The sequence below is a fragment of the Clostridia bacterium genome (assembly GCA_017620395.1).
In the GTDB taxonomy this organism is placed as follows: Bacteria; Bacillota; Clostridia; order Oscillospirales; family RGIG8002; genus RGIG8002.
Genome location: JAFZQJ010000027.1, coordinates 115,343 through 167,805, shown reverse-complemented (window position 1 = coordinate 167,805; position 52,463 = coordinate 115,343). Strand labels below are relative to the sequence as shown.

The following is a 52,463-nucleotide window of genomic DNA, read 5'->3' as shown; positions in this document are numbered from 1 at the left end:
TCTCCGGCAAGGATCCGACCAAGGTCGACCGCAGCGCCTCCTACGCCGCCCGCTACGCCGCGAAGAACGTCGTCAAGGCCGGTCTCGCCTCCAGATGCGAGATCGAGCTCGCTTACGCCATCGGCGTAGCGCGCCCCGTTTCCGTCTTCGTCGACACCTTCGGCACCGGCAGGATCCCGGACGATAAGATCTCCGAGATCATCTGCAAGGTCTTCGACTTCACGCCGGACGGGATCATCAAGATGCTCGACCTGCGCAAGCCGATCTACGCGCAACTCGCCGCCTACGGCCACATGGGCCGCGAGGATCTCGGCGTACGCTGGGAAGACACCGACAAGGTCGACGAGCTTCTCGCTCTCGCCAAGTAACCGGATACACCCAAACGACCGGTACCGAGTATAATATTACCGAGGTGATGTTATGCCGGCGCCGGTCTTGTTGTATATGTTCGTGTTCTTTGCCGCTTTCGGCTTTTTCGAGTTCGTTTCTGTTATACTCTGCATTATTACGATGAGAAGCGGCGCGGGATACGATAACACATTTTCAAAACAAGGACCGGAGAACGATTTTGATGGAAACGGAAACACTGAAAGGCACGGTCAACTCGGTGATATACGTCAACGAGCTGAACCGCCACACGATACTGAAGCTGCTGACCGACAACGGTGAGATAACCGTCGCCGGCACGTTCGCGGACGTCAACCCCGGAGAAACGCTGATCCTCACGGGCGGTTTTTCCGTGCACCCGAAATACGGCAGACAGTTCAACGCCGTTTCATACGAAAAGGAGCTTCCCGACAGCGCCGCCGTCATTATGAAATATCTCGCCTCCGGCGCGATAAAGGGCATCGGCCCCGTAACGGCGAAGGCGATCGTCGACAAGTTCGGCGACGAATCGCTCGACATTATCGAGAATCACCCGGACAAGCTCGCGACCGTGCGCGGCGTTACCAAGGCGAAAGCCATGGCGTTCTCGGACGAGTTCGCGAAGCAGAACTCCGCAAGAACGACGATAATCTCGCTGATCGACCTCGGGATAGAGGCGCACAACGCTATAAAAGTTTACGACGCGTTCGGCGAAGCAGCCGTCGATACGGTCGAGCGCAACCCTTACGCGATTTACGAGTCGGTGCGCGGCTTCGACTTCCCCGCCTGCGACGCGCTCGCAGCGAGGCTCGGCTTCGACGGCGATTTCCCGCGCCGCGTCGAAGCGGGCCTGCGCTATATGCTGCGGTATAACCTGCAGAACGGACACACGTATCTGCCGCGCAGACAGCTGACGGATCTGACCGCGCAAATGCTCTCCGTCGAGCCTTCGGTCGTCGACGAAGCGCTGATAAACTCCGTCGCCAAAGCGTACCTGACCGCCTTCGGCGACGCGGGCGCGGAAAAGATATTCCTGCCGGAGTATTTCAACGCGGAAAACGCCTGCGCCGAGCTGCTTTACGCGCTGAACTCGCATAAAAAAGCTCCGCTGAAATACAGGGATCTGATACCGAAGATCGAAAAAGAAAACGACATCAAATATTCGGACAAGCAGACGGAGGCGATAATCGCGTCCGCCGAAAACGGCATTTTCGTGCTTACCGGCGGCCCCGGAACGGGCAAAACGACCACCCTGCGCGGCATCATTTCGCTTTTCGAGCGCAACGGCATGAAGATACTGCTCGCGGCGCCTACGGGCAGAGCCGCGATGCGTATGACAGCGCTGACGGGAAAGGAAGCGAAAACGATACACCGCCTGCTCGAAGTCGTTCCGAACGACGATGACGATCTGCCCGTCTTCAACCGCGACGAAACGCATCCGCTCGAATGCGACGCACTGATAATAGACGAGCTTTCCATGGTGGACGTCATAGTCTTCGAGGCGCTGCTCCGCGCGGTCAAACCCGGGTGCAGACTGGTCTTTGTCGGCGACTTCAACCAGCTCCCATCCGTCGGCGCGGGAAACGTGCTCGAGGACATAATCAAAAGCGAGGTAATCCACTGCGTCAACCTCGACGTTATCTTCAGACAGTCCGAAGACAGTATGATTGTCACCAATGCTCACAAGATTGTCAACGGCGAACTGCCGGTGCTGAACGACACGAAGCACGACTTCTTTTTCCTGCGCGGGAGCGACCCCGCTTCAATCGCCGAAACCGTCGTCGATCTGTGCGTCAACCGCCTGCCGAAAGCGTACGGCGCCGACCCCGTCAAAGACATTCAGATAATCACCCCGACCCGAATCGGCGAAAGCGGCACCGCCGCGCTGAACGCGCGTCTGCAGGCGCTTCTCAACCCGAAGTCCGCGGACAAGGGCGAACGCGTCTTCGGCTCGACCGTCTTCCGCGTCGGAGACAAGGTCATGCAAACGAAAAACAACTACGACATCGTATACAAACTGCCGGACGGCTCCGCCGGCGCCGGCGTTTACAACGGCGACATAGGCATCATAACCGCCATCGGCAAGGAGCCGTTCGTCACCATCGACTTCGACGGCCGGCGCGCGCAGTACGCGTACGAATGGCTCGGGCAGCTCGAACACGCGTACGCGATAACGGCGCACAAAAGCCAGGGCAGCGAATACGCATACGTCGTCTTCCCCACCGCCGCGCCGAAAAAGCTCCAGTATCGCAATCTATTCTACACCGCCGTGACCCGCGCGAAGGATACGTGCATAGTCGTCGGCTCGCGCGAGGACGTGGAGTATATGACGAAAAACAAGAAGGAGCGCCTCCGCTACACCGCGCTGGCGCAGTTCCTGCGGCTTGAAGCGCTCTGAGAGGTATTCAATGGAACGCAAGATCACCTTTTTGAAGGCGCTCGGATACATGTTGTACCCTAACAGGTGCGCCTTCTGCGACGAACTTATCCCGATGGCGCGCACCGTCTGCGAGCGCTGCGAGGAAAAGCTGCCGCGCATCACCGGCAGCGTGTGCCGCAAGTGCGGCTGCGAACGCAAATACTGCAAATGCGGCAAGGGGCTGCAGTTCGAACGCGCCGTCGCGCCATTCTACTACGCGGAGCCGTATAACCGCGGGCTGCTGAAGTTCAAAACCAACCGCGAGAAATGGCGCGCGGAGGTCTTCGCCGCGTACATGGCCGAGACCGCGCGCGACGCATACGCGGGCGACCGCATCGATTTCGCGATACGCGTGCCCGACCACAGATCGCGCATCGACGACAACGTCCGCGGGCCGCGTCTGGGCGCGGGCAGGTCGCCGAACGCGACGCTCGCGAAAGCCGTTTGCGACGAATTCGGGCTTGAACTGAAGGAAGGTTTGCTGCGTTATTACTCCGACGACTCGCGCAGTCAGCGTTCGCGCAATCTCGACGAGCGCCACGCAAACGTCTTCGGCATGTTCGACGTCGACGACGAAGGCGGCGAGCTTTTCGGCAAAAACGTGCTCCTTATCGACGACGTTTTCACCACCGGCGCGACTCTCAGCGAGTGCGCGAAGATGCTCAAACTCTACGGCGCGAACGAAGTGCGCTGCGTCACCCTTTTCACGACGAAACAGCTGAAAAGAAAAAATTAGCGTCTTCTCTTGCAATAATCGGAAGTTTCGGTTATAATTATTATTTGACTACAGAAATAACCTGCCGCGCCCGCGGCGGAAGGAGAGTTATATGGCATTCGGAACAGACGTCGGTATAGACCTCGGCACCGCAACGGTCCTTATTTACGTCAAGGGCAAGGGCATCGTGCTCAACGAGCCGTCCGTCGTGGCGGTCGACAAGGTCAATAAGATAATCAAAAAGGTCGGAATCGAGGCGCAGCAGATGCTCGGCAGAGCGCCCGGCACGATCGAGCCCGTCCGTCCGCTTAAGGACGGCGTCATTTCCGACTACGATCTGACGGAAAAGATGATCAAGTACTTTCTCCGCAAGGTGCTCGGCAACACGAGCTTCTGGCCGAGAATAATGGTATGCGTCCCCTCCTCCATCACCGAAGTTGAGATCCTCGCTGTCAGAAACGCGGTCAAAAAGGCGGGCGCGAGACACGTTTACATAATCGAAGAGCCTATCGCCGCCGCCATCGGCGCGGGCATCGACATCATCAAACCCTGCGGAAACATGGTCGTCGACATCGGCGGCGGAACAACGGATATAGCCGTCATTTCGCTCGGCGGCGTCGCCAACAAGACCTCCATCAAGATCGCCGGCGACCGCTTCGACGAAGCGCTCATCAAGTATATCCGCCGCAAGTTCAACGTGCTCATCGGCGACCGCACCGCGCAGGACACGAAGGAAGCGATCGGCTGCGTTTATATGCCCTCCGACGTTATTTCCATCCCCGTTAAGGGGCGCTGCCTGATGACCGGACTGCCCAAGACGATAGACGTCAACTCCGAGGATATGCTCGCGGCGTTCGAAGAGCCCGCGAACGCGATCTCCGACGCCGTCTGCCGCGTGCTTGAAGGCACCGAGCCGGAGCTAGTGGCGGATATTTCCAAAAACAAGATACACCTGACCGGCGGCGGCTCGCTCGTCAAAGGACTCGCGGAGCTGCTCACCGTCCGCACCGGCATACAGACCGTCGTTGCGGAAGACGCCGTTTCCTGCGTCGTCAGAGGCACGGGCATCGCGCTCGAGAACGAAAAGCTCTTCGCCGCGATTTCTCACAACGCTCTGATGAGCGACTGATTCCCAAGAAAGAAGCTCCCCGCATGAAAATTATCGACTTCCATTGCCACGCGTTCCCCGATAATATAGTCACAAAAGCGGTCAACGCCATCGGCGATTACTACGGCATCCCGATGCAGGAGGACGGCAAGCTGCCCACCATGCAGGCGTTTCTGGACGGCGATCCGGAGCGCAAGGTCGTTTTGCTCGCTACCGCGACCGTTCCGCGCCAGGTCGTTTCCATCAACACCTGGCTTTCCGGCATAATAAACGACCGCGTTTTCGGCTTCGCCTCGATCCACGCCGATTTCGAGGACTGCGCCGCCGAGATCGACCGCGTTATTTCACTCGGCTGCAAGGGCCTGAAGATCCACCCCGAGTTTCAGGGCTTCGCCATCGACGCGCCCGGCGCGTACAAGATATACGAGGCCGCCGAGGGCAGACTGCCGATACTCTTCCATATGGGAGACGAAGTATCCGATTTATCCTCCCCCGCCCGGCTGAAGAAAGTCATCGGCGATTTCCCGAAGCTGACGGTCATCGGCGCGCACTTCGGCGGATACCGCGAATGGGACGAGTCGCTGAAGCTCCTGTGCGGAACGAACGTCTATATGGATACGTCGAGCTCGCTTTCATACATAACGCCGGAATTCGCCGTCGACTTCATAAGGGCGCACGGCGCCGAGAAGTTCCTTTTCGGCACGGATTTCCCGATGTGGAGCTTCGAGCCGGAGTTCGAGCGTTTCAACCGCCTCGACCTGACGGACGGCGAGCGCGATATGATACTCCACGCGAACGCGGAAAAACTCCTCGGCATCGCGGAAAAATAATTGCCGATAAGAGAAAAAATAGATTGACAAACGCCGACCTCATAAGTATAATAATATGCGTTGCCTCTCTCGGAGGGGCGCGATACTCGGAGAAGTCGCCTAGTCCGGCCGAGGGCGCACGATTGGAAATCGTGTAGGTGTCAAAAGCATCTCGAGGGTTCGAATCCCTCCTTCTCCGCCAAAAACAAAAGGCACCCATCGGGTGCTTTTTGTTTTTATTGTGAGATTAGGAAGGATTCGAAAAGGAGGGAGCGAGCGCAGCGAAGCGGAAGAAAACGCTCCGGCGGAGCGTTTTCGCCGACGAGGGCGTGTCGGCGCGCGCATAAGCGCGCCGAGCGAATCCCTCCTTCTCCGCAAAAAAAGATTGCTATCTTAACAGAGATAGCAATCCTTTTTATATCTTATATCATAAAGAATCACATTCCCAAAAAATCACAGGAAAAAAGTCCAATGATATCCCTTGCAAGTTTTTGTTTTTCCTCTGCAACAACTCCCTATTGCTGCTTCGCTACACCTATAATTCTCTGCCGCTTTTCTTATCGATTCAAACACTTCGCCCGTATCGAGGTTCTTTACTGCTTTTCGCCTTGATTTATCTCCTTCCTCTCTAGAGCACACGGGGCATCCTTGCCCTTTTAGCAGATGATAAGGCGTATTCTCCCATGTATTACCACACACCAAACAATGGCAGCTTATTAGATCGCGTGCTCTGGTGTATTCACCAACGACTTCGATGTCCGGGTTTATTTCCGCCATTTGAATACGGAAATCTTCAGTTGTTCGCATTCTTGAATTACGATATGCTTCATTTTTTATGATATTCCACTCTTCAGGGGATGGTTGGCTAATGTACTCGTTGAACTGCCTTGCCAATACCAGCGCTAATTCCTTTAGTTTAGCATTACCCCGTTGTGAGCCGTAGTCTTTCTCATATGAATAAAAGTCATCTGAAAACGGGGGTGCTTCATTTCGAAAACTGTCATAGATTATTATTAATCTGATGCCGTTTTCTTTACAGCGTTCTTTCTTTTGATTGTCATTTGAAACTCTGTTTTTGTGCCAGTACCATGAGCCAATTTCAATCGCTGTCCGATATGTTGGCAAATATATATCAAGCTCCTGTCCTGTAATCTCTTTACTTCTCGAAACCACTTCTTTATCACCAAACCAGTGCTTAAATGCACTCAGAAGAAACTGTTCAGCATAAGATGTTGGCGTATGTTCGCACGATGGGCATCCTTGACCTTTTCGTATATTACCAGCCAAGGCGTTCCACTCTCGTCCGCATATTAAGCATTTTAAAGCTATTTTCGTCTTTGCGTTTACGTATTTCCCAATTACCTCAATACTAGGATTATACTGCTTAACCTCTTCTACAAATTGATCATGCGTTTTCTGTAAATTTCCTGCACAATTTGGACACCCACCGCCAGACAACAACACCTGTGCTATTGGCTGCCATTCATATCCACATACCTTACACTTTGCATGCACAGTCTTTTCAGAGCCATTATATTTGCTAAGTATTTCGACTTGAGGATTGATTGTTTTAACATCATGAAGGAATGCCTCATGAGAACGACGATTTCGCTCGCCGCGACGCTTAATCGCACAAATTGGGCATCCTCGGCCTGCGAGAACACTTGTTGCAATCGGACTCCAAATATGGCCACACTCTTTGCATTTTACCTGTATATGCGAAGATGCCGTTTGGAATTCTCCTAATAATTCAATATTTGGATTCTTCTTTTGTAATCTCGCCTCAAACTCATCTGCAGGTAGCCTATTTTTTTCAGAAATGCTGCGTTTCATGCACTCCCTACATCCATGTCCATGTAATAAACTATCTGGCAATACATCCCATTCAAATCCACATTTAGCGCACTTAACACTTATTTTTGTGGTTGAATTAACATACTTTCCTAGGACAATTACATTTGGATTCTTTTCATGTAGTTCTTCGATAAATGTATTGTGCGTCTTGGTTCTTTTTTTTACCTGCTTTGCCAGCCCGCATTTTGGGCATCCTGATCCTCGCAAAAGGACGCTGGCTCTCGGAGACCACTTATATCCGCATTCAAGGCACTCTACCTGAATATGATTATCCGAACCTGTATATTCACCCAAAACCTTGATTCTAGGATTGGTTTTCAAAAGCTCATCTATGAATGTGTTGCTGCTTTTTCTTTGCTGGTTATGAGTTATCCTTGTAGCGCATTTCGGACAACCTCTTCCTTGAAGAAGGCTGTTTGGAGCTACTTGCCACTTATTACCACATATACAACACTCTACTAGAATTTTATCATTTGCCTTTTTGTATTCTTCTAAAGGAAAAATATTCTTGTTTTTCTTTGCAAGTTCAGATAAAAATTGCTCATTGGTTTTTTGCTTTGGCATATAATCACCACTTCGTAATAATTAATAGATGATACCATCGCTATTTTACAAGTATAAGTGTACTCAATTATGGGCAAAAAATCAATACCAGTCTTAGTAAAAGGCGTTACGAAATTTAACGATTCCTTCAGTTTTGTTTAAATCGCAATCTTTAGCCAAAGAAAGCCACCCGTTCGGGTGGCTTTTTGTTTTTATTGTGAAATCGGAAAGGATTCGAAAAGGAGGGAGCGAGCGCAGCGAAGCGGAAGAAAACGCCCGGCGGAGCGCTTTCGCCGATACGCCCGATAGGCGTTGACTTTCCCGCGCCGTTCTGCTATAATCCCATTGTAAAACCACACGAAAGAAGGACTCATTATGTTTGAAATAACCCTCGATATCGACGGAATGATGTGCGGAATGTGCGAATCGCACGTAAACGGCGCGATACGCAACGCTTTTGACGTCAAGAAGGTCACCTCCTCCCATTCCGAAGGAAATACGGTCATTATCTCCGCCGATGATATCCCCGACGAGAAGCTCCGCGAGATCATCGCGGAAACCGGCTACGAGCTGAAAGGCATTTCGCGCAAACCGTATGAGAAAAAGGGCCTGTTCGGCATCTTCAAAAAGTAACCGCAAGCGGAGCTGAACGTATGAAATACAAACTCGCCGCCGCCGATCTCGACGGCACGCTGCTTGACAAAAGCTCGCAAATAACCGACGCCACCGTCGCCGCTGTCAAAGCCGCGCAAAAAGAGGGACTTATCTTCACCATATGCACCGGAAGGGCGCAGAGCACCGTCGTTATGGGCTACATCGAGCGCCTCGGTCTCGCCTGCCCCGTCATCACCTACAACGGCGCGATGCTGATAAAGCCGGACGGCGAGATCGTCTACCGCCGCGACCTCGAGAACGACGACGCGGTCGAAGCGTACGAGGCCGGAACGGAGCGCGGCACGGATATGATCGTATGGTCGGATAACCGCCTCTTTTTCAGCAAATTGACGCCCGAAACCGAGTTTTACAGGACCTTTTACCCTCACGCGGACCTCACGGTGATAGACTCCCCCGACGAAATACGCGACGTCGTCAAGCGCGGGATAACGAAGATAATCTACGTCAGCGCTCCGGAAAAAACCGCGGACAATCAGGCGTTCGTCGACGGGCGCTTCCAAGGCAGGATCACGGCGTTCCGTTCCGCGCCTACCCTCATCGAGCTCGTCCACCGCGACGTTTCAAAAGGAAACGCGCTGCTGAAGCTCGCCGAGTTCTACGGCGTTCCGCGCGAGCAGACCGTCGCTTTCGGCGACGAGAAAAACGATATCCCGATGATCGAGGCCGCCGGGCTGGGAGTCGCCATGGCGAACGCCGTTCCGGAGCTGAAGGCCGTCGCCGACTACGTTACTCTTTCCAACGCGGAGGACGGAGTCGCGGCCGCGCTTTATGAGATTATCGCGGGACGACTCTGACTCAAAATTACACCCAACGCGCGCATTTAGGGCGTGCAAATCAGGGATACGCCGGTCTTAAAAAGAATCTTTTCGCGCCGGACTGCGTTGAAAGCGCTCGGAATACATACAGTATTCCATCGCGCTTTCGCCTTGTCCGACACAAAAACCTCTCTTTTTAAGATGCGGAGCAGTTTTGAACGAGATGTTTATCGTTCAGGCAAAACAACAAAACAGCGGTCATACTTGACGTATGGCCGCTGTTTTTTGTGAAGCATGGGCGGGAAACAACCGTTCAAAACCCGACTTATCCCTAATTTGCGCGCCCTTTGAGCGCGCGTTTTTTATTGCTGTTTTTTAATAAAAACACTTGCATATTCCGGATAAAGTACTATAATAGATTCTTGTGCGTTCAGGCACGTGAAAAGAGGCAATCAACCATGGAAGCGTCAATCCTTTTGAATATCGGTCTGGCGATACTCGCCGGACTTCTCATGTCGCGTCTCGCGAAGCTGCTGAAGCTCCCCGCCGTCACCGCATATCTCGTCGCCGGCGTACTGCTCGGCCCGTTCTGCATCGGCGCGCTCGGAGTGCCCGCGCTCGGATTCGCGAGCGACGAGCAGATGAACACGCTGAAGATCATCTCCGACGTCGCGCTCGGCTTCATCGCCTTCGCGATCGGGAACGAGTTCCGGCTTTCTTCGCTGAAAAAGACCGGTAAGCAGGCGACGGTCATAGGCATCGTGCAGGCGGTCGTCGCGACCGTCTTCGTCGACGCGGCGCTGATAACCCTGCATTTCATAATGCCCGACAAGATCTCGCTCTCCGCCGCGATAACGCTCGGCGCGATCGCGTCCGCGACGGCTCCGGCGGCGACGCTGATGGTCGTAAGGCAGTATAAGGCGAAGGGACCCTTGACTTCCCTGCTGCTCCCCATAGTCGCGCTTGACGACGCGGTCGGGCTGGTGGTGTTCTCCGTTTCCTTCGGCATCGCGAGGGCGCTGCAGACCGGCGCTCCGGACGTTATGTCCATCGCGGTAGAGCCTTTGATCGAGATAGTCTGCTCGCTGCTGCTCGGCACGATAATGAGCCTGCTGCTGACATTCCTCGAGCGATTCTTCCACTCGCGCTCGAAGCGTCTGTCGCTCGCGATAACCTTCGTTTTCATCACCGTCGGCATCTCGATGCTCGACTTCACGATCGGCGGAGTGCATTTCGGATTCTCCTCGCTGCTGACCTGCATGATGCTCGGTACGATCTTCTGCAATCTCTGCGACTTCTCCGAGGAGCTTATGGAGCGCTGCGACCGCTGGACCGCGCCGCTTTTCATCATCTTCTTCGTGGTCTCCGGCGCGCAGCTGAAGCTCTCGGTCTTCTCCGATATCGCGGTCGTGGTTATCGGTCTGCTCTTCATCCTCTTCCGCTCCGCAGGAAAGTATATCGGCACGTATTTCAGCGCGTCCGCGATGCGCTGCGACGCGAAAACGACGAAGTACCTCGGCATAACGCTTTTGCCGCAGGCGGGCGTCGCGCTCGGAATGTCCGTCACCGCGATGGAGCTCGGAAGCACGGACGGAGTGCTTATACGCAACATAGTGCTTTTCGCCGTTCTGATATACGAACTTGTCGGCCCGATGCTCACAAAAATGGCGCTCTCCCGCGCCGGCGAAATCGAGGAGGAAGGCAGAACCAACTCCCGCGGCGCAAAGGTCTGATAAATCGAATAATAACGAAACGCCTCCCTCGCGGGAGGCGTTTTTGCTTATGCAAACTTACATCAGATAATTCTTCACGATACGCGAGATGCCGTCGAAGCCGGCGTGAGTGCCGAGGTTGCGCGGCTTGACGTTCCTGCCGTACATCAGCAGCGGGATCGCCTCGCGGGTGTGGTCCGTGCCGGGATAGCCAGGGTCGCAGCCGTGGTCGGCGGTTATCATCAGCACGTCGTCGTCGCGCATCTGCGGCATGAAATCACCGAGCCAGCGGTCGAACTCCGTCATGGCGGCGGCGTAGCCGTCAACGTTGTTGCGGTGGCCGTAGACCGCGTCGAAATCGACGAGATTGACGAAGCAGAGTCCGTCGAAATCGCGCTGAGCGATTTCAAGCGTTTTCGCCATACCGTCGGTGTTGCCCTTTGTCAGTATCGTTTCGGTCACGCCTCTGCCGGCGAAAATGTCGGTTATCTTACCGACGGCGATAACGTCCCTGCCGGCGTCCTTCAGCTCGTCGAGGATCGTGCGTCCCGGCGCGGGAAACGCGAAGTCGTGGCGGTTGGAAGTGCGGGTGTAATTACCCTCCGTGCCGACGAAGGGGCGCGCTATGACTCTGCCGACGGCGTGTTCGCCGACGAGTATGCCGCGCGCGATACGGCAGTATTCGTAAAGCTTCTCTATAGGCACGACCTCTTCATGCGCGGCAATCTGGAAGACGCTGTCCGCGGAGGTGTAGACGATGAGCGCGCCGGTTTCGACGTGCTGCTTGCCGTAGTCTTTCAGTATCTCGGTGCCGGAATACGGCTTGTTGACTATCGCCTTTCTGCCCGTGAGGCGCTCGAATTCGCTTATTATCTCCGGCGGGAAGCCGTCCGGATAGGTCGGCATGGGCTTTGATGCGACGACGCCGGCGATCTCCCAGTGGCCGCCGATGGTGTCCTTGCCCTTGCCGAGCTCGAAAAATCTGCCGTAAGCGCCTATCGGCTCGCGTTCTTTTTCGCCGCAGGTCACGCCGTCGATATTGAAAAGCCCGAGGCGCTTCATACTCGGGACGGAAAACTCAGGCGAAGCCGAGATCGTCTTCAGGGTGTTCGCGCCCTTGTCGCCGAAATCCGCGGCGTCGGGGGCGTTACCGATGCCGGCGCTGTCGAGAACGATGAGAAAAACGCGTTTCATATCATTTGCCCTCCGCGCATATCTTCACGAGCGAGCTCGTGCCGAGGCGGTCAGCGCCCGCTTCGATGAACATTTCCGCGTCCTCGAAGGAACGGATGCCGCCGGACGCCTTGATTTTAACGTGATCGGCGCAGTGGGCGCGCATGAGCCGGACGTCTTCGAGCGTCGCTCCGCCTCCGCCGAAGCCGGTTGAGGTTTTTATGAAGTCCGCGCCGGATTCGGATACGACGCGGCACATCTCGATCTTCTCCTCCTCGGTCAGCAGGCAGGTCTCGATGATGACCTTCAGTATCTTGCCCGTGCAGACCTTGCGGAGTATTTTAAGCTCCTGCAGGAGCGCGTCGTATTCGCCGTTTTTCACCATGCAGACGTTGATGACGGTGTCGATCTCCTCCGCGCCGGACTCGATCGCCTCGATGGCTTCACAGACCTTCGCCGCGGTGACGGAGTATCCGTTCGGGAAACCGATCACGGTGCATATCGGGAGTCTGCCGGCCGCGTACTCCGCGCCCGCCTTGACGTAATACGGCGGAATGCAGACGGAAGCCGTTTTGTATTCGATCCCCTCGTCAATGAGTTTCTTGATATCCGCGAGCGTCGCGCCCTGCTTCAGAAGCGTGTGGTCGACCTTGGATAATATGTATTCTCTTTCCATAACCTGCCGCCTTTCGAGTATTGTCAACCTATTGCGTGGTGTTTGTCAACGCGGTATGTTTCCTCGTTCAAGAGTATTATATCACGAATACGGGCAAAAGTAAAGACAAAGAAAAACGGCGGTCACCCGTCGTTGAAACAATCGCATATAAGCAGCGCCGCGAACACCGCGAGCGGAACGAAGGGGTCGCCTTCGAAACGGCGGAAGCGGTATTCCTGCGGCTCCGCCACCCTGCCGGAAAAGGTATTCAGCTTCCGCTGAAGGCAGATGATCCCGCCGTCGGAACGCACGCTTGAAAAGGTCAGCGTGTTCTTCACGCCCATACCGCACGAGATTAGCGGAAAGCGTTTCAGCACAGGCGGCGCTTCCCTTTCGCCGTCAGTTATGACGTATGCTTTGCCCTCAAAACCTGCGGCGTCTGCGGAAGCATCGGAGCATAAGACTATCACCGCCTCCGAAAAACCGCGCAAAAAAGGAAGGCGGTCGGCGGAAACGAGCAAAACGCGCGCGGCTTCGCGGGCATCTCCGGCGGCGTCAATTGCGTACCCGCCGCCGCGGCGTCCGCCCGAAAAGTGTTCGCACCCGTTCTCCGATACCGCGATATGCGGAACTCCGGCGTCGCGAAAGCCCGCGGAAATGCCGCTTATAACGCCTTCGCCGCCGGTACCGCACGCAAGTATCGCTCTCACTCTTCCACCGACCTTTCCGATGGTATTATTGTCCGGTCGGCCCTGTGTTATTCACTATTTCGGGTTTCTGCCTGCCGGCGTGGTCGATATAATAGTTATCGCGCAGTATCAGCTCGGATATCGGTACGATCTCGTAACCGCGGCTCTGCAGCTCGGAAAGTATCGCCGGCAGCGCCTCCGCGGTGTGCTTTCCGCCGTTGTGGAAGAGCACGATCGAGCCGTCCTTCACACCGTGAAGCACCCTTTCGGCGATCTTTTCCGCGGAAATGTCCTTCCAGTCGAGCGAGTCGACGTCCCATTGTATCGGATATACGCCGAGGCGGCGGACGGTTTTTATCACCGTGTCGTCATAGTCGCCGTACGGCGCGCGCAGCAGGTCGGGGCGTCTGCCGGTCAGCGCCTCGATCTTGTCGGAGCAGGCGTTTATCTCCTCCTCCATGCGCTGAACGTCGAGGCGCGTCAGATGCGGGTGCGTGTTCGAGTGGTTCATTACCTCGTGCCCCGCGTCGGCAAGCGCCTTGACGGAGTCGGGGTATTTATCCGCCCACGACCCGACGATAAAGAAGGTCGTTTTCACGCCGTATTCCGCGAGTATGTCGATAAGCTTCCCCGTCTGCTCGTTTCCCCACGCGGCGTCGAAACTTATCGCGATCTTCTTATCGCCGCGCTCGACGCTGTATATCGGCAGTTCCTTCTTCGCGGAAGCCGTCTTCACCGCCGCGAAGCCGCCCAGCAAAGCGCCCGTAACAAGCGTCACGGCCGCGGCCGCGGCGACCGCGGCGGTTTTTATCTTAAACGTTTTAACAAACATACGCTCACCTCAAAAAAATCCTCCGCGACAATCTATGCCGCGGAGGACTCTTTTATTCGTTATTGCGCTTATTTGCCGTTGTAGACGTAAACTATGTTCTGATCCTCGAGCCACTGCGAAAGCAACTTGCCGCTGTCGCGGATCGTCTTGGCGTTCTCTACGCCGACGTAACGGTAGTGCCACGGCTCGTAGATGATGCCGGTATCCTTGATCTTATCCTTCGGGTAGCTCAGGATGAAGCCGTATTCCCACGCGTGCTCCTGCAGCCACTTGTATTCCTTTGTGCCCTCGAAGCTTTCGTTCAGTTCGCCGTCGCGCTTATAAAGACTCCAGAGATATACGTCTATCGCGAGGCCGAGCTGGTGCTCGCTGGTACCGGGGATAGCGACGATGGTCGCGGCGGTGTTGTACGCGTCGGTCTTGCTGTAGCCCTTGCTGATAAGCTTATTGACCTTGCGCTGGAAGTTGCCCTCCTGATAAGAGTATGAGCGGTAGGTCGAGAACGCGCTGATATCGCTGTTAAGCTCTTTACGCATATCTGCGAGCATCTGTTTGCAATGCGGGGCGGCGCGGTAGTCCATCACATATTGGCCGTCGACTTTCCCACCGCTGTTGTCACCCTTATTATATTTGCCGTCGACGGCGACAAGTTCTGCGGGTTTAAAGTTTCTCGTGATATAGTAAGTGGAGTTGATCGGGAAAAGCAGGTCGACCTCGCCCTTATCGTCGAAGGCGTTGCGGACGGTCTTGCCGGTCGTATCGTAGCTGTAAGGCGTTTCGGGCATTGCGGCGTATTTGCCGGTCGGAGTCGTGGTTTCGGACGACGAGGACGAAGACGAGGACGAGCTTTCCGGTTTGCCGCTCGAGGAGCTGACCGAGCTGCTTTCCTCCGCTGAACTGCTGCTTTCCTCCGCTGAGCTGCTGTCTTCGGAGCTGCCGTCAGCCTCCTCCGAGCTTTCATAGCTGCTCGAGGATATCGACTCCAACGATCCGGCGGCGGACTCCGGTTCCTTCTTGCCGAACATCGAAACGACAAGAACTATTATAAGAACTACAAGCAAAACCGCGACTCCGGCGAGTACGATATTCCTGTAATTCGGTTTTCTTGCGTGCTTGGACATACGACCACTTCTCTTTCCGTAAAGATTATACCACCCTCCCCGCAAAAATGCAACCGCTTATTAAACGATTTTGAGCCCGCTTTCGTAGAAAATATATTCGTTTTTGCCCGATAAATATGAAAAAAATAATTGCATTGGCGCGGCTTATATGCTAAAATGTATATTTGAAATAATTTGGAAAGAGGCAGAATATGAAATACATAGCCGTTCTCGGACACGGAACCGTCGGCTCCGGCGTCACCGAGCTTTTCATTAAAAACCGAAACAGCATTGAACGCAAGGCGGGTATGGAACTTGACATCAAGTATATACTCGACATACGCGACTTTCCCGACCATCCCCTCGCCGACCGCTTCACAAAGGACTTCGAGAAGATAATCAACGACCCGGAGATCGCGGTCGTCGTGGAGGTCATCGGCGGGCTGAACCCCGCTTACAGCTTCGTCAAGCGCTGCCTTGAGAACGGCAAGAGCGTCGTCACCTCCAACAAGGAGCTGGTCGCCACGCACGGCGCGGAGCTGCTCCGCATCGCGAAGGAAAACAACCTCAACTTCCTCTTCGAAGCCAGCGTCGGTGGCGGCATCCCGATCATACGCCCGCTGAGCCAGTGTCTATCCGCCAACGAGCTCTTCGAGATCGCAGGCATACTCAACGGCACGACTAACTACATACTCACCAAGATGATCGAGGACGGCGTCTCCTTCGAGAACGCGCTCGCGACCGCGCAGGAGCTCGGCTACGCCGAGCGCGATCCCTCCGCGGACGTCGACGGCGCGGACGCCTGCCGCAAGATATGCATACTCGCTTCCCTCGCCTTCGGCCATCACATCTATCCAAACATGGTGCACACCGAGGGCATCAGGAATATATCTCTGAAAGACGTTGAAGCGGCGAAAAGCTTCGGCGGCGTGATCAAGCTCATCGCCGCGGCTTCGCGCCTTGAGAACGGCAAGGTGCAGATATTCGTCGCGCCCTGCATACTCAACAAGGTCTCGCAGCTCTCACACGTCGACGACGTATTCAACGCGATACTCGTCAAGGGCGACGCGATCGGCGACGTCATCTTCTACGGCAGAGGCGCGGGCAAGATGCCGACCGCCAGCGCGGTCGTCGCCGACGTCATCGACGCCGTCAAGCACATCTCCGCGCGCAAGATGCTCTACTGGTCCGACGCCATCGACGGCTGCGTCGAAGACTTCGACAAATACGAAACCGCCTACTACGTGCGCTGCCTGCGCAACGAAAAGACCGCGAAGCTTGTCGCTTCCGTCTTCGGCAGCGTAAACTATATCGAGGGCTACGCCGACGCGGAGCTCGCCTTCACAACTCCGATCTCCACCGAGGGCGACCTGAAAGCGAAGTGCGCGAAGCTCGCCGAAGAAGGCATCGACGTTTACTCCACCATCAGGGTGATCGAGCTCTGATAAACCCGCGCTGACGCGCTTATCCACATATAAGGAGAAAAACTTATGGCACTTATCGTTCAAAAGTTCGGCGGCTCCTCCGTCAAGGATGCGGAGCGGCTGCGGAACGTAGCGGGCATCGTTACCGATACCTACAAAGCAGGAAACCAGGTCGTAGTCGTCGTTTCCGCGCAGGGCGACACGACGGACGATCTGATAGAAAAAGCGGCGGAGCTCAACGAGCGCCCCTCCAAACGCGAAATGGACGTGCTGCTTTCCGCCGGAGAGCAGATATCCATGTCGCTGCTGGCGATGACAATCGAAAAGATGGGCTTCCCCGTCATCTCGCTGACCGGCTGGCAGGCGGGCGTGCAGACGACCTCAAAGCACGGCGTCGCGGGCATCAAGAAGATCGACACCGAGCGCATCTTCGCGGAGCTCGATAAGAAGCAGATAGTCATCGTCGCGGGCTTCCAGGGCATCAGCAAATACGACAACATCACCACCCTCGGCAGAGGCGGAAGCGACACCTCCGCGGTCGCGATCGCGGCGGCGCTGAAGGCGGAGCTCTGCCAGATCTACACCGACGTCGACGGCGTTTACACCGCCGACCCGCGCATCGTCAAGAACGCGCACAAGCTCGACGAGATCAGCTTTGACGAAATGCTCGAGCTCGCCACCCTCGGCGCGCAGGTGCTTCAGAACCGCTCCGTCGAGATAGCCAAGAAATACAACGTCAACCTTGAGGTCCTCTCAAGTCTTACAAAAGCCAAAGGCACCAAAGTTGTGGAGGTAACAAAAATGGAAAAAATGCTTATTAAGGGCGTAACCAAAGACACGAGCATCGCGCGCATCTCCGTAGTCGGCGTCGCCGACGTTCCGGGCATCGCGTTCCGTATATTCGACCTGCTGGGCAGAAAGGATATCAACGTCGATATCATCCTGCAGTCCATCGGCCGCGAAGGCACGAAGGATATGACCTTCACCGTCAGCTCCGCGGACGCGGACTACGCCGCCGAGGCGCTGCACGAGAGCGAGCTGCTGAAGGATAAGAAGATCCTTGTCGACAAGGACGTCGCGAAGGTCTCCATCGTCGGCGCCGGAATGGAAACGCACTCCGGAGTCGCCGCCCGTATGTTCGAGGCGCTCTACGACGCGAGCATCAACATCCAGATGATCTCCACCAGCGAGATCAAGATCTCGGTGCTGATCGACAAGAAGGACGCCGACCGCGCCGTCATCGCGATCCACGACAAGTTCGATCTTTAATAAAGAACACCCGTCAGCAGGTATAACCGTCGCCGCGACACCTCATCCGCCCCTTCGGGGCACCTTCCCCTCAAGGGGAAGGCTTTAAAGCGCCGCTGCTGATCAAATTCACAAAAAAGCAACCGCCCGTCAGGGCGGTTGCTTTTTCATTATGACCGAAACTGAACTTACGCAAGCTTCGCGGCTATGCGGAGAACAATCAGCGCGTCATTGACGGTAACGGTGTTATCGCCGTCCTTGTCGTACGTCGCGATAAGCTCAGGCGTTACATCCGCAAGCCCAGCTGCAACGCGCAGCACTGCAAGCGCGTCGGCAACGGTGATCTTGTCTTCGGGCACGCCAGGTTGGAGCGTATCCGGAGTGACGATCATCATATCGTCAAGATAACCGTATACATTAGGCCAAACTCTATCAATCAACTCGCATTTTTCTATTTCATTCCATGCTTCGATCACAGCGTCCACGCTGTATTCGGCAAGCTTGATCATAAATTCAACATTCAGCTCTTTGTCAAGCGTCTTTCCCTGCTCCGCGAGAACTCTGCGAAGGCCCGCATATATTTCATGCCAACTCTCTATCTGCAGATTCGGGAAAAGCGCGGCGACGTCGCCGTTATACGGCTCCTTGAACGAAACCAGAATCTCTCCCGGGACAATTTCGGCATATTCCAGCCTCGCGAACTCAACAAGCGCGTTTCTCTCGAGGAGCGCAACAGCGCTGGCAGCAGCCTCACACGTCCTCTCCGTCAGCGTGACTTCGAACCACATTCCGAAATCCTCGATCGGTTTCTCGGGGTTGGTTATGATCTCGGCCGCTCTGGCTCTTACATCCACATAGCTTTTGATGTCTATTTCCGGGAACAGATCTCTCAAATCTCCGAAGTATGGCTCGTAAAGTCTCAACTCGATCTCACCGGGCATCCATGTCTCGATATGGTGCACACACATTCTCGGCCCGCCCAAATAGGTAACGACTCCGAAAAGGTCAGAAGAAACGTTTTCCGGTCGATCCCACCAAGCCAATCCTTCTTCACAGTAAACACTCGGGGAAGCGCCGATACCGGCTACTTTAAGCAACGCAGCAGTACATATTGATGCTTTGACCGACTTTTCCTTCAGCTTGACGGCGAACTCTTTTCCGATGTAGCCATTCAGCATCTTACTATACTCTTCAACCGACCTTCCGTTGTCTTCGGCGAGTTGGAGGATCTTATCGTAATTTTTAAGGACAGCATCGTAATACGATTCGACTCCTATTTCCGGAAGTATGTCGAGCAGATCGAGATACGGCCCGTCAATGGTGTAATACTGATCTCTTAAGATTATAGAGATTTCTCCGGGTATAATATCGCCGTTCTGTAACTCGTTTTCCGTTTCCCCGTCTTCGACATAGTAATTCTTTTCCACCAAATAAACGCGCCAGTTGCCCTTGAGCGCCTCAACCGCGGCGTCCACCGCTTCAGCGCTCTTATCGACAAGCGTGACGACAAACGTTTTTCCGGTCTGCGCAACCATCATCGGATCCCATTCTTCCTGCGGCTGCTGAGTCGCTTCAAGCAACGAGAAATACACGTCGGTGTAATCTTCGATCTCGATCTCCGGAAGTACCTTCCGCAGGTCGCCGTTACCTTGATAATACCCATAGTACGATTCATGCAGGATAACTATTATCTCGCCGGTAGTGAACTTGCGTTCCGCGAACACCGTCGCGGGAACGAGCGCTGCCATGAGCGCCAGACACAGCGCCACGGCGATGATGCGTTTGTAAAGCTTTTTCATTTTCTTTTCCTCCTTTTGATTATATGATTAGTATCCGATTAAATCAAGAGCCGCGCTTATTAACATATATACCCAGCAGACTTCCCTGCGTATCAACACTAACGTAGACCTTCCCTTCTGGGACTGCCAGCGTGACATAATACCCTTTAGCCGACGTTTGAACGGATACTTCGGCGTTTTCAATCCCGCTCACGGCGATATCGGTATTCAATATCGCGAGTTTTGCCCTTTCGATCGCTTCATTTTCCGGTATTATGTCATCCGCATCCAGGAAACAATCGCCGTGGAGGGGCGTTCTCTCGTATTGTATCAATTCGCCGGATCCGGAGTTTATCAGGACGGTGCTGCCGTCGCTGCCGAGGTAATGATCGATTACATAATAACTTAGGTAGTCCTCAAAATCAGTCGAGGGGGATTCAACAGCCCATTCGGATACGGTATATGAGAACGTCTTGCTTTCGCCGTTTATCCGGCAAGTGAGCGGCGGCATATCGTCCTTTAAAAATTCGCCTTCCGGCGCGCCGGAGGGGCTGTCGCTGTCCGCCGTTCCGGAGGACGATCCACCCGACGTTTCTGACGACGATACGTCCGGCGTTTCTGACGACGATACCAGCTCATCCGGAGTATCCGACGAGGAGCCGCTCGGCGTTTTGTCGCCGCGGGGGCGGCTTTCGCCGCTTTGTTCAGACGAGGCGTCATTTTCGCTTTCCGGCTCGCCGCTGCTATCCGGCTCGCCGCTTTCGGATTCGCTGCTGTCGACGGGAGCGACAACGCCGGAATTGCCGCTGCTGTTCGGGGCGACGAAGTTTTCGTTGCGGAAGGAGCCGATCGCTTTCAGCGCGAGGGGCGTTCCGGCGGCGATAACGACTATCGCCACCGCCGCTGCCGCCCATTTCATCCACGGTTTGAACGCCTTTATCTTCGTTTTATCCGGCAGTTCATCGGCGGCTTCGATATATTCGGGAGCTATAAACTCCAGCACGTCAAGCATTTCGTTACCTCTCATAAGACGAAACCCTCCTTTTCGAGATATTCACTGAGCCGTTTGCGGCAGCGGAAAAGCGTCGTTTTAACCTTGCTCTCCGACACGCCGAAACGCTCGGAAATGTCGGCTACCGTATCAAGATACCAATACCGGCGAATGAATATATTGCGTTTTTCCGCGTCAAGAACGGCGAGAAATCCGTTTATCGCTCTGCCGAGCGCCTCGTTATCCATACGGCGTTCTACGTCGTCCGGCGCGGGCAGGCACTGCTCCAACTCTTCGCTGAGCTCACATATATACGCGCTGCGCTTCAGCCGGTTATCGCTGCGGCAGCGGTTTAACGCGACGTGACGGATTATGCGCGCGAGGAAGGCGTAGAGATAGTCGCGCGGTTCATGAGGCGGGATGGAGTTCCACGCCTGCAGGTAGGTGTCGTTTTCGCATTCTTCCGCTACGCGCTCGTCGTTCGCGACTCCGTAGGCGAGTGAGCGAAGGCGGCCGCCGTATTTCTCGGCGGTTAGCTTTATCGCTTCTTCGTCGCGCTGCAGGTACAGGTCGACGATCCTGCTGTCATCCACGGGCCTCCATCTCCTTTCTTTCGCGGTGGAAGGCCTTCACCATAAGAAGCACTTTTTTTATGGAAAAGGTTACACGTTTTTGATAAAAAGAAAGCGCCGATATCGCGGCGCTTTCGGTAAGTATTGATTTATCAGAAGAACGTAAGCTGACTGCTCTTGGGGATACCCGCGAACGCTCCGAGGCGATCCATCGCCTCGACGATGGATTTGGAGACGCCGCTGACGTTTTTTATATCCTCCTGAGTTGAGAAGCGGGATTCCTTCCGCGCTTCGGCGAGCGCGGTGGCGACGGAGTCGCCGAGTCCCGCGACGGCGATGAACGGCATCCTTATGCCGTCGCCTTCCACGACGAAGCGGAACGGATCGGATTTATATATATCGACAGGCAGGAAGGTTATTCCGCGCGAATACATCTCGATCGAAAGATCCATTACGTTAAGCGCGTTCTTGTCGTTCGCCGACATCTTAGAGCCGCTTTCCTGCAGCTTCGCGAGCAGCGCCGCGCGTTTGTTCTTTATGCCGCTCAGACCGCCGGACATCGTTTCGGCGTCGAAGCCGTCCGGGCGGACGGTGAAAAGCGCCGCGTAGAATTCACGCGGACGGTAGACCTTGTACCATCCGAGGCGTATCGCGCTCATAACGTAAGCGGCGGCGTGCGCCTTCGGGAACATATACTTGATCTTTTTGCAGCTGTCGAGGTACCACTCCGGCACGCCGTTGCTCTTCATAAGCTTCTCGTCGTCTTCGGAAAGAGTCTTGTTCTTCTTTCTGACCTTCTCCATGATCGAGAACGCCTGATCTGACGGCAGTCCTTTGTGCATCAGATAAACCATTATATCGTCTCTTGTGCCTATGACCTCGGAAATCGTGCAGACGTTGTTTTTTATGAGATCCTGCGCGTTGCCGAGCCAGACGTCAGTTCCGTGCGAAAGGCCGGAGATCTGGAGCAGATCGGAGAACTTCTTGGGCTGCGCTTCAACGAGCATCTGACGCACGAACTCGGTGCCCATTTCCGGCAGGCCGAGAGTGCCAGTCTCGCAGTTGATCTGCTTTGCGTCGACGCCGAGCGCCTCCGGCGACGTGAACAGCGACATGACCTTCTTATCGTTCAGCGGAACGCTTGTGAAGGGTGTGTCGGTAGTATCGGTAAGATGCTTCGCGAGCGTCGGTACATCGTGCCCGAGAAGGTCGAGCTTCAGCAGAGTATCGTGCATCGAATTGAAGTCGAAATGGGTGGTGATTATATCCGAATCGGATTTATCCGCAGGGCGCTGAACAGGAGTGAAATCATAGATCTCGTAGCCCTTCGGAACGACGACGATCCCGCCCGGATGCTGTCCGGTCGTGCGTTTTACGCCGGTCGCGCCGGTAACGAGGCGCTCTATCTCCGCGTTGCTGACAAGCTTTCCGCGTTTTTCGAGATACTTCTTGACGAAGCCGTACGCGGTCTTTTCCTGGATAACGGAAATTGTGCCGGCCTTGAAGCAGTATTCGGCTCCGAAAAGCGAGTCAACGTATTTGTGAACGGTAGACTGGAATTCGCCGGAGATATTAAGGTCTATATCCGGCGCTTTTTCTCCGTGGAAGCCGAGGAATGTCTCAAACGGGATGTCGTGACCGTCTCCGACCATAATCGTACCGCATTCGGGACATGGCTTTTCATCAAGCTCAAAACCGGACTTTACGCTTCCGTCGGTGATGAATTCGGAATGCTTACACTTTTTGCACACGTAGTGAGGAGGAAGCGGGTTTATTTCGGTAATGCCCGCCATCGTCGCCGCGAAAGACGAGCCGACGGAACCACGCGAGCCGACGATATATCCGTTTTCGTTTGAAAAATTGACGATGCGCCTCGCGGATTCATACATTACCGAGAATCCGTTGTTGATAACGGAATTGACCTCTTTCGCGAGGCGGTCTTCAACAATCGCGGGCAGCGGATCCCCGTAAATCTCGTGCGCTCTTGCGTAGGTGTTGTTGCGGAAGCTTTCCTCTGCGCCTTCTATCGAAGGCGTGAACGTTCCTTCCGGAACCGGAAGGATCTCTTCGATCATATCGGCGATTTTGTTGGTGTTTGTAACGACGACCTCGAACGCTTTTTCTTCGCCGAGGTAGGAAAACTCTCGGAGCATATTGTCTGTCGAGCGGAAATACAGCTCGCTTTCCGTCTCGCCCGGCTGGAATCCGGCCGCATCCATAAGCACCTCGCGGAATATGCTGTCGCGAGGGTTGAGAAAATGCACGTCTCCTGTCGCGACGACGGGCTTACCGAGCTTTTCTCCGAGCTCAACTATTCTTTTATTGATAGCTCTGATATCGTCCTTGCTGTTGACGGACGTTATATCGTCGTCATTAATGAGAAACTCGTTGTTTGCGACCGGCTGTATCTCGAAATAATCGTAGTAGTCGGCTATTTTCCTGATTTCCTCTTCGCTTCTCGCCTCAAGGAACGCACGATACAGCTCGCCTTCAACGCACGCGCTACCGACGATGAGACCTTCGCGCAGGGCGTTAAGATCGCTCTTCTTAACGCGAGGCTGATAATAGAAGTTATCGATATGCGCTTTTGAAACGAGCTTGTAGAGGTTCTTCAGTCCCGTTTTGTTTTTCACGAGCAGGACCTGATGGAAACGGTGCATTGAGTTGGTGTTCATTCCTTCAAGAGCGCCGTTCAGACCGGAGGTGTCGGTTACTCCGTCCGCCTTAAGCCTCTCAACAAGATCGCGGAAAATGGCGGCGAGTACTTTTGTGTCATCAAGAGCGCGGTGGTGACGGAAATCGCCGTATCCGAGAAAACGCGCTACGGTGTCAAGCGTCATTTTTCTCAGCTGCGGATAGTATTTGCGGCAAAGCGGAATCGTGTCAATATGCGAATAGTCGTACGGAATCCCGTTTCTTTCGCACGCGGCGGCTATAAAGCTCGTATCAAAAGCCGCGTTGTGCGCGACAAGAACGCTGTCGCCGCAGAAATCAAGGAAACTGCGCACAGCTTCGTTTTCATTCGGAGCATCGGCGACCATATCGTCGGTAATGCCGGTTATCGTTTGGATCTTTTCGCTGATGTGCTTTTCGGGATTGCAGAAGGTCTGGAATTCCTCCGCCACTTCTCCGCAGCGGAATTTGACGGCGGCGATTTCGGTTATCCTCTCGGTTGAGAGCGTCGTGCCGGTCGTTTCTATATCGAATACGGTAAACTCTCCGTCAAGAGAAACTACGGAATCGCCTACGAAAGCTTTAACGATATCGTTGACAAAGTAATCCTCAACGCCGTAAAGCATTTTAACTCCGTATTTCTTTGCCGCGGCGGCAGCGGCGGGATAGGCCTGGACGACGCCGTGATCCGTGACGGCGATCGCTTTATGTCCCCACTCCGACGCGCGTTTTACGTAATCCTCGATATCGTTGATGCCGTCCATAGACGACATATTGGTGTGAAGGTGCAGTTCAACGCGCTTCTGTTCTGAAGTATCCGGAACGGTCTGCTTAGGAACAGTCATAATATCATCGGCGAAAAGACACATATCTCCGAAGAACCTGTCGTAACGCATTATTCCGCGAACGCGTATACGGACTCCCTCGGAGAGCTTGTCAACAACGCGGCCGAGTTTATCGGTATAGTCTTCGAGCTTTAACGCGACAGACGCCGTGTAATCTGTGATGTAAACAGTCGCGCGAAGCTTTGTGCCGTCGCGTGTTTCACGCGTGTCGAGTTTGAATACGTCGCCTTCAACGCATACTCTTCCGGTATCCTCGTTTATCGAAGACATGGGAATCGTCGGTTTTGTTATCTTATTTCCGAGCAGAACGCGCTCTGACTCTTTGGTGACATTTCCGCTTCCGGCGGTTGACAATGCAAGAAGTTCCTCGTCGCTGATGACGCTGTCCACTTCCGTAATGCCGTCGTATGCGATCTTGAACGGTTTTTTGACGGCGTCGCGCATCTGCTTTTCAAGATAAGCGGTTACTCCCCTTTTGTCGAGATAAGACATTCCGCCTTTCGTAAGAGTTACGGTAACGGTGTCGCCTTCAATGGTATATTTGCATCCGGCAAGCAGCGATGCCGTCGGAGGGCTTTTTGAAATCACTCTGTTGAGTATCTCCGCAAACGTGTATTTGTCGGTATCGCTCACGGTTTCATCCGCAGGGGCTTCAGCGTACTCAAAAGCGTTCCCGGAACCGCTGCTGCTTTCGGGAGCCGCGTTCACGTGCTCCGATTCCGGACTATTATCAGCGGCCGAAACATCGGCGGTCTGCGCCTCGGGGCAATCGATCGTCACGCCGCTGAATCCGTACTCCGAAATGAGCATTGCGGATATTTGCGCTTTCATGCCGTCTGTGACGGCTTCGAGCACAGTAAGAGAAAGAACGTTGCTTTCCTTTCGGAGAGAAGCGTTCTTTATTGTAAGAGAGCCGATCTCGTCGGATGCGGCAATCTTATTAAACACGTCTGAGAACTTGTATCCAGTATCACTCATCTTTTGTTTCGTATTCCTTTATGTATTTTAAAAGCGCGTCAAGCAGCTCGGATTCCCTGACCTTTTCAACGATTTCGCCTCTTTTGAAAACCAGCCCGACTCCGTCGCCTCCGGTTATCCCGAAATCCGCCTCGCGGGCTTCCCCGGGGCCGTTGACCACGCAGCCCATTACGGCTACTTTTACGGGCTTTTTGCAGCCGGCAAGCATACTCTCTGTCTGTTCGGCAAGAGATTTTACGTCGATTCGCGTTCTGCCGCATGTCGGACAGGATATGACCTGCGCTCCGCTGCGAATTCCGCACGCCTTGAGTATCTCAATTCCCGCCTGAATCTCCTTAACGGGCGAAGCGGTAAGAGAAACGCGAAGCGTATCCCCTATCCCGTCAAGCAAAAGCGATCCGAGCGCGGCGGAACTGCGTATCACGCCGGTCCTCTCCGTTCCCGCTTCGGTGACGCCGATATGAAGCGGATAATCAGACTGAGATGAGAAGAGCCGATACGCCTTGACCGTGTCGGCTACCGACGACGTCTTAATTGAAACAACCGTGTTGAAAAAGTCCAGCTCCTCAAGAAGACTCACCGCGTTCAACGCGCTTTCGCACAAAGCCTCCGGCGTCGGAGCTCCGTACTTTGAAAGCAGTTCCTTTTCAAGCGAACCGGAGTTTACACCGACTCTTACCGCAACGCCGTTTGCGGCGCATTTGGCGATGACGGCGCGGACTTTTTCCGCTCCGCCGATATTTCCGGGGTTGATCCTTATCTTGTCGGCGCCGCGGTCAACGGACTCGATCGCAAGCTTATAATCAAAGTGTATATCCGCCACGACCGGAATCGAAACGGCCTTCTTGACGGCCTCAAGCGTTTTGAGCGCGTCCTTATCCGGCACGGCAACGCGCAGAATGTCAGCGCCTGCGGCCTGAACCGCAAGCGCCTGCCCGACGTTGCCCTCAACGTCGTATGACGGAACGTCCAGCATCGTCTGCACTGAAACCGGCGCACCGCCGCCGATGAATGTATTTCCGACTTTAACCCTGCGCGTCATTTCACACCTCAAACGAACAGCGAGAAGATATCCTTCGCAAACACAAGTATCATAAGACCAATGAGCAGAACGAATCCGACCGTGTGGATAATACCCTCCACCTTGCGGCTGACCGGCTTGCGGAAGATCATCTCGATCAGCGTAAAGAGTATTCTGCCTCCGTCAAGCGCCGGAAGCGGAAGCAGGTTGAACACACCGAGGTTTATGCTTATCATTCCTATCAGGTTAAGCACCGTTTTCCAACCGCTCGAAACCGTCTTCACGACCGTCTCGGTGACCGCGACGGGGCCGCCAAGCGAACGAATCGGTATTTTGCCCGTTATCAGGCTTGCGAAAGAGTATAAAACAAGCCTTACCGTTGAAACGGTTTCCGATATGCTGTAACCGATAACGCCGAAAAACGTCTTCTCTTTACCGAGGAACTGATACGCTTCAGGCCCGTACTCCAAATACGTTCCCTTCGAACCGGAGTCCTCGTCGGTATAAACGTAAAGCTGAACGTCCTTCAGCTCCAGCTTCTCGCCGTCTCTGACAATGACGAAGTCGGCTTTTCCGTCGTCGTCAAGCGCGAGAACGTAATCGAGGTCGCGGGGAATATAAACTCTTCTGTCATTGACTTTAACTATCTCGTCGCCTATCTGAATCGCGTTCTGAACGCCCTCGTTCGTCTGCGGAACGTTGGCGATGATGCGCGTGCCCAAAAGCGGCATCTGACAGACGAGAATTGACATTATCAGCAAGCCGAGCAGTATATTCATCGTTGCGCCCGCGGCGAGAATGATAAGGCGCTTCCACGGACGCTGATTGACGAACGCGCGGGGCTCTTCGCTCTCGCCGTCCTCGCCCTCCATGGCGCAGTAACCGCCGATCGGGAATAACCGGAGCGAATACTCGGTCTCGCCCTTGCCGAACTTGAAGAGCGCCGGTCCCATACCGAGCGCAAACTTATTCACCTTTACTTTGAACAGCTTCGCGGTAATGAAGTGACCAAATTCATGGATGAAAATCATCACGGCAAAAGCTATTATGGAAATTACAATGCCTAAAAAAGTATTCATAGTATCACCAGGTTCTTTTTACAACCGACGCGATCCTTCTGCCCTGCATATCGGCGTCTATGATACCATCGAGATCGTTATCTGTCGGAGCGGCGCCGAGCAACGCGGTCTCCACGCAGCGCGGAATATCGCAGAAACCGATTTCATGCTTCAGAAAGCGCTCGACGGCGGTTTCATTCGCGCCGTTCAGCACGGCGGTCGCGTTGCCGCCCATTTCAAGCGCGGTGTAGGCATAGTCAAGGCACTTAAAGGTCGCGGTGTCGGGCTCTTCAAAACTGAGACTGCCGAGAGTCGCAAAATCGACCGGTTTATAATCCGCGAATTCTCTGCTCGGATACGTAAGCGCGTAACTTATCGGAAGGCGCATATCCGGATAGGACATCTGCGCTATCACGGCTCCGTCTCTGAAGCGCACCATCGAATGAATGATGCTCTCTTTATGGATAACGACTTCTATCTTTTCAGTAGGAACGCCGAAAAGCCGGACGGCTTCGATCACCTCAAGCCCTTTATTCATCAGCGTCGCGGAATCAACGGAGATCTTTTGCCCCATATTCCAGTTCGGATGCCTGACGGCCTGCTCCGGAGTTACGGAACGAAGCTCAAACTCCTTCATACCCCTGAAAGGCCCTCCCGAGCCGGTGAGAATTATTTTATCGACCTCGGCATCATGATCGGACGAAGCGAGCATACACTGGAAAATCGCGCTGTGTTCACTGTCTATCGGGAAAATCTCCACCCCGCGTTTTTTCGCAAGCGGTATCACGTATTCGCCGCCGGCGACGAGGCTCTCTTTGTTCGCGAGAGCAAGCCGCTTTCCCGCTTCGATCGCCGCGACGGTCGGTTTAAGACCGGCAAAGCCGACGACGGCGTTGACCACGGTCTGCGAGTCGCATTCACGAACGCATGAACAAAGCGCATCTTCTCCGGAATACACCTTCGTGCCGGTGTCGGCGACGCGGATCTTCAGTTCCTCCGCGGCGGCGGGATCAGTCATGACGGCGGCGGCGGGCAGAAACTCCCTGATCTGCTTTTCCAGGGCTTCGACGCTGCTTTTGGCCGACAAAAGCGTGATACGCATGCCCAGCGAGCGTATCACGTCAAGCGTCTGTATTCCTATTGAACCTGTCGAGCCGAGAACGGCTACCGAATTGTCATTCATATTCTATGCTCCGATTAATGAATTATCATATGTACGCCGAGATAATCCAGCCCGTAAACAAAAAGCAGGAACGTCGGCGCGGCAAATATCAAGCTGTCAAACCGGTCGAGGATGCCTCCGTGCCCCGGCATCAGATTGCCGAAGTCCTTCAAATCGCAGTGTCTTTTGATGACCGACATGAAAAGGTCTCCGAACTGCCCTATCACGCTCGTTATCAGCCCGGCGGCGGCAAACAACGGCAGCGAGACGTCGACTCCCGTCACCTTTTCGGATATGATTCCGGCAACGACGAAAGTCAACACGCCGAACACGGCTCCGCCTATCGCTCCTTCAACAGTCTTCTTGGGGCTGACTGACGGAGCAAGCTTGTGCTTCCCTATCAGCATCCCCGTAAAAAGCGCAAACGTATCGGTCAATATCACGCATACTATCGGCAGCAGCATGAACACAAAGCTCATACGCGCATCAACGACCATGGTTTCGGGCATTCTGCGCAGAACGATCAGCGACGAAAGGAACACGGGAATAATGGTTGCCATCAAAAACGCAACCGAAATATGTTCAAGACGGTATTTCTTATTTTTGAAAACAAGAAGCATAAACAACGCTACGACGAACACAAATGCCACGCCGATGAATACGCCTATCCGCATATCCCCCGGGAAGAGATATAAAAACGGTATAGCGGCCGAGTATATGATGCTCAGAACCGTAAGAGTATGATCCTGAACATACTTCGTAGCCGAAAGCAGCTCATATATTCCTATCGCGGAAATGAGCGCTACGGCGATATTCAACACGATCGTGTCCGACCAGATAAGTATCGGTGCGGCGAGTAGTATGAGTATCGAAGCGGTAAAAATCCTCTGCTTCATTTTCTGCCCCCGTATCTGCGGTCTCTTTCCGCAAAGTCTGCAAAAGCACGAAGAAGGTCTTTTCTGTCGAAATCCGGCCAAAGCACGTTATCGAACCAGAACTCGGAATACGCGGCCTGCCAAAGCATAAAGTTTGAAAGTCTCAACTCTCCGCTCGGACGAATAATCAAATCCGGAGAAGGCTGCCCCGCAGTATACAGATAGCTTTCAACGGTATCTTCCGTTATTTCCTCAGCCGACAGCTTACCCGCTTCAACGTCGGCGAGCATACTCCGGAACGCATGAACAAGCTCAGCTCGGCCGCCGTAGTTAAGGGCAATGTTGAGCGTGATACCGTTGTTTGCGGCGCTGTCCGCCTCAAGTTGCTTAATTTCATCTTTCACGTCCTGAGGGAACGGAGAAATATCGCCTATAAACTTTATCACGATATTGTTTTTTTTCAGTTCGATAAAGCCCTTCTTCAAATAATCGCGGAGAATATTTACGATAGAATCAATCTCATCCCGCGAGCGTTTCCAGTTCTCCGTTGAGAATGCGTAGACAGTTACGTATTTGACACCGAGCTCGTTGCAATATATAACGATATCGCGAAAAACCCCGGCACCCTTACTGTGACCGAGGCTTCTCGGCAAACCGCGTTTCTTTGCCCAGCGGCCGTTTCCGTCCATTATAATGCCTATGGACTCGGGTACGACCGCCGGAAGCTTATGCTTTTTCCTCAAATCAGACCTCTAATATCTCTTTTTCCTTGACCTCGAGGACCTTAGTAATCTTATCGGAATAGGTATCGGTAAGCTCCTGAATGTCCTTTTCACAGATCTTATAATCGTCCTCGGTCATCTCGCTGGATTTCTGCTGCTTTTTGAAATCCTCGATCGCATCGCGGCGGATGTTCCTGACGGATACCTTAGCTTCTTCAGCGTATTTGTGGAGAGTCTTGACGATTTCCCTGCGGCGCTCCTCGGTCAGCGGCGGGATAACAAGCCGGATGCTCTTCCCGTCGTTCTGTGGGTTGATGCCCAACTCCGAAGTCAGTATCGCCTTCTCGATCGCTTTGATCTGGGAAACGTCCCACGGGGCGATCATAAGGATGCGGGGTTCCGGAACGGAAACCGCGGCCATCTGGTTGATCGGAGTGGGGGTTCCGTAATAATCCACCCTTATCTTATCCAGAACGGCGGGGTTCGCCCTGCCCGCCCGGATAGTGCCGAACTCTGTTTCGAGCGCAGAAAGCGTTTTTTGCATCTTTGATTCGATTTCGGGATAAGTGCCTTTCATAACTAAAACTCCTTTACTGTTGTTCCTATCTTCTCGCCCTTGACGGCTCTGAAGATGTTGTCGGGATCGTTAAGGTTGAATACGATAATGGGTATCTTATTCTCCATGCAAAGCGAAATCGCCGCGTAGTCCATAACTCCGAGCTGCTGATTGATAACGTCGAGATAAGTAAGCTCGTCGATCTTGACGGCGTCGGAGAACTTATGCGGATCCTTGTTGAATACTCCGTCGACGTTCGTGGCCTTCATGATGACGTCGGCTTCAATCTCCGCCGCGCGGAGCGCCGCCGCGGTATCGGTCGAGAAGAACGGATTGCCCGTACCGGCGCCGAATACGATAACGCGGTTTTTATCGAAGTGTCTTATAGCTCTTCCTCTGATATACGGCTCGGCTATGGATTTCATTTCGATCGCGGTCATTACGCGCGTGGGTACTCCCTGCTCCTGGATCGCGTCCGCGAGAGCGAGCGCGTTCATCGTCGTTGCCAGCATGCCGATATGGTCGGCCGTTGTCCTGTCCATTCCTTCGTGCTGCCTGCCGCGCCAGAAATTACCTCCGCCGACTACGATGGCGACCTCAACGCCGAGCTCATACACTTTTTTAATGCTCGCGGAAATGTGTTTCAAAGTCTCGTAGTCAAGTCCGTGACCGAGGTCCCCCGCCAGCGCCTCACCGCTGATCTTCAGGAGCACTCTTTTATACATATCTTTCATCAGACACCCCTTCTTCATTCCGAAATACAATTTGCGCTAATAAATATTTTACTACAAAACCGTATGTGTTGTAAAGTGAAAAATCCAAATATTATAAACAAATTAATCACCCGCAGGATCGTCGCCTTCAATAAGCGCGACCGCGCGTCCGAAGTCAACGGCGTCTTCGCTCGTGCCGAGTTTAGTCATGGCGTCAAGGCGAAGCTGTATCTTGCGCGTACGCGTTCCGACGAGGCTTTCAAGCTCGCCGCGCGCCTGATCAAGGCGCTCCTGAGTCTTCTTCAGCACTGAACCGAATTTGCCGAATTCAGTCTTGACTTCCGCGAGCGCGTTCCAAACCTCCGAGGTGTGCTTCTTTATCGCCAGCGTACGGAAGCCCATCTGCAGGCTGTTGAGCAGAGCCGCCATTGTCGTCGGACCGGCAATCATGATCTTGCTTTCACGCTGAAGCACCTCGACAAGTCCGCGCTGTACGACCTCCGCGTATAGCCCTTCAAAAGGAAGAAACAGTATGCCGAAATCCGTCGTTGCGGGCGGAGAAACATACTTTGAGTTGATCGATTTAGCTTCGCTCCTGATACGGCTCTCAAGCTGTTTTCCCGCAGCTTCGGCGGCATCGGCGTCGCCTTTTTCGCGCGCGTCGAGCAACTGCTGGTATATATCCGCCGGAAACTTTGCGTCTATAGGCAGATATACGAACTCCTCTCCGTCGCCGGGGAGGCGTATCGCGTATTCAACTCTGTCAGAACTGCCGCTAACCGTCGCGACGTTAGCGTCGTACTGCTCGGGTGAAAGGACCTGCTCGAGAATAGCCCCGAGCTGATACTCTCCAAGCGTTCCGCGGGTCTTGACGTTGGAAAGCACCTTCTTCAGATCGCCCACGTCGGCCGCTACGGTCTTCATCTCTCCGAGCCCCTGATACACCTTTTCAAGCTGTTCGCTCACCGCGGAGAAGGAACGCTGAAGACGCTCCTCAAGAGTCTTCTGAAGCTTTTCATCGACGGTGTTGCGCATCTCGTCGAGCTTCTTGCCGTTTTCCTCGATCATGAGCCTTATGCTTTCGTTGGTGGAAGCGCGAATACCCTCAAGCTTCTTCTCGTTCTGCTCGGAAAAAGCGCGTATCCGCTCGTTCATCTCGCTCATCGAATTTGCGACGGACTGACGAAGAGCGCGCTGGCTTTCGATCAGATTCGTGGATAATTCCGAAATGCGAACGTCCTGCTTCTGCGCAACGCTGCGCTGAAGCTCGGCGATCGTTTCGAAGCTGTTTTTCGACGCGGTCTGAGTCTGAACGGACAGCTCGCTGCGCGTTGTACGAAGCTCGTCGATAATATCGCGCTTCAGCTCCTGATCGCCACCCTTCTTTCTTCCGGAAAACGCGGCGATAAACGCGCAAGCGGACAGAACGCACGAGACGCATGCCACGATTAAAGTGATTACAGCTATAGTTTCCATTTTCTTACCGTCCATTTCCGTCGATTTTCAAACGTTTAATATATAATACCACATTTTGTGGGATAAATAAAGAGTATTAAACACAATTTGTCGTTTTTTTCTGACTTTATATGACAATAGTATTACAGGGACAAGCATTATAGTATTTTTGTGCGGAAGGAGGCAGAAATGAACAACACGATTACCGAAAGAAAGCACAAATCACTGAAGCTGAACGCGGAAAAGCTTTTCGCCCTCAGCGGAGTCAAGGGAGCCGCCGCGACAGCCTTCGGATTCATAGCGGCGCTGCCGATAAAAGCGATCGGTGTTTCTCCGTTCGCGGTCGCGGCGATAGCCGTGATGCCGCGAAGCCTTGCGTTCCTTTGTTATCTCGGAGGATTCTTCTCATATATGATCAACTCTTTTTATGAATCGGCGGCTCCGGTCTCCGCGATGACGGCAATGCTGCTGTTCAGACTTCTTTTCAAAGGGAGAGGAAAAACCCTTTCCGACGCCTACATTGCGCCGATAGCGGTCTTTTTATCGCTGACCGTCACAGGTATCCTGTGCGGCGACGTTATGGTGTCGGATCTAACCGGAAGCTTCGGATGGCTCGCGCTTTCGGGAGTCGCCGCAGGCTCGGCGTTCGTTTTCAAAAACGCTTTTGAATTATACGGCAGAAGCCTATTCCGTCTGAAACCGGCGGAGCTTGCTTTCGCGGCCGCGACCGTGTTTTTGATGCTGCTTCCGCTGGAATCGGTCAAACCGCTCGGCGTCAGTCTGCTCGCAACGGCAGCGTCGGCAGGAGCTCTTGTATTCGCCGTCAGGCTGAATGGAACGGAATCGTTTTTTGCGTCGGCTTTTTTCGGCGCGGCGTGGAGCGTAGGCGCATTGAAACCGGAGTGTTTTTTCATACTTCCGGTGAGCGTTCTTGCGGCAAGAAAGCTTTTCAAATTAGGAAAACTCCCGTGCGCGGCAGGATTCATCGCTTTACGGTTCGGCTTTAATCTGATTTTCACGCCGGTAATCGAATTGCTTCCGCAGATGGTTGAAGTCCTTGCCGCATCTCTGATCATGACGCTGATACCTCAAAGACTTCTGACGCGCACATCGCTTCTCGCGGAGCGAGAAAACAGCGGCGGCTCCGGCGAATATGCAGCCGATAAACTCAGAGAGACCGCAACCCTTTTCCGATATTTGAAGGACAGCATCGCAAGCGTTTCTGAGGAAGTCGGCAAAGAGCTCGCCCCGACTCCGGACGGATGCGTCTCACACGTTCTCGAATCGCTGTGCTCCGGTTGCGAACTCACGAAATTCTGCTCAGGCGTTAAGCAAAATGAAGTCAGGAGAGGGATATATACGTACGCACGCGAGTCGGTTCACGGCAAGGCGACCGCGGCGTCACTCCCGAGATGCGCCCATTTGAGCGAAATGGAGAATATGATAAGGCGATATATGCTCGGCAACGACACGTCATCGTTCGAAATACGCGATTTGCGGGAGTTGTCAACCGACGTGTATTCGATTGTTTCCGACGCTTTAGAGGACGTTTCAGCAGAAATCTCAGCGGGATTCGAGACAGCGAATTGCCAATCCGGCGCCGCGGAACGAGTCGAAATATTCAGCTCGTCCTTCAAGAATGAAAAAGAAGACTATTCCGGTGATAACTGCGAATACTTCGTCCGCGGAAAATATGTTTACGTAATCATCAGCGACGGGATGGGTTCCGGCAAACTCGCGGCAATAGACAGCGGCATGACGTGCAGATTACTCAAGCGTTTCTTGTTGAACGGGCTGTCGTTCGCAACAGCACTTAAACTCGCAAACGCAGCGCTGAAACTGAAAGGAGGCGAAGAAACCTTCGCGACCGCGGATGTTTGTATGCTGGACACGGAAACCGGTGAATACAGGATCGCGAAAGCCGGGGCGCCCGCAAGCTACGTCATTTCCGAAAACCGCACCCGGCGCCTCTATTCGCCGACTCTTCCCGTCGGTATACTCAACGAATCCGGCTGCAACGTTATATCAGGCAAACTTAAACGCAGTGACTTCCTCGTCATGCTCTCGGACGGAGCGCTGAACAACGGCGATGAATGGATAGACAGCTCCGATTTTCGCAATTCGGACGTAAGAAGCATCTGCGAAAGAATAGTTAAAACCGGCAGGGAGAGCTATGGCTCCTCACCTGCCGACGACATTACCGCTGTATGCTTGAAGCTGAAATAAGGCAACGCCTCACAGATGAAATCTGTGAGGCATTATTTCATCAAATCCGTACTCTACCGTTTCGTCTCCGGCGGCGAAGTACAGCTTAAAATCGCTTGTGCAGAACTCGCTCATAAACTGCCTGCAGACGCCGCAGGGATAGCAAACGGCGTCGTCTCTGTCAGCGCCTCCGACGATAGCGATAGCTTCAAACTCGCGCTCACCTTCGCTTATCGCCTTCGCAAAAGCTGTGCGCTCCGCGCATATCGTAGGCGAAAAGGTCGCGTTTTCAATATTGCATCCGGTGAAAACCTTACCGGTCTTAGTCAGCAGCGCAGCTCCGACGGAAAAGCCCGAGTATGGCGAATACGCCTTCTTCCTCGCCTCTTTAGCGAGCGCAATAAGATCGTTGCCGTTCATTTCACCCTCCGGTTATTATGATTTGATACTATGTTATCATTTTCTCCCGAAATTATCAATATTTTTGTTTTCATTTTTTAAATAACGGTTGAAACTTCCGTCGAATTGTAATATAATAACTTCATATTTGATTAATTCTGTCGGAGGTACGTTATGTTTAAAGTCGGATTTGACAACGCAAAGTATATAGCTATGCAATCCGAGAACATCGAAAAGCGCATCGATCAGTTCGGCGGAAAGCTTTACCTCGAATTCGGCGGCAAATTGTTCGACGATCTGCACGCTTCGCGAGTACTCCCCGGATTTGAGCCCGACTCTAAAATCAGGATGCTGCTGAAGGTCGCCGACAAGGCGGAGGTCGTCGTAGTTATCAACTCATCCGATATCGAGAACAGTAAGATCCGCGGAGATCTCGGCATAACTTATGACTCCGACGTTTTGCGCCTCATCGACGCTTTCCGCGACTGCGGACTGTTCGTCAGCAGCGTCGTAATAACGCAGTACAGCGATCAGCCCGCATGCAGACTTTTCAAGGAGCGTCTTGAGAATCTCGGGCTGAAGGTCTATCGGCATTACCGCATAGACGGATATCCCTCCAATATTCCGCTCATCGTCAGCGACGACGGTTTCGGAAAAAACGAATATATAGAGACCTCCCGGCCGCTCGTCGTCGTCACCGCTCCCGGCCCGGGAAGCGGCAAAATGGCAACCTGTCTCTCGCAGCTGTATCATGACAGCAAGCGCGGAATCAAATCGGGATATGCGAAATTCGAAACCTTCCCCATTTGGAATCTGCCGCTGAAGCACCCTGTCAACCTTGCGTACGAGGCAGCCACCTCCGACCTCAACGACGTTAATATGATCGATCCGTTCCATCTCGAAGCTTACGGAACGACCGCAGTCAACTACAACCGCGACGTCGAGATATTCCCCGTACTCAAGGCGCTGTTCGAACAGATCACCGGCGGAGAATGCCCCTACAAATCCCCGACGGATATGGGCGTCAATATGGCGGGCAACTGCATAATAGACGACGAAGTCGTATGCGAGGCGTCGAATCAGGAAATCGTCCGCAGATATTACAACACCGTTTGCGCCGCCAAAAACGGCAAGGTCAGCAGTGAAGCCGTCTACAAAAACGAAATGCTGATGAAGCAGGCAGGCGTTGACGAAAGCTTCCGCCCCGTAGTTGCGGCCGCGCTTGATCGCGAAAAGGAAACCGGCGCTCCTGCCGCCGCTATACAGCTCGACGACGGAAGGATAATTACCGGCAAGACTTCCTCCCTGCTCGGAGCCGCAGCCGCCGCGCTGCTCAATTCCCTTAAGGTGCTCGGCGGAATCCACCACGATATACTGCTGATATCCCCCATAATTATCGAGCCAATCCAGAAACTCAAGACCGTCGACCTCGGCAACAGCAATCCGCGTCTTCACACGGACGAGATACTTATCGCTCTTGCAATAAGCGCCGCCATGAATCCGACCGCAGAGCTCGCCCTTAAGCAGCTCAGCAAGCTCAGACATGCGGAAATGCATTCCTCGGTCATGCTTGCAAGCGTCGACGAGTCGACGCTGAAGAAGCTCGGCATCAATCTCACCAGCGAACCGGTGATTCGCGGCAAACGGCTTTACAGAAAATAATCCTCGCCGCGGTAGCCTTTCGGCAGCCGCGGTTTTTACTGAATATCTGCGGAGGTGCCGATTTGTCCCCGATATTGGAATGTAAAAAGCTAATTAAAAAATACGGCGAGGTTGTCGCCGTAAACGAGCTCGATTTCGCAGTTGAACCCGGCTGCATCGTCGGGCTTTTCGGCGTTGAAGGCAGCGGTAAGACGACGCTTCTGAAACTCGCCGCCGGACTTCTGACTCCAAGCGGCGGAGAAGTGTTTATCAACGGTAACAAGCCCGGAGTCGACACAAAACGCGTAACCGCGTTTTTGCCCCATGAAGAAAGCTTCGGCGACAACGCTTCGGTAATCGGCGCACTCAGATTCTACCGCGATTTCTACGCCGATTTCGACGAAGAAAAAGCCCTCTCGCTTCTCTCGGCGCTCGGTATCGAATTAAAAGAAAAAACGGCAGATCTATCGAAAGGCAGTCTTCAGAAGCTCCGGCTTTCGCTTACCTTAAGCAGAAACGCAACGCTCTATCTGCTTGACAGTCCGGTCGAAGCGGTCGACACCGCTACTTTGAGTTATATCCTCGACTCGATAGTATCGGCTCACACTGAGAAGAGCACGGTAATCATTTCATCGCGCACGCCGTCCGACGTAGAGAGGATAATCACCCACGCCGCTTTCGTCAGCGCCGGCAGAATAGCCCTGTTTGAAAACGCGGAAAAGCTGCGCGCTGATAAGGGCAAATCCATCCACGCCCTTTTTACGGAGGAATACAAATGCTGAAGAAACTCATCAAGCACGAATTCATATCCTCCTGGAAGACCATGCTCCCTCTTTATGCGGCAATGCTTGTAGCCTCCGGCGCGGGGCGTCTGCTCAACGTCTTCGGAGGTTCATCCGAAGCGATGGTTATGCAAACGGTGATAAACGTCGTACGCATACTAAACGAACTCGTTATCGCGCTCGGAATCTTTTTGACCCTTTACGTTGTCGCGCAGCGTGTATACCGTTCCATGCTCGGCGACGAGGGCGCAACGACGATGGCGATCCCCGCAACCGTACGCGAGCATCTTACGGCAAGGTTTACGACCGCAATGGTTTGGTGCGCCTGCACGATGGGAGTATCCGTCTTTTCTTATTGGCTTTATCACGCGGAGCTCCCGCCGGTCGTGTCGGTCTTTTTTAACTCCGGATTCGGTTTTTTCTACAATTTTATGGCGGCGCTGCTCGCGCTGCTGATAGCGTCCGTCATAGTTGCCGGTATATACCTCGCCTCGGCAATCGGACACCTTTTCCTCAAACAGCGTCTTGCCGCCACGATAATCGGCGGGATTATCATAATATGCACGCTCGGTGGAATAAGCTACCTGATGTTCGAATTCGGCGTATTCGATAAGATCTTCGCATTCATTGGAGAAGGCACGGTGAAGACAATGAGCGATTACGGCCTTTTTGCGGCGGTATTCTTCTCCGCGCTCTGCGTCGGCTGCTTCGAAAGCGCAAACTCGATCATAAACAGGAAACTGAATATACTGTAACTTTTTTCGGAAAAATGAAAAATTACTGTTGACAAGTCGAAGGTATTCGATTATAATACCTCTTGCACGCGGTCGTGGCGGAATAGGCAGACGCGCTAGCTTGAGGGGCTAGTGAGAGCAATCTCGTGGGGGTTCAAGTCCCCCCGACCGCACCAGAAAAGGGTTGTTGTTTTAACAAACAGCAACCCTTTTCAGTTATATTTATATTCCCTACGGAAAATCATATTGCGGGATCTAACGATACCCTCATTTTTGCCAAAACGGTAATTCCAGCCTTAAAAAACGCATCTTTTGGCGTGCCAAAAGATGCGTTTTTTATCCGTATTACGGCTAATGCAAACCCAAACACATCACCGAAACACGTCGGTGTTGCGAAGTCTGGGCGGATTCAGCCCGAGCTCCTCCTCGAGACTGTGCTTCGATCTGTATCCGACGGCGGTAGCGGTAACTTCGCCGTTCTTCAACATAACGACCGTGGGTATGCTCATAACCCTGTAAGAGGCGGCGATCTCCTGCTCTTCATCAACGTCAATCTTACACACTTTAAGTTTACCGTCGTATTCCGCGGCGAACTGCTCGATGATCGGAGCCAACAAACGGCACGGCCCGCACCACGACGCCCAGAAGTCGATAACGACGGGCAGCTCGGAATTCAAAACCTCCCGTTCATAGTTTTCAGAAGTGACTTTCAGCACCGACATATTTTCTCCTCCTTTATTTGATATATTTATTATACCACGCTTTTCACGACTTGTCCAATGATATATAAGATTTACTTCATAGCTATTGACAATCTTTGACAAATGTGAGAAAATAATCAAGATAACGAATACGGAAGAGGGATAGATATGTTCCAGTCGAGAACGCACAACTGCGGCGAGCTCCGTCTTTCAGACGCGGGGAAAAACGTCACGCTTTGCGGTTGGATGGAAAACGTCCGCGAAGTAGGTTCAAACTTCGCGTTCGTCGTGCTGCGCGACTTTTACGGCACGACTCAGCTCGTTGCGGAAAGCGCGGAAATGATGGCGGCGTTCAAGGAAATCAATAAGGAATCCACAATCAGCGTCACCGGCACGGTACGCGAGCGCCAGTCCAAGAATCCGAAGCAGGCAACCGGTGATATCGAGGTCGTTCCGACGCAGATAACGGTGCTCGGCAAGTGCCGCTTCAACTCCCTGCCCTTTGAGATCAACAAATCAAAAGAAGCGGACGAGAACGCCCGTCTCAAATACAGGTACCTCGACCTGCGCAATCCGGAGGTCAAAAAGAACATCATCCTTCGCAGCAATATCGTCGCGGCGCTTCGCGCCTCGATGATAGATCACGGTTTTATGGAGATAACCACTCCGATCCTCACCAGTTCCTCGCCGGAAGGCGCGCGCGACTACCTCGTGCCTTCACGCAACCACCCCGGCAAGTTTTATGCGCTGCCTCAGGCGCCGCAGCAGTTCAAGCAGCTGCTTATGGCGTCCGGTTTTGACAGATACTTCCAGATCGCGCCCTGTTTCCGCGATGAAGACGCGAGAGCCGACAGAAGCCCCGGTGAGTTCTATCAGCTTGATATGGAGATGGCGTTCGCCTCGCAGGAGGACGTGTTCGCGGTGCTTGAGGACGTGCTCCCGCCCATCTTTGCCAAGTACGGCAAGTATAACACCGCTTCCTCCGCCCCATTCGCGCGCATTGCATATCTCGACGCGATGGAAAAATACGGCACGGACAAACCCGATCTGCGCATTGACCTGACCGTGACCGACGTCACCGCTGAAATGCAGGGCTGCGGCTTCGGTCCGTTCGAAGGCGCCGAAGTACGAGCCGTCGTTGTCAGTGACTTTAACGAAACGCGCAAGTTCATAGATAAGCTCATAGCCGATACTGAAGTCATCTCCGGCAGCAAGGCGTGCTGGTTCCGTCTCGATGAAAACGGAGAACTCACAGGCGGCATTTCAAAGTTCCTCATAGACCGCAAAGACGCGGTCGTCGAAAAACTCGGACTGAAGCCCAACAGTTTCGTAGCGCTCGCCGCGGGCAAAAAGCTCACAGCGCAGAAAACCGCCGGCGTACTTCGCAAGCTGCTCGGCGCCTCCGTTCCCGGCCATATGGATAAGGAAAAGTACGAATTCTGCTGGATAGTCGACTTCCCGATGTATGAAATCGGCGAAGAATCCGGCGAACTCGAATTCTGTCACAACCCCTTCTCAATGCCGCAGGGCGGGCTTGAAGCTCTCGAAAGCAAGGAGCCGCTTGATATCCTCGCCTACCAGTACGACCTGGTCTGCAACGGAGTTGAATTGAGCTCCGGCGCAGTCAGAAACCATGATCCGGATTTGATGATCAAGGCGTTCAACATCGTCGGGCTCGGTGAAGAAGACGTCCGCGCCAAGTTCCCCGCCATGTACGGCGCGTTCTGCTACGGAGCGCCGCCGCACGCAGGCATCGCCCCGGGAGTCGACCGTATGGTGATGCTGCTCGCCGGAGAGGATTCCATCCGCGAGGTCATCCCGTTCCCGATGAACAAGAACGCACAAGACCTTATGATGGGAGCCCCTTCAGAGGTCGACCCGAAACAGCTTTCCGACGTCCACATCGCAATAATCCGCGAGGATTAATAAACACAAAACACCGGCTGAATCGTTCTTCAGCCGGTGTTTTTATGATAATTCATAATTATACATCATCAAACGCCTGTTATTGCGTATTCATTCGCTTTCGATATCAAAACCATAGATAAATATTCATTTTTCGCTCTCCTGCGTTGGAAAAAATATACAGAACGGAAATCATTTTTCGCTTCGAACTGTTGAAAACTCGGTGGAAAATGTGAAAAACTCCCTATTCTTCGCGCTTTGTTTTTCAGCGCAAAATTTATTTTTCTACTCAATGTTTACACCCGCGATCCCACACATATACACATTATACATTTCACAAAAAGACCGAGCATCGGGGCGCAAAAACGCAACCCGATGCTCATCTTAACTTCTGATATAAACCGCAGATATGAATACTCATCCGCATCAAAGACCGAAGCTTATTGTAAGCGCTTCGTTCACCCTGTTCATCGATTCATCGCCTATATGCCCCATACGCTCCTTCAAACGCTGCTTGTCGATCGTTCTGACCTGCTCAAGCAGCACAACGGAATCCTTCTCGAGTCCGCAGTTAGCGGCAGGAATAGGTATGTGCGTCGGCAAACGAGCTTTGCCGGTCTGAGACGTTATTGCCGCAGCAATGACGGTCGGACTGTATTTGTTCCCGACATCGTTCTGAACGATCAGCACGGGACGCGTGCCGCCCTGCTCCGAGCCGACGACCGGACTCAGATCCGCGTAATAAATATCTCCTCTGAAAACATTCAATGCAATCATCTCCGTTTATCGAATCCGCGGCTTTCAACACTATTCTTGCCGTTTGAAGACTCGATTAAACAACGATACAAAAATTATTTCCGTCCCTGTATCATTCTATTCGGAGATGAGAAGCGATGTTAATGCTCGAGCAGCCCCGTGCTGCCGACGATCTCGCCGTTTTTTATGAATACGCGCGGGACGCGCTTACCTATCAGCGAAATAACCTCATAAGGTATCGTTCCGGTAAGACGCGCGATATCTTCCGCGGTTATACGCTCGCCGCCCTCGGCGCCGATGATAACGGCGGTATCCCCTTCGGAAACGTTTTTATCCGTAACGTCTGCCATCGTCATGTCCATACAGACGTTTCCGACGGTATTTACCCGTTCGCCGTTGATCAGAACCTGCGCTTTGCCGGAAAGCAAACGAGCAAATCCGTCCGCGTACCCGACGGGAAGCACGGCGATTCGGCTGTCGCGCTTTGTAACAAACCTGCCGCCGTAGCTTATCGACGTACCGGCAGGAACCGTCTTAATCTGCGAAACCACGGTCTTCAGCGTCATAGCCGGCGTTCCGTATTCGCCGCCGAAAGGAGAAAGTCCGTAAAGTATAAGCCCTGGCCGGCACATATTCAGACGGTATTCCGGATACGCAAGCATACCGGCGGAATTGCAGCAATGGCGGTATCTGATCTTAACTCCCGCCGCATCCAAAGCGTCGGAAACAGCCGAAAACAAAGCGAACTGCGCGGCGGTCGCCTCGTCGTTTTTCTCATCGGCGCGCGCAAAATGCGTGAACAACCCTTCGACGCGAAGCCCCTTGATACCGCAAATCTTCAACGCCTGCGCGGCCATTTCTTCCGCGGAACCGTTAAGACCAAGACGCGACATTCCCGTATCAAGCTTGATGTGGACCTTTATACTTCTGCTGCCGGCCGCATGAGCGAGCTTCTCGGCACCCGACAACGAGAAAACGGTTTGAGAAATATCATTTATATATAAAACGTCCGCGAGCTCCGGAGGAGTATAACCGAGTATAAGTATACCGCCGGATATACCGCCGTCGCGAAGCTGGAGCGCCTCCTCTATGTTCGAAACGGCGAAGAAACGTGCGCCGCAGTCAAATAACTGTCTGGCGACGGGAACCGCGCCGTGACCGTATGCGTCCGCTTTAACGATGCACATGCATTCCGCGTTACCCGCGGCTTTTTTTATCATTTCATAATTGTGCGCAATGGCGTCGAGGTCGACCTCCGCCCAGGTACGCTTGAGATACTGATCCAAAACCATAATACACCCTTATCGTTTGAAATCTGTAAATTCGATATGTATCCCCTCGGAATCGAGAGAAATCGGAACGCAGGAAAAGCCGTCAATCCGTATGTTTCCGCCTCCGTGCGGGGAGGTGAAACGCACGATTTCAGCGTCTCCGTCGGAGAACGTCTCGGTTATATACGACGGTTCAAAAGCATCATATATTAACTGCGCGACCGAGCGCGGAAAGCCTTGTAATATCTTTGCGTTACGAAACGACACTCCGCTTTCTTCCCCGAGCGAAACGCTCATTCCGCGAATGTCTTCCGGATAGCCGACAACGACCGAGATCAGATCCGCTCCTCCCTTTTCGATATGAACAAGGTATTCGGAGGAATCTATAACGATTCGCGCCTCACTGCTGAACGGAATCGAAAGATAATCGACCGCGGATGATCCTTTTCCGCATGCGGAAAGCGAGAAAAGCATTAAAACAGACGTAATGATCGCGGGTATTCTTCGCACGGGGCGTCTCCCCTTTTATTCAAAGCTTTTGAATACCTTCGGCAGCCTTTCGATCATATCGCAGGCGGTCATTCCTGTCATCGAAAGCTCATCCGCGGCAAGATCGCCTGCGAGTCCGTGGATGTAAACGGCGCACGCGGCTGCGCGGTGAGGTTCCTTTATAACGGCGGCAAGCGCGGCGGTTATACCCGCCAGGACGTCGCCGCTCCCGGCGGTAGCCATCCCGGGATTTCCGCTGTGATTCACGTAGATCGTACCTTTAACGTGCGGTGAAGTGATAACGGTCTGAGCGCCCTTTAACACGGTTACTACGTTCAACTCCCGCGATATGTCTGCGCAGACGATTTCGCTGTCCGCCTCTACCTCTTCGGAAGTCATACCGGTAAGCCGCGCCATTTCTCCGGCGTGCGGAGTTATTATCACGGTCGCCTTGGTATCCTTGATAATATCTATGTCGCGGGAGAGTATGTTTATGCCGTCCGCATCGAGAACGAGCGTTTTATCATATTTAGCGAGCACGTATCTGACGACCTGCTCTGAAAGGTCCGATTTCCCGAGCCCGCAGCCGAGAACGCAAACGTCGGATTTCTCCATCAGTCTGTCAAGATCCTCCGGCTTTTCGTAGCCGCGCACCATGATTTCGGTGAAGCATGGATAAACGGCGGTCTCGATCTCACGCGGGACGGCGACGGTCACTATACCCGCTCCGCTTCTGAGCGCTGCGGTCGCGGACATAACGGCGGCGCCGTGCATACCGCGGCTGCCGCAGATACAGAGGATATATCCGAAGTCATACTTATTGGCGTCCTCCGGACGCGGCTTTATAAACCTCGAAACGTATTCGTCGTCAATGACACGGTATTCCATACTTCACACCCCACGTATAAGATTTTGTCGTCAATCCTCTGAATCAGTAATATCGGTACCGCTGATGAACTGACCGTCCTTGATATAGGTGTTCTTCGCCTTCGTATGCTCCGCGTAAGTACGCGAGAATACGTTGGTACCCTTGCCGTCGGATACGAAATAATAATAATCTGTATCCGCGGGATACAGCGCAGCTTCAATCGCTGCGAGGCCCGGATTACAAATCGGTCCGATCGGCAGGCCGGGATACTTATATGTATTATACTTATTGTCGACCGCTATATCCGCCCGCGTCAAAACGTCCTTGCGCTCCGTCATCGTGTATTGCACGGTCGCGCATGACTGGAGATAGCCGTAGCTCGGGTTTTTCAAACGGTTGTGGAAGACGGACGAAACGTTGGGCATTTCATCCTCGCTTCCCGCTTCGGCCTGAATTACGGAAGCGAGCGTTATCACCTCGTCCACAGTCATACCCAGATCCTTAGCCCTCTCATACATAAGATCGTCAAATACGGAGTCAAACTTTTTGAGCATACGTATGATGATAGAGGTAGCGCTTTCGCCGGCGTAAATCTCGTATTTCGCAGGGAACAGATAACCTTCAAGTCGTGCGGAACGCTCCGGAAGATCGTTGAGGAATTCGAAGTCTTCAAACTGAGTGAAGTTTATGGCTTCCGTAAGATCCGCCCTCGTCGCATATCCCGCGTTCGAAATAATGCTTATGACGTCCTTTTGCGTTTTCCCTTCTGTTACGAGGAATTCCGCCGTTTCCCTGCTTTCGGTCGCTTCGGAAAGCTTGCGGAGGATCGCGTCATAATCGTCGCCCTTTTTGAAGTAATGAGTTCCGTACTGCACCTGAGTATTCTTCTTTATCAGCGTATAGTACAGTCTGAATGCAAGCGGAAAATCGATAATATCAGCGTCGGAAAGCTTAGTCGTTATTGTGGATAAGCCCTCGCCGTCCTCAACAACGATCGGGATATCCTCGCTCACTTTATTATGAAACGCAAAGCAGTCACGTATCGCAAGCCATGAAATGAGAGTCAGTATCAGAGACGCGGCGATGACACAGGAAATAAAAATGACGCTCTTAGATACTTTGCGTTTGGGCTTGTCCTTATCCGCGGCTTTCCCCGTGGACTTGCCCGGCTTTCTCCCTTTCTGCTGCTCCCACGCGGCAAGCTTGGCCGCGCGGTCGCGCGGCGTTTCGCCCTCATAAGTATTGATCGGCACATCATCCGCGTCTTTTATATGGATGCTGTCCACATCGATCTTTTTCTTAGACGGCGGGACATCGTCAGAATCATTCACTTTTCTGAGCAGGTTTTTTTCAAATTCCGACTGATTGAATTCCATAGTCTCAACTCCTGTAACACAATAACGACGATTCGCATAGTATATACCAAACACCAGAATGTGAGGTGAAAAGAATGGGCAGATGTATGGACGATTGCGGCAACGGCATCGTATGGATAATCCTTATCCTGCTTCTCAGCGGTTGTCTCGGCGGATGCGGCTGCGGATGCGGCAATAACGGTTGCTCCAACTGCGGCTGATACCGCAACGACGTGAAATGTGTATATATGCCGGGTACCGCATTCGTGCGGTACCCCCTTTTTTAGTTAATACGCAATACGCCTCCGCCGGTGAAAGCGACAGCTCCGACCGCGACGTCGTGAGGGTCCGCAGGCAGACTGTCAACAAACAGGCGTGAAAATACCGCGCAAACGGAAAAGCCTTTATATCCGCTCAAAAAACGGTCATAATAACCGCCGCCGTACCCGATTCTGTATCCGTAATTATCCGCGGCAAGCGCAGGCACTACGCAAAGAGTGTCGGCAAAATCACAGACACGCGCACATTCCGAGGCGTCGGGTTCGGGGATACCATTGCCGCCATTTCTGAATCCATCCAAGCCGTTCGGCACGCAGAAGATCATATCCCTGCCGCTGACAACCGGAAACGCGACTTCTTTTCCGTCCGAAACCGCCGCTTCGGCAAGCGGGAGGATATCAGGCTCGCTGCCGACCGGGTAATAAAGCAAAACGCATACCGCGGCTTTGTATTCCGGCATCGAACGGATAATGCCGCATAACTCGCCGCTTTCGGCGGCGCGCTCGGATTCCGTCATGGCATCGCGCATAGCCTTGAATTCCGCGCGCAGAACGTCTTTTACCAAAGCATGCCCTCTCTTATAGCATCGGCGGTTTTGCGCCCTTTCAGCAATTCTACGATTGTCAGCGAAAACTCCGCCGTCGTGCCCGGTCCGCGGCTTGTGATGTAATTGCCGTCAACGCAAACGCGGTCCGAAGATTTCGCGGCGCCGGTGAGGCGGCCCTCAAGCCCGGGATAGCAGACCGCGCGCCTGCCTTCAAGAAGGCCAAGCTTACCGAGAACCGTAGGGGCCGCGCAGATCGCGGCAACGTAAGCGTTTCTTTCGGCGGCGTCAGTAACGATGCGGGCGACGTCGTCGCTGGAGGCGAGGTTATCGGTCCCTACGCTTCCTCCGGGGAGAATCACCATTTCCGCATCGCGGCCGCATTCCGTTACGCGCATATCGGCTTCGACATTGATCCCGTGTGCGCCTGCGACGGTTTTGCCGGTAACCCCGACGGTTTTCACGTCGACGCCCGCTCTGCGGAGAATATCGACGCATCCGAGCGCCTCGATTTCTTCAAAACCGTCGGCGAGAAACAGATAAACCATATTATCCTCCTACAAGTTGTAAAGGTTGTTGATATAGAATCGCGCGGGGATATCGGCATTTCGCAGAGGCTTTATCATTCCGATACGTTTGACCGCCGCACCGTCCGGCGCGAAATCAAAATGAGTCGTCACAGACGCGGCGGAGATACCCAATAACGAAAGCGCGGAAGCGGCAAGATCTTTTATACGTTCACGCGGCGCGAAAGCTTCGACGCTCCCGTCTGAGGTAATGAAGCAAACGCCGCTGTTTCCTACTACGGCGGTGCGCGGCGCGAGCGCTGCGCTTGCAACAAAGTCGCGTTCCGAGAGAATGCACAGATTATCGCATTTTTGAGCAAAACCGAGGTATTCCGTATAGGCGCCGTCTCCGCTTACACTGACGCTTTCGGCGGCGGACGCTTCGACGTTGAAGGAAGCGCATGCGCCCGTCGCGGTAAATCCGAGAGGCTCGTAGAATTCAAATAACCCTTCATTCTCGGGTATCAGAACGGCGCAGTCGGCGTCGGCGTTCCCGCAAGTTTCTTCGATAAGGCCCGCGGCGTATCCTCTCCCGCGGTGCGCAGCGTCCGTGCAAACGCCGAAAAGGTATTCGCCCTTGCGTTCTTCACCGTTTATTCGTAATCGTACGGGCTTGCTCAACGCGACGGAAACAGGCTCGTCTCCGTACGTTTTCAGATAGCAGGCGCCGTTCTCGGCCGCGTCGGCAAGCAAGACTCCGGCGTCAGCCACGGAAATATCGAAAGATCGAGATATCAAAGACACGATTGGTTTGACAACCGGCATTGTAAACTCTTTCAATCGCATATTGTCACCATATACTTTTTCAACAGATACGCGGGATGATACGATTGCTTAGCCTTTACGAGGCCTTCTATTCCCATATCCTCCTCGCGATTTATATGATAGCTGCCAACACAGACGTTTCGTACGAAATCGCGGTTTATCAACGGATAGGCTCCGCGGGTGTTCAGGGCCTTTTCGATGTGGACCACGAAAGAATTGCCGCGCCTTTCGCCCGCAGACATCGCGACGACCTCTCCGCCGGCGCGAATAACGCCGCCTTCAAAGCCTAGTGAAAAGAAATTGCCGAGCGACATATCAAGCGCTTTGCGCTCCTCGTCGTCTATGCCGTGAAGTGACTGCTCTCCCCACTTAACCGAAAAGTCGAAACACTCTTTAATATTATCCTGCGTTATCATTTCAAACGAGTGTTCGGGATAGAGCTTCTCAAAATACGCTATATGGTTGCGCTTCTGGTGGTACTTTTTACCGGGAAGCTCGGCAAGGTCGCCGTATGAGTAAACGTAATCGAACGAATGCGGCAGCTCGCTCTTTTCATATACGGCGCCGCAGGCGTCGAGACGGGTAAGCATATCGTCGGTAACGTACATAAGCTTCCTTATGCCCTGCTTCTTCAGCGCATCCGCGAGCGCGTCGTCGGAGCAGATCGGGAAATACGCGTATTCCCCTCCCTTTTCGAGAATGAAACAGGCGCCGCCGTCAAAGGCGATACGCGTATCGTATCTGTGCTTCCAGATAAACAGGTTTCCGAACGTATAGTCTGCCGTCGGATATTTCTGTCCGTCCGCGTCAACCGCGTTCAGAATCCGGTCGAACGACTCCTTATCACCGATTTCTATTTCTTTGAATTCAAGCATTCAGCAGTAAAGAAACCTCTCTGAGAACCTCTTCCGCGATCTCGTCTATCGAGCGAAGCTCGCCGTCGCGGGTGCATTCTATGACTTTCCAGCCGAACTTCTTAGCGGAATACATACCGGACGCCTCACATCTGCGGAGGTAATCGACGTCGCGTTCGTGAATGTCTTTTTTGGATTCGTCGTTGCCGTACCGCTTCGAAAGAAGCTTCTCGGATATATCGACCGGCATACGCAGGTATATAGTCAGATCAGGCTCCGGGAGCCCGAGCTTTCTGAACTCGAAGTCATAAAGCCAGTCAAGGAACTCGTCCCACTGCTCCCTCGGCAGCTTCGACGCCTGATGAACCATATTGGATGTAGTGTATCTGTCAAGCAGAACTATCTCCCCGTCGTCGATCGCGTTGCGCCACTTTGAAAGGTACGAGGCTATGCGGTCGACGGCAAAAAACGCGGAGGCGACGTAACCGTTCACGCTGTCCGGCTTGTCCCCGAAAGCGCCGTTGAGATACATACGCAGCGGGGCGCTCGAAGGCTCGTCGTAATCGGGAAAGCTGACCTTTCTGACCTTGTATCCGCAGGACGTCAAAAAGTCGTAAAGGCGTTTATTCTGAGTCGCCTTTCCGCTTCCGTCCATGCCTTCAAAAACTATAAGCTTACCTTTCATTCTCGCACCTCTGTTTATTGAGCTTTTTCGTCCTGCGCTTGCTGCCGAGGACGAAAAAGGGTATTTTAATTATGCGCTTTATGCGCGAAGGCTGCTTGATCGTGCGATAAAGCCATTCGCAGCCGATCTTTCGCCAGAACGCCGGCGCGCGCTTCACTCTGCCGGCAAGCACGTCGAGCGTGCCGCCGAGTCCGAGCATCACGCCGCAGGAAAGATCGCGGTGCGCCGCCATCCATTCCTCCTGCTTCGGAGAACCGAGGCAGACGAACAGTACGTCCGGCGAAGCAGCGTCAATCCCGGCGACGATATCGGAATCATCCTCAAAAAAGCCGTTGTGAGTTCCGGCGATCTTTACGCCCGGATACCCGGCGGAGATATTCTTCGCCGCGTCTTCCGCGACGCCCTCGGCGCCGCCGAAAAGGAAAAGGCTGCCGCCGGAATCGCTCAGGCGCTTGATAAGCTCCTGCGCCAGCTCGACGCCGGGCACGCGCTCCTTAATCGGCGTCCCGCAGCGCTTCGCCGCGAGCTTCACGCTGACGCCGTCGGGGACGGCAAGATCGGCTCCGGAAAGCACGTCGAAAAACGCGGGATTCTTATACGCATATTCGGCAATTTCGCCGTTGGGAGTCACTACAATTCTCGCTTCCCTCGCCGCCGTGTAGGAAAAGCATTCGTCGGCGATTTCGGCAAGCGGCGCGTTCGCGTATTCTATTCCCATAATACATACTTTTTCCATAACTGACATTATATCACAAGCGTTCGCATTTTACAATAGTAATATTTCGCTTTGATATACAAAAACAGACCGCCGAAGCGGTCTGTCAATACTTTGTTATTGCGGTTTTTTCCTTCCGGATTCGATCAGCTCCCGTTCAAACTCCTCCGGGTGTTTTTTATGATAATCCTGATGATACTCTCCGGCGGCGAAGAAGGATTTGAACGGCTCGAGCGCGACAAACACGCTGCGGCCCGAAGCCCGTTCAAGTTCGGCCGTCGCATTGGCAGCAATTTCTTTTTCGGTTTCGTCCGAATAGTAGACGGCAAGCGAATACGACCTGCCGCGGTCGATGAACTGTCCGTCCGGATCGAACGGGTCGGTATTAGAGAGCAGCGTTGATATCAGCTCGGCGTAGCTGACGAGCGTTTCGTCATAAACGACCGTTATTGTCTCACGGTGTCCGGTCTTCTGCGCCTTGACGTCGTCGTAAGTCGGATCCGCTTCGTCGCCGCCGCTGAAGCCGCTTACGACTTCAGTTACGCCGTCAATCGCATCGAACACCGAGGCGATGCACCAGAAGCAGCCGCCGGCGAAATACGCTTTCTTCATACCAGCCGCGCCTCCAGCGTCTTAGCGAAACGCTCAAGCCCTTCCCTGTCACCGTCGGAAAAGCGATCCAACGAAGCGCTGTCGATATCAAGCACGCCGTAAACCGAGCCGCCTTTGAAAAGCGGAATAACGATTTCCGAATTGCTCGCGGCGTCGCACGCGATGTGCCCCTCAAACTCGTGCACGTTCGGGACGACGACGGTTTCGCCGCGTTCAAACGCCGCGCCGCAGACTCCTCTGCCGCGCGGGATCTTCACACACGCGGGCTTGCCTTGAAACGGCCCGAGCATAAGCGCGCCGCCGTCCGCGATATAGAAGCCCGCCCAGCTGACGTCTTCAAGCGAGTTATACAGAAGCGCCGCAGCGTTGGCAAGGTTTGTGACGTTATTATCAACGCCGTCCGTTACGGCCTCAAGCTGTGAAATCAAAAGCGAATAGTCCATATCATTCTCCGATCGCTCGTTTGCGCTTTCATCATGGGTGGTTATTATCTCTATTCCGTCGTGTTCCCTACTCAAATAATCGGCGAGAAAAGCCGGAAACGCCTTTACGCTACCGAGCTTATCGACGGGAACCCAGTGCAGCGAAAGCTTCTCATCTCCGCCGGGGAGGTATTTTGTGCCTCTCGGCTTCATCAGATAGTAGAAAGCGAGCTCGTGGCATTTGCGTACGCCGCCGCACCCGTCGCTCTCGTTCCAGAAGCATTCGTGAATAACGGCGAGGCGGTCTATCTCGTAGCGGACGCCTGTTTCTTCGTACACCTCACGGAGCACCGCCTGCTCGGAAGTTTCGCCGTGATGCACGCCGCCGCCGACGGAGTAGTAATAATCGAACCCGCCGTCGGATACGAACAGCACGCAT

Annotated in this window: 47 protein-coding genes, 2 tRNA genes and 1 pseudogene (1 of these 50 cut by a window edge); 17 read left to right on the top strand and 33 right to left on the bottom strand. The window is 53.6% G+C overall.

Features of this window, described 5'->3' with window-relative positions; all coding sequences use genetic code 11:
* The 6 genes from J5441_06635 to J5441_06610 form a co-directional block, all read left to right on the top strand.
* Positions 1-368 (top strand): methionine adenosyltransferase domain-containing protein (locus tag J5441_06635; GenBank protein ID MBO4934822.1); only part of this gene is annotated, 368 nt, incomplete at its 5' end.
* Between the two features lie 203 nt (positions 369-571).
* A complete protein-coding gene (locus J5441_06630) occupies positions 572-2,764 on the top strand; it encodes an ATP-dependent RecD-like DNA helicase (protein MBO4934821.1) in 2,193 nt (730 codons plus the stop codon).
* Between the two features lie 10 nt (positions 2,765-2,774).
* Complete coding sequence (locus J5441_06625) at positions 2,775-3,521, top strand: ComF family protein (GenBank protein ID MBO4934820.1); 747 nt, start codon at positions 2,775-2,777, stop codon at positions 3,519-3,521.
* A gap of 91 nt (positions 3,522-3,612) precedes the next feature.
* Positions 3,613-4,629, top strand: a complete 1,017-nt coding sequence (locus J5441_06620) for a rod shape-determining protein (GenBank protein MBO4934819.1) — start codon at positions 3,613-3,615, stop codon at positions 4,627-4,629.
* 23 nt (positions 4,630-4,652) lie between these two features.
* Complete coding sequence (locus J5441_06615; GenBank protein MBO4934818.1) at positions 4,653-5,438, top strand: amidohydrolase; 786 nt, start codon at positions 4,653-4,655, stop codon at positions 5,436-5,438.
* Between the two features lie 88 nt (positions 5,439-5,526).
* Positions 5,527-5,619 (top strand) — tRNA-Ser (locus J5441_06610).
* 251 nt (positions 5,620-5,870) lie between these two features.
* Here J5441_06610 and J5441_06605 read toward each other — a convergent pair.
* On the bottom strand, positions 5,871-7,835 hold the full coding sequence (locus tag J5441_06605; GenBank protein MBO4934817.1) for a hypothetical protein: 1,965 nt from the start codon (positions 7,833-7,835) through the stop codon (positions 5,871-5,873).
* A gap of 354 nt (positions 7,836-8,189) precedes the next feature.
* Here J5441_06605 and J5441_06600 point away from each other — a divergent pair, with 354 nt between their 5' ends.
* From J5441_06600 to J5441_06590, 3 genes are all read left to right on the top strand, one after another.
* Entirely contained in the window at positions 8,190-8,447 is a 258-nt protein-coding gene (locus J5441_06600) for a heavy-metal-associated domain-containing protein (GenBank protein ID MBO4934816.1), read from the top strand.
* Between the two features lie 20 nt (positions 8,448-8,467).
* Complete coding sequence (locus tag J5441_06595) at positions 8,468-9,283, top strand: HAD family phosphatase (GenBank protein ID MBO4934815.1); 816 nt, start codon at positions 8,468-8,470, stop codon at positions 9,281-9,283.
* Between the two features lie 419 nt (positions 9,284-9,702).
* The gene (locus J5441_06590; protein ID MBO4934814.1) at positions 9,703-10,977 is read left to right on the top strand and encodes a cation:proton antiporter; all 1,275 of its coding nucleotides are present in this window, start codon (positions 9,703-9,705) and stop codon (positions 10,975-10,977) included.
* Positions 10,978-11,034: 57 nt separating this feature from the next.
* Here the strand turns inward: J5441_06590 and J5441_06585 are convergent, their stop codons facing one another.
* From J5441_06585 to J5441_06565, 5 genes are all read right to left on the bottom strand, one after another.
* The gene (locus tag J5441_06585; GenBank protein ID MBO4934813.1) at positions 11,035-12,150 is read right to left on the bottom strand and encodes a phosphopentomutase; all 1,116 of its coding nucleotides are present in this window, start codon (positions 12,148-12,150) and stop codon (positions 11,035-11,037) included.
* A gap of 1 nt (position 12,151) precedes the next feature.
* Positions 12,152-12,805 (bottom strand): deoxyribose-phosphate aldolase, encoded by a 654-nt coding sequence (gene deoC / locus J5441_06580; protein ID MBO4934812.1) that lies wholly within the window; start codon positions 12,803-12,805, stop codon positions 12,152-12,154.
* 122 nt (positions 12,806-12,927) lie between these two features.
* Positions 12,928-13,494 carry a hypothetical protein gene (locus J5441_06575; GenBank protein MBO4934811.1) on the bottom strand — a complete coding sequence of 189 codons (567 nt, stop codon included), beginning with the start codon at positions 13,492-13,494 and terminating at the stop codon, positions 12,928-12,930.
* 25 nt (positions 13,495-13,519) lie between these two features.
* Positions 13,520-14,305, bottom strand: a complete 786-nt coding sequence (locus J5441_06570) for a polysaccharide deacetylase family protein (GenBank protein ID MBO4934810.1) — start codon at positions 14,303-14,305, stop codon at positions 13,520-13,522.
* 68 nt (positions 14,306-14,373) lie between these two features.
* The gene (locus tag J5441_06565) at positions 14,374-15,366 is read right to left on the bottom strand and encodes a M15 family metallopeptidase (protein ID MBO4934809.1); all 993 of its coding nucleotides are present in this window, start codon (positions 15,364-15,366) and stop codon (positions 14,374-14,376) included.
* Between the two features lie 251 nt (positions 15,367-15,617).
* On the opposite strand from J5441_06565, the gene J5441_06560 reads away from it, so the two are divergent.
* Both J5441_06560 and J5441_06555 read left to right on the top strand, forming a co-directional pair.
* Positions 15,618-16,850, top strand: coding sequence for a homoserine dehydrogenase (locus J5441_06560; protein MBO4934808.1), 1,233 nt, complete (start codon positions 15,618-15,620; stop codon positions 16,848-16,850).
* 45 nt (positions 16,851-16,895) lie between these two features.
* Positions 16,896-18,098 carry an aspartate kinase gene (locus J5441_06555; protein MBO4934807.1) on the top strand — a complete coding sequence of 401 codons (1,203 nt, stop codon included), beginning with the start codon at positions 16,896-16,898 and terminating at the stop codon, positions 18,096-18,098.
* Positions 18,099-18,265: 167 nt separating this feature from the next.
* Here J5441_06555 and J5441_06550 read toward each other — a convergent pair whose 3' ends face one another.
* The 12 genes from J5441_06550 to rmuC form a co-directional block, all read right to left on the bottom strand.
* A complete protein-coding gene (locus tag J5441_06550) occupies positions 18,266-19,876 on the bottom strand; it encodes a hypothetical protein (protein ID MBO4934806.1) in 1,611 nt (536 codons plus the stop codon).
* 43 nt (positions 19,877-19,919) lie between these two features.
* Positions 19,920-20,882, bottom strand: coding sequence for a hypothetical protein (locus J5441_06545; GenBank protein MBO4934805.1), 963 nt, complete (start codon positions 20,880-20,882; stop codon positions 19,920-19,922).
* Positions 20,879-21,439, bottom strand: a complete 561-nt coding sequence (locus J5441_06540; protein MBO4934804.1) for an RNA polymerase sigma factor — start codon at positions 21,437-21,439, stop codon at positions 20,879-20,881. The genes J5441_06545 and J5441_06540 overlap by 4 nt, the downstream gene beginning before the upstream one ends.
* Positions 21,440-21,570: 131 nt before the next feature.
* On the bottom strand, positions 21,571-25,914 hold the full coding sequence (locus J5441_06535) for a PolC-type DNA polymerase III (protein ID MBO4934803.1): 4,344 nt from the start codon (positions 25,912-25,914) through the stop codon (positions 21,571-21,573).
* Positions 25,907-26,956, bottom strand: a complete 1,050-nt coding sequence (gene ispG / locus J5441_06530; GenBank protein ID MBO4934802.1) for a flavodoxin-dependent (E)-4-hydroxy-3-methylbut-2-enyl-diphosphate synthase — start codon at positions 26,954-26,956, stop codon at positions 25,907-25,909. Before ispG ends, J5441_06535 begins: the two co-directional genes overlap by 8 nt.
* 8 nt (positions 26,957-26,964) lie before the next feature.
* Positions 26,965-28,014, bottom strand: a complete 1,050-nt coding sequence (locus tag J5441_06525) for a site-2 protease family protein (protein MBO4934801.1) — start codon at positions 28,012-28,014, stop codon at positions 26,965-26,967.
* 4 nt (positions 28,015-28,018) lie between these two features.
* Complete coding sequence (locus J5441_06520; GenBank protein MBO4934800.1) at positions 28,019-29,176, bottom strand: 1-deoxy-D-xylulose-5-phosphate reductoisomerase; 1,158 nt, start codon at positions 29,174-29,176, stop codon at positions 28,019-28,021.
* A gap of 14 nt (positions 29,177-29,190) precedes the next feature.
* Positions 29,191-30,051, bottom strand: a complete 861-nt coding sequence (locus tag J5441_06515; GenBank protein ID MBO4934799.1) for a phosphatidate cytidylyltransferase — start codon at positions 30,049-30,051, stop codon at positions 29,191-29,193.
* Positions 30,048-30,719: an isoprenyl transferase gene (locus J5441_06510; protein ID MBO4934798.1), complete on the bottom strand. Its 672-nt coding sequence runs from the start codon at positions 30,717-30,719 to the stop codon at positions 30,048-30,050. Before J5441_06510 ends, J5441_06515 begins: the two co-directional genes overlap by 4 nt.
* A gap of 55 nt (positions 30,720-30,774) precedes the next feature.
* Positions 30,775-31,329 carry a ribosome recycling factor gene (frr, locus tag J5441_06505; protein ID MBO4934797.1) on the bottom strand — a complete coding sequence of 185 codons (555 nt, stop codon included), beginning with the start codon at positions 31,327-31,329 and terminating at the stop codon, positions 30,775-30,777.
* Between the two features lie 2 nt (positions 31,330-31,331).
* On the bottom strand, positions 31,332-32,045 hold the full coding sequence (locus tag J5441_06500) for a UMP kinase (GenBank protein MBO4934796.1): 714 nt from the start codon (positions 32,043-32,045) through the stop codon (positions 31,332-31,334).
* Positions 32,046-32,144: 99 nt separating this feature from the next.
* Positions 32,145-33,497, bottom strand: a complete 1,353-nt coding sequence (gene rmuC / locus J5441_06495) for a DNA recombination protein RmuC (protein MBO4934795.1) — start codon at positions 33,495-33,497, stop codon at positions 32,145-32,147.
* A gap of 168 nt (positions 33,498-33,665) precedes the next feature.
* On the opposite strand from rmuC, the gene J5441_06490 reads away from it, so the two are divergent.
* Positions 33,666-35,702 carry a SpoIIE family protein phosphatase gene (locus tag J5441_06490; protein MBO4934794.1) on the top strand — a complete coding sequence of 679 codons (2,037 nt, stop codon included), beginning with the start codon at positions 33,666-33,668 and terminating at the stop codon, positions 35,700-35,702.
* Positions 35,703-35,711: 9 nt separating this feature from the next.
* Here J5441_06490 and cdd read toward each other — a convergent pair whose 3' ends face one another.
* Entirely contained in the window at positions 35,712-36,101 is a 390-nt protein-coding gene (cdd, locus tag J5441_06485; protein MBO4934793.1) for a cytidine deaminase, read from the bottom strand.
* 153 nt (positions 36,102-36,254) lie between these two features.
* Between cdd and J5441_06480 the strand changes: the two genes are divergently transcribed.
* The 4 genes from J5441_06480 (at position 36,255) to J5441_06465 (ending at position 39,413) form a co-directional block, all read left to right on the top strand.
* A complete protein-coding gene (locus tag J5441_06480) occupies positions 36,255-37,742 on the top strand; it encodes a DUF1846 domain-containing protein (GenBank protein MBO4934792.1) in 1,488 nt (495 codons plus the stop codon).
* Between the two features lie 62 nt (positions 37,743-37,804).
* Entirely contained in the window at positions 37,805-38,503 is a 699-nt protein-coding gene (locus J5441_06475; protein ID MBO4934791.1) for an ABC transporter ATP-binding protein, read from the top strand.
* Positions 38,497-39,258, top strand: a complete 762-nt coding sequence (locus J5441_06470) for a hypothetical protein (protein ID MBO4934790.1) — start codon at positions 38,497-38,499, stop codon at positions 39,256-39,258. Before J5441_06475 ends, J5441_06470 begins: the two co-directional genes overlap by 7 nt.
* 68 nt (positions 39,259-39,326) lie before the next feature.
* Positions 39,327-39,413, top strand: a tRNA-Leu gene (locus tag J5441_06465).
* 195 nt (positions 39,414-39,608) lie between these two features.
* Here J5441_06465 and trxA read toward each other — a convergent pair.
* Positions 39,609-39,959: a thioredoxin gene (gene trxA, locus J5441_06460; GenBank protein MBO4934789.1), complete on the bottom strand. Its 351-nt coding sequence runs from the start codon at positions 39,957-39,959 to the stop codon at positions 39,609-39,611.
* Between the two features lie 147 nt (positions 39,960-40,106).
* On the opposite strand from trxA, the gene aspS reads away from it, so the two are divergent.
* Positions 40,107-41,864 carry an aspartate--tRNA ligase gene (gene aspS, locus J5441_06455; GenBank protein ID MBO4934788.1) on the top strand — a complete coding sequence of 586 codons (1,758 nt, stop codon included), beginning with the start codon at positions 40,107-40,109 and terminating at the stop codon, positions 41,862-41,864.
* A 405-nt stretch (positions 41,865-42,269) separates the two neighbouring features.
* Here aspS and J5441_06450 read toward each other — a convergent pair whose 3' ends face one another.
* From J5441_06450 to J5441_06390, 13 genes and pseudogenes are all read right to left on the bottom strand, one after another.
* Positions 42,270-42,611, bottom strand: coding sequence for a type II toxin-antitoxin system PemK/MazF family toxin (locus J5441_06450; GenBank protein ID MBO4934787.1), 342 nt, complete (start codon positions 42,609-42,611; stop codon positions 42,270-42,272).
* Positions 42,612-42,739: 128 nt separating this feature from the next.
* Positions 42,740-43,885 carry an alanine racemase gene (gene alr / locus J5441_06445; GenBank protein ID MBO4934786.1) on the bottom strand — a complete coding sequence of 382 codons (1,146 nt, stop codon included), beginning with the start codon at positions 43,883-43,885 and terminating at the stop codon, positions 42,740-42,742.
* A 510-nt stretch (positions 43,886-44,395) separates the two neighbouring features.
* Positions 44,396-45,247, bottom strand: a complete 852-nt coding sequence (locus J5441_06440) for an NAD(P)H-hydrate dehydratase (GenBank protein MBO4934785.1) — start codon at positions 45,245-45,247, stop codon at positions 44,396-44,398.
* A 30-nt stretch (positions 45,248-45,277) separates the two neighbouring features.
* Entirely contained in the window at positions 45,278-46,603 is a 1,326-nt protein-coding gene (gene mltG / locus J5441_06435; protein MBO4934784.1) for an endolytic transglycosylase MltG, read from the bottom strand.
* A gap of 262 nt (positions 46,604-46,865) precedes the next feature.
* A complete protein-coding gene (locus J5441_06430; protein MBO4934783.1) occupies positions 46,866-47,426 on the bottom strand; it encodes a 5-formyltetrahydrofolate cyclo-ligase in 561 nt (186 codons plus the stop codon).
* On the bottom strand, positions 47,420-47,953 hold the full coding sequence (locus tag J5441_06425; GenBank protein MBO4934782.1) for a DJ-1/PfpI family protein: 534 nt from the start codon (positions 47,951-47,953) through the stop codon (positions 47,420-47,422). The genes J5441_06430 and J5441_06425 overlap by 7 nt, the downstream gene beginning before the upstream one ends.
* Before the next feature lie 9 nt (positions 47,954-47,962).
* Complete coding sequence (locus J5441_06420; GenBank protein ID MBO4934781.1) at positions 47,963-48,682, bottom strand: GNAT family N-acetyltransferase; 720 nt, start codon at positions 48,680-48,682, stop codon at positions 47,963-47,965.
* 65 nt (positions 48,683-48,747) lie between these two features.
* Positions 48,748-49,611: a DUF2156 domain-containing protein gene (locus tag J5441_06415; protein ID MBO4934780.1), complete on the bottom strand. Its 864-nt coding sequence runs from the start codon at positions 49,609-49,611 to the stop codon at positions 48,748-48,750.
* Complete coding sequence (locus J5441_06410; GenBank protein MBO4934779.1) at positions 49,604-50,275, bottom strand: deoxynucleoside kinase; 672 nt, start codon at positions 50,273-50,275, stop codon at positions 49,604-49,606. The genes J5441_06415 and J5441_06410 overlap by 8 nt, the downstream gene beginning before the upstream one ends.
* Positions 50,265-50,993, bottom strand: coding sequence for a WecB/TagA/CpsF family glycosyltransferase (locus J5441_06405; protein ID MBO4934778.1), 729 nt, complete (start codon positions 50,991-50,993; stop codon positions 50,265-50,267). Before J5441_06405 ends, J5441_06410 begins: the two co-directional genes overlap by 11 nt.
* Positions 50,994-51,107: 114 nt before the next feature.
* Entirely contained in the window at positions 51,108-51,602 is a 495-nt protein-coding gene (msrA, locus tag J5441_06400; GenBank protein MBO4934777.1) for a peptide-methionine (S)-S-oxide reductase MsrA, read from the bottom strand.
* Entirely contained in the window at positions 51,599-52,045 is a 447-nt protein-coding gene (locus J5441_06395) for a GAF domain-containing protein (protein MBO4934776.1), read from the bottom strand. Before J5441_06395 ends, msrA begins: the two co-directional genes overlap by 4 nt.
* Positions 52,046-52,075: 30 nt before the next feature.
* Positions 52,076-52,463 (bottom strand): annotated as a pseudogene (locus tag J5441_06390) (NUDIX domain-containing protein); it runs 77 nt beyond the window's last position.

Bases quoted from the DNA above. Each gene is read 5' to 3' on its own strand.
- J5441_06630 (MBO4934821.1), top strand. From the start codon at position 572: ATGGAAACGGAAACACTGAAAGGCACGGTCAACTCGGTGATATACGTC.
- J5441_06625 (MBO4934820.1), top strand. From the start codon at position 2,775: ATGGAACGCAAGATCACCTTTTTGAAGGCGCTCGGATACATGTTGTAC.
- J5441_06620 (MBO4934819.1), top strand. From the start codon at position 3,613: ATGGCATTCGGAACAGACGTCGGTATAGACCTCGGCACCGCAACGGTC.
- J5441_06615 (MBO4934818.1), top strand. From the start codon at position 4,653: ATGAAAATTATCGACTTCCATTGCCACGCGTTCCCCGATAATATAGTC.
- J5441_06605 (MBO4934817.1), bottom strand. From the start codon at position 7,835: ATGCCAAAGCAAAAAACCAATGAGCAATTTTTATCTGAACTTGCAAAG.
- J5441_06600 (MBO4934816.1), top strand. From the start codon at position 8,190: ATGTTTGAAATAACCCTCGATATCGACGGAATGATGTGCGGAATGTGC.
- J5441_06595 (MBO4934815.1), top strand. From the start codon at position 8,468: ATGAAATACAAACTCGCCGCCGCCGATCTCGACGGCACGCTGCTTGAC.
- J5441_06590 (MBO4934814.1), top strand. From the start codon at position 9,703: ATGGAAGCGTCAATCCTTTTGAATATCGGTCTGGCGATACTCGCCGGA.
- J5441_06585 (MBO4934813.1), bottom strand. From the start codon at position 12,150: ATGAAACGCGTTTTTCTCATCGTTCTCGACAGCGCCGGCATCGGTAAC.
- deoC (MBO4934812.1), bottom strand. From the start codon at position 12,805: ATGGAAAGAGAATACATATTATCCAAGGTCGACCACACGCTTCTGAAG.
- J5441_06570 (MBO4934810.1), bottom strand. From the start codon at position 14,305: ATGTTTGTTAAAACGTTTAAGATAAAAACCGCCGCGGTCGCCGCGGCC.
- J5441_06560 (MBO4934808.1), top strand. From the start codon at position 15,618: ATGAAATACATAGCCGTTCTCGGACACGGAACCGTCGGCTCCGGCGTC.
- J5441_06555 (MBO4934807.1), top strand. From the start codon at position 16,896: ATGGCACTTATCGTTCAAAAGTTCGGCGGCTCCTCCGTCAAGGATGCG.
- J5441_06550 (MBO4934806.1), bottom strand. From the start codon at position 19,876: ATGAAAAAGCTTTACAAACGCATCATCGCCGTGGCGCTGTGTCTGGCG.
- J5441_06545 (MBO4934805.1), bottom strand. From the start codon at position 20,882: ATGAGAGGTAACGAAATGCTTGACGTGCTGGAGTTTATAGCTCCCGAA.
- J5441_06535 (MBO4934803.1), bottom strand. From the start codon at position 25,914: ATGAGTGATACTGGATACAAGTTCTCAGACGTGTTTAATAAGATTGCC.
- ispG (MBO4934802.1), bottom strand. From the start codon at position 26,956: ATGACGCGCAGGGTTAAAGTCGGAAATACATTCATCGGCGGCGGTGCG.
- J5441_06525 (MBO4934801.1), bottom strand. From the start codon at position 28,014: ATGAATACTTTTTTAGGCATTGTAATTTCCATAATAGCTTTTGCCGTG.
- J5441_06520 (MBO4934800.1), bottom strand. From the start codon at position 29,176: ATGAATGACAATTCGGTAGCCGTTCTCGGCTCGACAGGTTCAATAGGA.
- J5441_06515 (MBO4934799.1), bottom strand. From the start codon at position 30,051: ATGAAGCAGAGGATTTTTACCGCTTCGATACTCATACTACTCGCCGCA.
- J5441_06510 (MBO4934798.1), bottom strand. From the start codon at position 30,719: ATGGACGGAAACGGCCGCTGGGCAAAGAAACGCGGTTTGCCGAGAAGC.
- frr (MBO4934797.1), bottom strand. From the start codon at position 31,329: ATGAAAGGCACTTATCCCGAAATCGAATCAAAGATGCAAAAAACGCTT.
- rmuC (MBO4934795.1), bottom strand. From the start codon at position 33,497: ATGGAAACTATAGCTGTAATCACTTTAATCGTGGCATGCGTCTCGTGC.
- J5441_06490 (MBO4934794.1), top strand. From the start codon at position 33,666: ATGAACAACACGATTACCGAAAGAAAGCACAAATCACTGAAGCTGAAC.
- cdd (MBO4934793.1), bottom strand. From the start codon at position 36,101: ATGAACGGCAACGATCTTATTGCGCTCGCTAAAGAGGCGAGGAAGAAG.
- J5441_06480 (MBO4934792.1), top strand. From the start codon at position 36,255: ATGTTTAAAGTCGGATTTGACAACGCAAAGTATATAGCTATGCAATCC.
- J5441_06470 (MBO4934790.1), top strand. From the start codon at position 38,497: ATGCTGAAGAAACTCATCAAGCACGAATTCATATCCTCCTGGAAGACC.
- trxA (MBO4934789.1), bottom strand. From the start codon at position 39,959: ATGTCGGTGCTGAAAGTCACTTCTGAAAACTATGAACGGGAGGTTTTG.
- aspS (MBO4934788.1), top strand. From the start codon at position 40,107: ATGTTCCAGTCGAGAACGCACAACTGCGGCGAGCTCCGTCTTTCAGAC.
- J5441_06440 (MBO4934785.1), bottom strand. From the start codon at position 45,247: ATGGAATACCGTGTCATTGACGACGAATACGTTTCGAGGTTTATAAAG.
- mltG (MBO4934784.1), bottom strand. From the start codon at position 46,603: ATGGAATTCAATCAGTCGGAATTTGAAAAAAACCTGCTCAGAAAAGTG.
- J5441_06425 (MBO4934782.1), bottom strand. From the start codon at position 47,953: ATGGTTTATCTGTTTCTCGCCGACGGTTTTGAAGAAATCGAGGCGCTC.
- J5441_06415 (MBO4934780.1), bottom strand. From the start codon at position 49,611: ATGCTTGAATTCAAAGAAATAGAAATCGGTGATAAGGAGTCGTTCGAC.
- J5441_06410 (MBO4934779.1), bottom strand. From the start codon at position 50,275: ATGAAAGGTAAGCTTATAGTTTTTGAAGGCATGGACGGAAGCGGAAAG.
- J5441_06405 (MBO4934778.1), bottom strand. From the start codon at position 50,993: ATGGGAATAGAATACGCGAACGCGCCGCTTGCCGAAATCGCCGACGAA.
- msrA (MBO4934777.1), bottom strand. From the start codon at position 51,602: ATGAAGAAAGCGTATTTCGCCGGCGGCTGCTTCTGGTGCATCGCCTCG.
- J5441_06395 (MBO4934776.1), bottom strand. From the start codon at position 52,045: ATGGACTATTCGCTTTTGATTTCACAGCTTGAGGCCGTAACGGACGGC.